48 protein-coding genes (2 of these 48 cut by a window edge) are annotated in these 57,671 nt (G+C 55.4%); 24 read left to right on the top strand and 24 right to left on the bottom strand.

The window, feature by feature from the left end; all coding sequences use genetic code 11:
* Both METAL_RS12055 and argH read right to left on the bottom strand, forming a co-directional pair.
* Nucleotides 1–1,925 carry the 5' portion of a class I adenylate cyclase gene (locus METAL_RS12055; protein ID WP_005372703.1) on the bottom strand. The gene continues 892 nt to the left of window position 1, outside the view, so only the first 1,925 of its 2,817 coding nucleotides appear in the window; the start codon lies at nucleotides 1,923–1,925; its stop codon lies off the left edge, out of view.
* Between the two features lie 117 nt (nucleotides 1,926–2,042).
* Complete coding sequence (gene argH / locus METAL_RS12050; RefSeq protein WP_005372702.1) at nucleotides 2,043–3,440, bottom strand: argininosuccinate lyase; 1,398 nt, start codon at nucleotides 3,438–3,440, stop codon at nucleotides 2,043–2,045.
* 190 nt (nucleotides 3,441–3,630) lie between these two features.
* Between argH and METAL_RS12045 the strand changes: the two genes are divergently transcribed.
* Nucleotides 3,631–4,149, top strand: coding sequence for a PepSY domain-containing protein (locus tag METAL_RS12045; protein ID WP_005372700.1), 519 nt, complete (start codon nucleotides 3,631–3,633; stop codon nucleotides 4,147–4,149).
* A 160-nt stretch (nucleotides 4,150–4,309) separates the two neighbouring features.
* Here the strand turns inward: METAL_RS12045 and METAL_RS12040 are convergent, their stop codons facing one another.
* Both METAL_RS12040 and METAL_RS12035 read right to left on the bottom strand, forming a co-directional pair.
* Entirely contained in the window at nucleotides 4,310–5,266 is a 957-nt protein-coding gene (locus METAL_RS12040) for a PQQ-dependent catabolism-associated beta-propeller protein (protein WP_005372698.1), read from the bottom strand.
* 68 nt (nucleotides 5,267–5,334) lie between these two features.
* A complete protein-coding gene (locus METAL_RS12035) occupies nucleotides 5,335–6,018 on the bottom strand; it encodes a response regulator (RefSeq protein ID WP_005372696.1) in 684 nt (227 codons plus the stop codon).
* A 330-nt stretch (nucleotides 6,019–6,348) separates the two neighbouring features.
* On the opposite strand from METAL_RS12035, the gene METAL_RS20920 reads away from it, so the two are divergent.
* Nucleotides 6,349–6,525, top strand: coding sequence for a hypothetical protein (locus METAL_RS20920; RefSeq protein ID WP_213069381.1), 177 nt, complete (start codon nucleotides 6,349–6,351; stop codon nucleotides 6,523–6,525).
* 257 nt (nucleotides 6,526–6,782) lie between these two features.
* On the opposite strand, the gene METAL_RS12030 is transcribed toward METAL_RS20920, so the two are convergent.
* On the bottom strand, nucleotides 6,783–7,640 hold the full coding sequence (locus METAL_RS12030; protein WP_005372694.1) for a hypothetical protein: 858 nt from the start codon (nucleotides 7,638–7,640) through the stop codon (nucleotides 6,783–6,785).
* A 229-nt stretch (nucleotides 7,641–7,869) separates the two neighbouring features.
* Between METAL_RS12030 and METAL_RS12025 the strand changes: the two genes are divergently transcribed.
* The gene (locus METAL_RS12025; RefSeq protein WP_005372692.1) at nucleotides 7,870–10,992 is read left to right on the top strand and encodes a TonB-dependent receptor; all 3,123 of its coding nucleotides are present in this window, start codon (nucleotides 7,870–7,872) and stop codon (nucleotides 10,990–10,992) included.
* On the opposite strand, the gene METAL_RS12020 is transcribed toward METAL_RS12025, so the two are convergent.
* The 12 genes from METAL_RS12020 to METAL_RS11965 form a co-directional block, all read right to left on the bottom strand.
* Nucleotides 10,974–11,531, bottom strand: a complete 558-nt coding sequence (locus METAL_RS12020) for a hypothetical protein (protein ID WP_005372690.1) — start codon at nucleotides 11,529–11,531, stop codon at nucleotides 10,974–10,976. The genes METAL_RS12025 and METAL_RS12020 overlap by 19 nt on opposite strands.
* A gap of 109 nt (nucleotides 11,532–11,640) precedes the next feature.
* Nucleotides 11,641–12,645 (bottom strand): vWA domain-containing protein, encoded by a 1,005-nt coding sequence (locus tag METAL_RS12015; RefSeq protein WP_005372688.1) that lies wholly within the window; start codon nucleotides 12,643–12,645, stop codon nucleotides 11,641–11,643.
* Between the two features lie 420 nt (nucleotides 12,646–13,065).
* Nucleotides 13,066–13,632 carry a hypothetical protein gene (locus METAL_RS12010; protein ID WP_005372686.1) on the bottom strand — a complete coding sequence of 189 codons (567 nt, stop codon included), beginning with the start codon at nucleotides 13,630–13,632 and terminating at the stop codon, nucleotides 13,066–13,068.
* Nucleotides 13,629–14,627 carry a vWA domain-containing protein gene (locus METAL_RS12005; RefSeq protein WP_005372683.1) on the bottom strand — a complete coding sequence of 333 codons (999 nt, stop codon included), beginning with the start codon at nucleotides 14,625–14,627 and terminating at the stop codon, nucleotides 13,629–13,631. Before METAL_RS12005 ends, METAL_RS12010 begins: the two co-directional genes overlap by 4 nt.
* Nucleotides 14,624–15,502, bottom strand: a complete 879-nt coding sequence (locus METAL_RS12000; RefSeq protein WP_005372681.1) for a hypothetical protein — start codon at nucleotides 15,500–15,502, stop codon at nucleotides 14,624–14,626. The genes METAL_RS12005 and METAL_RS12000 overlap by 4 nt, the downstream gene beginning before the upstream one ends.
* On the bottom strand, nucleotides 15,499–16,338 hold the full coding sequence (locus METAL_RS11995) for a DUF58 domain-containing protein (protein WP_005372679.1): 840 nt from the start codon (nucleotides 16,336–16,338) through the stop codon (nucleotides 15,499–15,501). The genes METAL_RS12000 and METAL_RS11995 overlap by 4 nt, the downstream gene beginning before the upstream one ends.
* A gap of 218 nt (nucleotides 16,339–16,556) precedes the next feature.
* Nucleotides 16,557–17,576 (bottom strand): AAA family ATPase, encoded by a 1,020-nt coding sequence (locus METAL_RS11990; RefSeq protein WP_005372677.1) that lies wholly within the window; start codon nucleotides 17,574–17,576, stop codon nucleotides 16,557–16,559.
* A gap of 449 nt (nucleotides 17,577–18,025) precedes the next feature.
* Nucleotides 18,026–18,307 carry a methanol dehydrogenase [cytochrome c] subunit gene (locus METAL_RS11985; RefSeq protein WP_005372675.1) on the bottom strand — a complete coding sequence of 94 codons (282 nt, stop codon included), beginning with the start codon at nucleotides 18,305–18,307 and terminating at the stop codon, nucleotides 18,026–18,028.
* A gap of 14 nt (nucleotides 18,308–18,321) precedes the next feature.
* The gene (gene moxG / locus METAL_RS11980; RefSeq protein ID WP_005372673.1) at nucleotides 18,322–18,798 is read right to left on the bottom strand and encodes a cytochrome c(L), periplasmic; all 477 of its coding nucleotides are present in this window, start codon (nucleotides 18,796–18,798) and stop codon (nucleotides 18,322–18,324) included.
* A gap of 21 nt (nucleotides 18,799–18,819) precedes the next feature.
* On the bottom strand, nucleotides 18,820–19,662 hold the full coding sequence (moxJ, locus tag METAL_RS11975) for a methanol oxidation system protein MoxJ (RefSeq protein WP_005372671.1): 843 nt from the start codon (nucleotides 19,660–19,662) through the stop codon (nucleotides 18,820–18,822).
* Between the two features lie 213 nt (nucleotides 19,663–19,875).
* Nucleotides 19,876–21,687 (bottom strand): methanol/ethanol family PQQ-dependent dehydrogenase, encoded by a 1,812-nt coding sequence (locus METAL_RS11970; protein ID WP_005372670.1) that lies wholly within the window; start codon nucleotides 21,685–21,687, stop codon nucleotides 19,876–19,878.
* 530 nt (nucleotides 21,688–22,217) lie between these two features.
* A complete protein-coding gene (locus tag METAL_RS11965; protein WP_005372667.1) occupies nucleotides 22,218–22,748 on the bottom strand; it encodes an SRPBCC family protein in 531 nt (176 codons plus the stop codon).
* 197 nt (nucleotides 22,749–22,945) lie between these two features.
* On the opposite strand from METAL_RS11965, the gene METAL_RS11960 reads away from it, so the two are divergent.
* Nucleotides 22,946–24,274 (top strand): LapD/MoxY N-terminal periplasmic domain-containing protein, encoded by a 1,329-nt coding sequence (locus METAL_RS11960; protein WP_005372664.1) that lies wholly within the window; start codon nucleotides 22,946–22,948, stop codon nucleotides 24,272–24,274.
* A 525-nt stretch (nucleotides 24,275–24,799) separates the two neighbouring features.
* Here the strand turns inward: METAL_RS11960 and METAL_RS11955 are convergent.
* The gene (locus METAL_RS11955; RefSeq protein ID WP_005372662.1) at nucleotides 24,800–25,201 is read right to left on the bottom strand and encodes a hypothetical protein; all 402 of its coding nucleotides are present in this window, start codon (nucleotides 25,199–25,201) and stop codon (nucleotides 24,800–24,802) included.
* Nucleotides 25,202–25,366: 165 nt separating this feature from the next.
* Between METAL_RS11955 and METAL_RS20000 the strand changes: the two genes are divergently transcribed.
* From METAL_RS20000 to METAL_RS11910, 9 genes are all read left to right on the top strand, one after another.
* Nucleotides 25,367–26,086, top strand: coding sequence for a beta-ketoacyl synthase chain length factor (locus tag METAL_RS20000; RefSeq protein ID WP_005372660.1), 720 nt, complete (start codon nucleotides 25,367–25,369; stop codon nucleotides 26,084–26,086).
* The gene (locus tag METAL_RS11945) at nucleotides 26,071–26,868 is read left to right on the top strand and encodes a lysophospholipid acyltransferase family protein (protein WP_005372658.1); all 798 of its coding nucleotides are present in this window, start codon (nucleotides 26,071–26,073) and stop codon (nucleotides 26,866–26,868) included. Before METAL_RS20000 ends, METAL_RS11945 begins: the two co-directional genes overlap by 16 nt.
* Nucleotides 26,858–27,106, top strand: coding sequence for a phosphopantetheine-binding protein (locus METAL_RS11940; protein ID WP_005372655.1), 249 nt, complete (start codon nucleotides 26,858–26,860; stop codon nucleotides 27,104–27,106). The genes METAL_RS11945 and METAL_RS11940 overlap by 11 nt, the downstream gene beginning before the upstream one ends.
* 7 nt (nucleotides 27,107–27,113) lie before the next feature.
* Nucleotides 27,114–27,368 (top strand): acyl carrier protein, encoded by a 255-nt coding sequence (locus METAL_RS11935; protein ID WP_005372654.1) that lies wholly within the window; start codon nucleotides 27,114–27,116, stop codon nucleotides 27,366–27,368.
* 335 nt (nucleotides 27,369–27,703) lie between these two features.
* Nucleotides 27,704–28,255, top strand: a complete 552-nt coding sequence (locus METAL_RS11930; RefSeq protein ID WP_005372653.1) for a COG4648 family protein — start codon at nucleotides 27,704–27,706, stop codon at nucleotides 28,253–28,255.
* On the top strand, nucleotides 28,245–29,954 hold the full coding sequence (locus METAL_RS11925; RefSeq protein WP_005372652.1) for an ApeI family dehydratase: 1,710 nt from the start codon (nucleotides 28,245–28,247) through the stop codon (nucleotides 29,952–29,954). Before METAL_RS11930 ends, METAL_RS11925 begins: the two co-directional genes overlap by 11 nt.
* Nucleotides 29,951–30,685 carry a glycosyltransferase family 2 protein gene (locus METAL_RS11920; RefSeq protein WP_031431908.1) on the top strand — a complete coding sequence of 245 codons (735 nt, stop codon included), beginning with the start codon at nucleotides 29,951–29,953 and terminating at the stop codon, nucleotides 30,683–30,685. The genes METAL_RS11925 and METAL_RS11920 overlap by 4 nt, the downstream gene beginning before the upstream one ends.
* A complete protein-coding gene (locus METAL_RS11915) occupies nucleotides 30,682–31,593 on the top strand; it encodes a lysophospholipid acyltransferase family protein (protein WP_040578348.1) in 912 nt (303 codons plus the stop codon). Before METAL_RS11920 ends, METAL_RS11915 begins: the two co-directional genes overlap by 4 nt.
* Before the next feature lie 217 nt (nucleotides 31,594–31,810).
* Complete coding sequence (locus METAL_RS11910; RefSeq protein ID WP_005372651.1) at nucleotides 31,811–33,352, top strand: HAL/PAL/TAL family ammonia-lyase; 1,542 nt, start codon at nucleotides 31,811–31,813, stop codon at nucleotides 33,350–33,352.
* Nucleotides 33,353–33,389: 37 nt separating this feature from the next.
* Here the strand turns inward: METAL_RS11910 and METAL_RS20915 are convergent, their stop codons facing one another.
* Nucleotides 33,390–33,662, bottom strand: a complete 273-nt coding sequence (locus METAL_RS20915; RefSeq protein WP_213069380.1) for a hypothetical protein — start codon at nucleotides 33,660–33,662, stop codon at nucleotides 33,390–33,392.
* 61 nt (nucleotides 33,663–33,723) lie between these two features.
* Nucleotides 33,724–35,340 (bottom strand): phosphoethanolamine transferase, encoded by a 1,617-nt coding sequence (locus tag METAL_RS11905; RefSeq protein WP_005372650.1) that lies wholly within the window; start codon nucleotides 35,338–35,340, stop codon nucleotides 33,724–33,726.
* A gap of 424 nt (nucleotides 35,341–35,764) precedes the next feature.
* On the opposite strand from METAL_RS11905, the gene METAL_RS11900 reads away from it, so the two are divergent.
* Both METAL_RS11900 and METAL_RS11895 read left to right on the top strand, forming a co-directional pair.
* Nucleotides 35,765–36,436, top strand: a complete 672-nt coding sequence (locus tag METAL_RS11900) for a response regulator (RefSeq protein WP_005372644.1) — start codon at nucleotides 35,765–35,767, stop codon at nucleotides 36,434–36,436.
* Entirely contained in the window at nucleotides 36,433–37,767 is a 1,335-nt protein-coding gene (locus METAL_RS11895; RefSeq protein ID WP_005372641.1) for an ATP-binding protein, read from the top strand. The genes METAL_RS11900 and METAL_RS11895 overlap by 4 nt, the downstream gene beginning before the upstream one ends.
* Before the next feature lie 208 nt (nucleotides 37,768–37,975).
* On the opposite strand, the gene METAL_RS11890 is transcribed toward METAL_RS11895, so the two are convergent.
* Nucleotides 37,976–38,317 (bottom strand): helix-turn-helix transcriptional regulator, encoded by a 342-nt coding sequence (locus METAL_RS11890; protein WP_005372639.1) that lies wholly within the window; start codon nucleotides 38,315–38,317, stop codon nucleotides 37,976–37,978.
* Between METAL_RS11890 and METAL_RS11885 the strand changes: the two genes are divergently transcribed.
* Entirely contained in the window at nucleotides 38,318–38,830 is a 513-nt protein-coding gene (locus METAL_RS11885; RefSeq protein WP_051040374.1) for a cytochrome b/b6 domain-containing protein, read from the top strand. It abuts the gene before it with no gap.
* Between the two features lie 157 nt (nucleotides 38,831–38,987).
* Here METAL_RS11885 and METAL_RS11880 read toward each other — a convergent pair whose 3' ends face one another.
* A complete protein-coding gene (locus tag METAL_RS11880; RefSeq protein WP_005372634.1) occupies nucleotides 38,988–40,895 on the bottom strand; it encodes a CehA/McbA family metallohydrolase in 1,908 nt (635 codons plus the stop codon).
* Nucleotides 40,896–41,415: 520 nt separating this feature from the next.
* Between METAL_RS11880 and METAL_RS11875 the strand changes: the two genes are divergently transcribed.
* Nucleotides 41,416–43,185, top strand: a complete 1,770-nt coding sequence (locus METAL_RS11875; RefSeq protein ID WP_005372632.1) for a DUF6531 domain-containing protein — start codon at nucleotides 41,416–41,418, stop codon at nucleotides 43,183–43,185.
* A gap of 55 nt (nucleotides 43,186–43,240) precedes the next feature.
* Here METAL_RS11875 and METAL_RS11870 read toward each other — a convergent pair whose 3' ends face one another.
* Nucleotides 43,241–46,303, bottom strand: a complete 3,063-nt coding sequence (locus METAL_RS11870; protein ID WP_005372630.1) for a Tn3 family transposase — start codon at nucleotides 46,301–46,303, stop codon at nucleotides 43,241–43,243.
* A 248-nt stretch (nucleotides 46,304–46,551) separates the two neighbouring features.
* Between METAL_RS11870 and METAL_RS11865 the strand changes: the two genes are divergently transcribed.
* The 5 genes from METAL_RS11865 (at nucleotide 46,552) to METAL_RS11845 (ending at nucleotide 53,564) form a co-directional block, all read left to right on the top strand.
* On the top strand, nucleotides 46,552–47,133 hold the full coding sequence (locus tag METAL_RS11865; protein ID WP_005372628.1) for a recombinase family protein: 582 nt from the start codon (nucleotides 46,552–46,554) through the stop codon (nucleotides 47,131–47,133).
* Between the two features lie 141 nt (nucleotides 47,134–47,274).
* On the top strand, nucleotides 47,275–50,178 hold the full coding sequence (locus tag METAL_RS11860; RefSeq protein ID WP_005372626.1) for a hypothetical protein: 2,904 nt from the start codon (nucleotides 47,275–47,277) through the stop codon (nucleotides 50,176–50,178).
* Nucleotides 50,179–50,191: 13 nt separating this feature from the next.
* Nucleotides 50,192–51,436, top strand: a complete 1,245-nt coding sequence (locus tag METAL_RS11855) for a hypothetical protein (protein WP_005372624.1) — start codon at nucleotides 50,192–50,194, stop codon at nucleotides 51,434–51,436.
* Nucleotides 51,420–51,800 carry a hypothetical protein gene (locus METAL_RS11850; RefSeq protein ID WP_040578346.1) on the top strand — a complete coding sequence of 127 codons (381 nt, stop codon included), beginning with the start codon at nucleotides 51,420–51,422 and terminating at the stop codon, nucleotides 51,798–51,800. Before METAL_RS11855 ends, METAL_RS11850 begins: the two co-directional genes overlap by 17 nt.
* On the top strand, nucleotides 51,801–53,564 hold the full coding sequence (locus METAL_RS11845) for a DEAD/DEAH box helicase (RefSeq protein ID WP_005372623.1): 1,764 nt from the start codon (nucleotides 51,801–51,803) through the stop codon (nucleotides 53,562–53,564).
* Nucleotides 53,565–53,750: 186 nt separating this feature from the next.
* Here METAL_RS11845 and METAL_RS11840 read toward each other — a convergent pair whose 3' ends face one another.
* Nucleotides 53,751–54,011 (bottom strand): hypothetical protein, encoded by a 261-nt coding sequence (locus tag METAL_RS11840; RefSeq protein ID WP_005372622.1) that lies wholly within the window; start codon nucleotides 54,009–54,011, stop codon nucleotides 53,751–53,753.
* Nucleotides 54,012–54,629: 618 nt separating this feature from the next.
* On the opposite strand from METAL_RS11840, the gene METAL_RS11835 reads away from it, so the two are divergent.
* Both METAL_RS11835 and METAL_RS11830 read left to right on the top strand, forming a co-directional pair.
* The gene (locus tag METAL_RS11835; protein ID WP_005372621.1) at nucleotides 54,630–57,074 is read left to right on the top strand and encodes an RHS repeat-associated core domain-containing protein; all 2,445 of its coding nucleotides are present in this window, start codon (nucleotides 54,630–54,632) and stop codon (nucleotides 57,072–57,074) included.
* A gap of 19 nt (nucleotides 57,075–57,093) precedes the next feature.
* Nucleotides 57,094–57,671, top strand: partial view of a hypothetical protein gene (locus tag METAL_RS11830; protein WP_005372620.1) — the 5' portion only. The gene runs 10 nt beyond the window's last position; only the first 578 of its 588 coding nucleotides appear in the window; its start codon is at nucleotides 57,094–57,096; its stop codon lies beyond the right edge, outside the window.

Genomic DNA, 57,671 nt, shown 5'->3' with positions numbered 1-57,671 from the left:
TTCACAATCTCGATCAGACAATTGCACAATCCTTCAATCCCCTGTTCGTGGCGGGTCAGGATTTCATTCCAGTGGCTGATAGATATCCGGTCGACCGTTTCTACCAAGCATTCGCGCGATGCGCCGCAGCTCAACGGATTGCCTCGGACCGGCGCGGCAAATCGGCCCGTTTCGGTTTGCGGCGTTTGACCGATATTGATGATCAGCAGCGAATGCGTCAGGCTGTTGTGGGCGGCATAATTGCCGAGCGAATCGGAGAAGTCGAAATAGTTTTTGAAAAAACGGCCCAGATGTTCAAGGATTGCGCTTAGTTCGCCGTGGGTTGGACGAATCGATTCGGCGTTGCAGCGGACAGGCGCATCCTGGCGGTAAAATCTGTTTACGCTAATCCAGCATAAGAGCTCGATCAAGGTCGGCCGGTGGTAAAGCGGGACCCGCAAGGCGGCATCCTGCCGGTTTTTTCTTTCGCAGAACAGGCGCCATTCGGGATTTGTCGGGTCGGACCGGTCCTCGACGATCGTCAGATCGGGTTTGGCCGGGAGCTCGTTTCCTGAGCCGGTGACGATCTCTATTTTGCCTTGCTTGGGCTCGAAAAATGCGCTCAGTTTTCTCGCCAGCAGCTTGATGTCGTTTTTTTGCGGGATTTCTGATTGGATATGTTCGTAGATTAATTGAATGATTTTGTTGTAACAAAGCGTCAATTGGCTGATGATCCGGGTATTTTCGGCCAAGAGATCTTCAATGCCCCACGCGCCCGGTTCGATCGGTGCGACAGGCGGCGGATCCTGCAAATGCCAGCTCGGGGAGAGCTCGCGAAAATAGTCCTCCCATGCGGACAGAGCGCCGCTCTGCCCGAGATTTCCGCTGGCCGTATTGACCTTGCGGTAAAAAAACTGCCGTATCAGGGCCAGTCTCGTAGGGCTCTGCGATTTGAGCAGATAGTCTTCCAGCCGTAGGTAAAGCAGCACATACGGATCGGTTCGCGGACCGGTCAACTCGCCTTCGTAGACGGCGCGCTTGATTTCCGAGCACAGCCAGTTGATACGCGGGTATTCGCTTGCATAGCACTCCATTAGCGACAATTTCAATAAAGACTTGTAAGGCGAATGCAGCGCCTTGTAAACGTGCCATTGCGTAGCGCCGAGAAACTCGTTGGCGGGAACGGCAGCCAGACCGCCCAGGTCGAGAATCCGGTTCGCGTCGATCATGCCGCGTTCCACCAACTGGGCCAGATAATGCGGGTAATCGTGTTCGCGCCAGGGCGGCACCAGCCACCAGGCCAGATCCTTGCCGGCGATATAAACCGAAGTGCGGTAGAACTCTTCAAGCAGTAAATAATGCTGGGTTTCGCCGCTGCTGTCGGCGGAAACCGGTTTTTTCCGGGCAAGCAGGAACTGCTCGCTGTTGATCAGGAAAAAGTGCACTTCCAGGCGCAGCGAGGCGGCCCAATTCTCGAGCCCCTGCGCCTTTTTTTGCAGTTCCTCGAATTCCGGCGCGGTCAAATCGTTCCGGTGGCATAACCATATGTCCATATCGCTGGTTAGCGTGAAAGCGATGCTGCCGACGCTGCCCATCAGAAACAGGCCGTCTATCGCCGCCTTGCCGTTATCGTGCTTTTGCGGACGGTAATTGAAGTCCGAACCGATTTGCCGGGCGGCTTCGAGCGCACGTTTGCCGGGCCGATAACCGTAAATGCCGGCCGGCGTCGCCGGCGAGACAAACCCCGGCAAGGCCGGATCGTTGATATCGAGGACCAGCGGCAGCGTATCCAGAAATTGCCGCTGAGAAGGAGTCAGAACGTGGCGGATGCTTTCGCGTTTGAAATGGTGGAATTTTCTAAACCGGTCTGCAATGGCTTGAAGATCGTCGAAACTGATTTGATCTTCGGAAGAGTCTGATTGTAGGATTGAACGTCGGTCTGACACGAAGCTGTCTTCAGGAAGTTTTTTCCTTAAGTATAGTACATGAAAGGCTTCCGTTGCGTATGGACGAAGGTGCGCGGATTTGGGTCCGGCTGAAGCCCGTCCGTCGTTTCGATTATTTCAGGAGCCGGCCGCCATGGCTTGCCGTGCGGTCCGTATCGCTTCCCGGACCGTTTCCGGCGCGGTGCCGCCGATATGTTGGCGGGATGCGACCGAACCTTCCAAAGTCAGGGACTCGAACACATCGGCGTCGATCAGCGGCGAAAACTGCCGCAGTTCGGCGAGCGTCAGTTCGGACAGGTCGCGCCCCGTAGTCAGGCCCAGCCGCACGGCCAGGCCGACGGCTTCATGCGCATCGCGGAACGCCATGCCTCTGCGGACCAGATAATCGGCCAGATCGGTCGCGGTCGCGAAGCCCTGTTTCGCCGATTGGTACATGTTGTCCTTCTTGGCCCGGATGTGCGGCACCATGTCGGCATAGGCGCGCAGGCAATTGATCACCGTATCGACCGTGTCGAACAGCGGTTCCTTGTCTTCCTGATTGTCCTTGTTGTAGGCGAGCGGCTGGCTTTTCATCAGCATCAGTAAAGATACCAGGTGCCCGGTCACCCGGCCGGACTTGCCGCGCACCAGTTCCGGCACATCGGGGTTTTTCTTTTGCGGCATGATCGACGAGCCGGTGCAGAACGCGTCCGGAATTTCGATGAAGTTGAATTGGGCGCTGGACCAGAGAATCAGCTCCTCGGAGAAGCGCGACAGATGCATCATCAACAAGCTGGCGGCCGCCGTGAATTCGATCGCGAAATCGCGGTCGCTGACCGAATCGAGCGAGTTGGCCGAGGGCCGGCTGAAGCCGAGCAGTTCGGCAGTCAAGGCGCGGTCGATCGGATAGCCGGTGCCGGCCAGGGCGGCCGCACCGAGCGGCATCACGTTGATCCGCTTCAGGCAGTCCCGGAAGCGTTCCCGGTCGCGCTGCAGCATCTCGAACCAGGCCATCAGATGATGGCCGAAGGTGATCGGCTGCGCGACCTGCAAATGCGTGAAGCCGGGCATGATCGTGCCGGCGTTTGGTTCGGCCAGGTCCAGGATCGCGGTTTGCAGGCAGTTCAGCTGGTTTTCGATCTGGCCGATCTCGCTGCGCAGATACAGGCGGATGTCGGTGGCGACCTGATCGTTGCGCGAACGGCCGGTATGCAGCTTCTTGCCGGCGATGCCGATCAGGTCGGTCAGCCGCGCCTCGATGTTCATGTGCACGTCTTCCTGTTTGATCGACCAGCTAAACTCGCCGCGTTCGATTTCACCGGCGATCTGCGTGAGCCCTTGTTCGATCGCCGCGCATTCGTCATCGGTCAGGATGCCGGTTTTGGCGAGCATCTTCGCGTGTGCGATCGAGCCTTGAATGTCCTGCGCAGCCATCCGTTTGTCGAAATCGACAGAAGCGGTGAAAACTTCGACGAAGGCATCGGTCGCCTCGGCAAAACGGGCGCTGGAAAGTTTTTCGGTGTTAACGTTGGTCATGAAGTAAACGGAGTCAAGTCAGGGGCGGATGAGGAAGATCATTCCCGGAGCGGTCAAAAAATGCGCCGAATTATAGCAGGTTTGCATACCTTTAGTTCGTCTCCAAAGTTCGCAATTCGGCTAAAACGGATTGCTTGGCAGGCCCCGGATGGGTTACAGTCCGAAGTCTGGAAATTTCAGGAGAAATGAAATGAAAAAATTCATGTTTAGTACCATCCTGCTATCTTCTGCCGCGGCGTTCAATGCCCAGGCTGTCGACACGGGACTGGAGAAGTGCATTGCCGCCGCGCAAGGCATCAAGAAAGGCGATATGTTGAAGCTCGAAAAACTGAAGGTTGACGGCAAGCCGCTGTACGAACTTGAAATCCGGGATGCCGAAGGCAGGGAATGGGAGTTCATGTGCGACGCAAACAGCGGGAACATCACCGAACAGGAAAGCGAAGTCGACAAAGCGCACGACAAACCGTTTAAGAGCAAAATGAAGGTCGGCGAGAAGGAAGCGGCCGACATCGCGTTGAAAGCGCATCCCGGTAAGATTGAGGAAGTCGAGTACGAAATCGAAGATAACGGCGATCCATCGTACGAGTTCGATATCGTCGATGACAAAGGCGTCGAAACCAAGGTCGAGGTCGATGCGGTAACCGGCAAGATCATCGAAACCTCGACCGAAGACTGGGAAATCGGCGAGGAAAAGGAAGAAAGAAGATAAAGCTCGCCTCCCTAAAAAAGGACCGTTCGTGCGGCTTATTGAAGTACGAACGGCCAGAGAGGGACTGAATCGGCTGGGATTTCTCAAAGTCCCGCTCTTTTTCTTGCTTGAGTGTCGGGATTGAGCGGGATCCCGAAAGGCTTGAAAAAAACTGCCAGGTTTAAGGTTTGACCGCCACGCCCCACGGGTAATGGCCGACTCCGATCGATTGGCGGACGCTCATCGTTTCGAGGTCGATGATCGAAATGTCGTTGCTGACGCCGTTGGTCGTGTACAGCCGTTTCTGATCCGGCGAAAAGGCCAAATTCCAGACCCGCTGGCCGACCAGGAAATAATTCTTGACTTCGAACGTCTCCGCATCGACCTGTGCGACCCGGTTCGCAGGGCCCAAAGCGATATAGGCCCATTTGCGGTTCCGGTCGATCGCGGCGCCGACCGGCTGGATATTGTCCGGCGTCACGCCCGGAATCTCAAACTTGACCGTCTTGACGATCCGGCGCGTCTCGGTATCGATCACGGTCGCCGTGCCTCCCAGTTCCGAGGTGACCCATAGCTGTTTGCTGTCGGGAGTAAACGCCAATCCCCGCGGGCGCGTATCGACCAGCGTGTTGTCGACGATTTCCAGGCTTTTCTGGTCGATCCAGTGCACCATGTTGGTCGCTTCGGAGGCGTTTACAACCCATTTCGAATTCGGGCTGACGGCGACCGGTTCCGGTTCGACTCCGACTTTGATCTTTTTGACGGCTTTTTTCGAAGCGATATCGATCGCGGTGACCAGGCTATCGTCTTCGTTCGAGACATAGAGCCGGCTGCCTTCGGGGTTCATCGCGAAAGTTTCCGGATCGTCGCCGGAGGGCAGGGTGCCGATCACCTTCAGCGTCTCCGTATCGACGATCTGCAGTATGTCGTCGTCGCCGGCGGCGATGTAAAGATGCCGCTGGTCCTTGCCGAGTACGATTCCGCGCGGGCGCTGGCCGACCGGTACGGTTTTCAGCAGTTTGCCTTCGACGGGATCGACCACCGCCAGCGCGTTGTCTTTTTCCAGGGTCACGAACAGGGTTTCAGCGTACGCCGGGCCTCCGGCCAGAAGCAGAATCGTATAAACAAGGCGTTTCATAAAATTTCCGACAGGGAGGGAATAACGTATTTTTCGGGAACAGTCCCGGTGCGCAAAGAAAATTCGCGTCATCTGGCTTCGAAAGGTCCCGCGGTGCCGGCATAGGGCGACTGGATCAAACCGTGGCGGCTGGCCAGCAGAGTCATTTCCGCCATCGTCTTGACTTCGAGTTTGTCTTTGATCGCGGTGCTGTGATTGCATACGGTCTTGTAGCTCAGGCAAAGCCTTTCGGCGATCTCGCGCGGAGTCAGGCCGTTCACCAGCAGGCGGAAAATATCGAACTCGCGCGGCGAAAGCCGTTTGATGCTGTCGGCTTTGTCCTGTTCGTTTACCATCGAGATCGCCACCCTTTGCGCCAATTCCGGTGCGATGAAAATGCCGCCTTGTGCAATCGTGCAAACGGCGGTAATCAGCGTGTCCGGCACGCTGGATTTGATGATGTAGCCTTTTGCCCCGGCCTTCAATGCCCGGGAGGCATAGATCGGCTCGTCGTGAATGCTGAATACCAGGATTTTACAGCGCGGATCGCGCTGCATGAGCCGGCGGATCGATTCGAAGCCGCCGATGCCGGGCATCGAAATATCCAGCACCACCACGTCCGGATGATGCCGGTCGTATGACTGGCAAGCGCTCTCGCCGCGGTCGGCTTCATAGATCATGCCGATGCTGTCGCACAGGGAGAGATAGGTTTTGTAGCCGGCTCTTACCACCGCATGATCGTCTACCAATAAGACGCTGATTTTTTCAGGCATGCTCGTCCCCTTAAAAATAAGCACGCATGATCCCTGTTATCGGCGACAAAATCCATAGGAAAAATTCCTTAATTTCTGGCTTGCGTCAATGCAGAGAACCTGTCGTGAGCGGCTGAATCTTCAATACAGGCGTACTGGAAAAATTCCTTAATCATTAAAGGAAAAATTCCCTAACCGGATTTCGGGAAATTTTTTAAAATCACTCTCCCCAGCACTTATTGAGGGGTGGTCGGCCTGATGGTTGCGTCGTCATAAACCTTGAAATGCTGGGTAATTCCTCATGAGCGGTCGTACGGAGATAAGATGTTCCCCCCGGCAAGGAAGTGAGCGATGCGCGACAGGCCGTTTGTTACTCGATTGCCTGCCCTCATCGCTCCGGCTTCCATCCGTGTTTGTGCCGACATGGCGGGGCAGGCCGTGAAATCAGGGTCAGTAATCGTCTTCTTCTCATTCGGTCTGCAGGCGCTACGCAAGCGCCTGCAGATTTTTTTGTTGGGACAAAAATAGCCGCTTGGCCGCAAGAAAGGCATTCAAGAAGATACAAGATTAAGCGATAGTCTTCCGGCGGCAAATGGATGGGTAGCCACTCAGCCCGGTGGTTTTCCGATTTCCGGCTTGTACGCGATAGGGAAGCGCGATCCGTCGGTCGAGCGGAGCCGAAGTCAAAAATTCTGCCGTTGTGTGCGCTATGAAAACGCTCTAAAACCCGATGGGCCGGCGTCGGCCGGCCCGTATGAAAAAATTTAGGATTATGCCGGGCGGCCTTACGGCGCTGCCGTTTCGGCAGTGGCGCCGGCAGGCGCAAAGCCTTTGGCTTCGATTGTGAGGAGCGGCTGGCCTTCTTGTCCCATTTGGCGGAATTTCAAGGCGCCGGGGAGAACGACGGGATTTTCGTCGGCAGCACAGGCGGTTTTAACCAGCAGCCATGGAGAATCCCGGAAAGATGAGCCGTCGTCGTCGCGATAATTCAAATCGCTCGAGAAATCGACCCAGTTTTCGTCGATGGGGGCGTCGTCGAGCAGAGGTTGCGCTTCGCTCTCGTTTTCCGGCTCGAAAACCAGCGAGGTGTTGGTCAGCCCTGCGCGGTAGACGACTTCGTCGGCGTTCGATGTGAACCAGTAAGCGATTTCGGGGGACCGGCCTTCGACTCCGCCGCGCAGAATGTCGTTGATTTCGAAGAACTGCTTGCCCGGTGTGATGCGATCGGCATCGACATTGTTCAGGCGGATTTTGGCGCCGTAAATGCAGCGGCCCTCTTCCGTATTGCGCCAGACCCGGTCGGTCACGAAGCCGATAGTGATCTTGACGCGCCTGAATCTTCTGTTGAATCCGTTCAGGACAATGGGACGCCTGGCATTCTTGATCTGCTTGTAGCCGTCGGGAATTTTCGGAATGGCGCAGGTATTGTTGGCTCCGCCATTGGGCGCGAACGTAGGAGGGATGGAGCCTTCCTCGTCGGCGCCGAACTCGCCCGTTAGGTTGCAAAGCGTGTAGGCCGAAAGTCCCCCTTCCTCGACTTCGAATCCTTCTTCGGATAAGGCGACGAAACCGGTGGCCATCGCGGAGGTGGAGCCGAGCCATAGCGCGCCGACCAAGGCGCTGTGCAGTATGTGTTTGTTCATGATTTTCTCTGTTGTTATTGAACGTTTACCCTCTACGGCCGGGCCTCGCTTTCACCCGTCCGCAGAGCCCATCGATCCGTCCCTGTACAAGGCGGTCGATCATACGCGCTGACCCGTTCGTAACGAAGGGAAAAAGTCACTGAATAAACAGGGAAAATTTCCCGTGATGAATGGCTTGCCGCTTTTTATCATAGCCGGCCGCTTTCCGAGATTATTTACACGCCGTCCTATGTTGCCTTCAAAATCCGCCCTTTTTTCACCGTATGGACGGCGTTTGCGCCGGTTATGCCTGTTTGCGTTCACTGCGTGGGCCGGCCCTGTTTTTTCCGAAAACGTTGACGAACCCGGTCCCGACGAACTCGAAACCGTGACCGTCGAGGACGAGAAATTAACCCGAATCGGGCCGTGGGAAGGTCTGCAATTAGCCAGGGAAGAAATCCCGGCGAACGTGCAGTCGCTGAGCGGCAAAGACATCAAGTCGTCCTTGGCGACCAGTCTGGGTGATTTGATGAACGGCAAGCTCCAGTCGGTCAACGTGAACGATTATGCGGGCAATCCGTTTCAGATGGACATTACCTTCCGCGGCTTTTCCGCCTCGCCGCAGCTCGGTACGCCGCAAGGGCTTTCGGTCTTTCTGGACGGGGTCAGGGTCAACGAACCGTTCGGCGATGTCGTCAACTGGGACCTCATCCCGATGAACGCTTTGGCCGGGCTCGACGTGTTTCCGGGCTCCAATCCCCTGTTCGGCTTGAATACGCTGGGCGGCGCATTGGCTTTGCGCACGAAAAACGGATTCGACGATGCCGGGGTGGATGTCAGTTTTCAAGGCGGCTCCTGGGACCGCAAAAAAGGCGAACTGACCGCCGGCTGGAACAAAGGGAAACTCGGCGCTTTTGTCGCGTTTACCGGTTTCGACGAGGCGGGCTGGCGGGTCAATTCTCCCTCGCAGGTCAATCAAGGTTTTGCCCGGTTCGATTGGCGTGACGATCATTTTTCGCTGCGTTTCAGTACCCTGGCGGTCGGCAACAAGCTGCTCGGCAACGGCCTGATACCGAAGGATATGTATAATCAAAATCCGGCATCGGTGTTCACTTCGCCGGACCGTACCGAAAACGAGCTGCAGCAATATAATCTGGGCGGCGAGCTCTTTTTCAGCGACAATCTGAGCCTGACCGGCCAGATCTATCGCCGGGACAGCCGCCGCACCGCGCTGGCCGGGGATATTTACGAAGATTTCGACGAGATGGACGAAGGCCGGGGCGCAAACAAGCTGGAGGCGGTTCCGGAGCAGCCGACGGCCAATGGCCAGCCCGTGCCCGTTTGCCGATACCAGGACGTCAATCGCGACAATATTCCGGATTATTACCTCGTTAAAGATCTTAACGGAGACGATTATCTCGACGACGACGAATACGAGGTCATCGACCCCAGCACCATTAACGCCCCGCTGAATTGGAAACTCGCGGAAGACAATGTCGAGTTGTTGCCGCCGCTAAACGCAAACGAAGGATGCGGGCGCCTTCGCTACAACAATCCGGGCGGCCCGGGTTCGCCGGTGCGTCCGCGCAACGGGAAGGCATGGCCCGCAAGCTCCGCCGCTTCCAAGGGCTGGGTCGAAGGCACGCCGATCGGCGTGTTGAGCAATACGGAGATCGGGCAGCAGACGGATGGCGCTTCCCTGCAATTGAACTGGAACAGCGATCGGCATAAATTCATGTTCGGCGCATCGATCGATGCGGCCGATACCGACTTCGAAACCAGCCAGCGCTTGGGATTGATCGACGCGGAGCATCGCGTCTACAGCGATCCGGCAAACATCGACCCCATTTATCTGGCCGCCCGCGAAGATATCCGCAACAATTCGTTTACCGGAAAATCCACGACATTCAGCGGCTATTTCAGCGAAACGTATTCCCCCAAGGAAAATCTGCATCTCAGCGTTTCCGGGCGCTTCAACCAGACGCGCGTGAAAAACCGCGTTCGGGCCCGGACGCGCACCGGTTTCGAAGCGCTGCACCAAATTCTCGACATCCATAAGGTCAGGCCCAATGTCATCCTTTGCAGCGGGACTGATCCGGATACCTGTCCGGCCGAGGCGAACTACAATATCGGCGAGTTCGATCAGGATGTCAGGCAGCCGCTCGATCCGACGCTGGGATTGGGCCGGTACAGCGAAACGCCGACTGCGGAAACGTTCGACTATACCTCGTTCAATCCTTCGGTCGGGATCAGTTACCTGCCTTTTAAGGACAAGGCGGTTTTTTATAAGGATTTGAATCTGTTTTTCAACTGGAGCCAGGGGACGCGTACGCCGTCGAGCGTCGAACTGGGCTGCGCCTATGACGGAACCCTGGTCCCGGAGAACCCCGGCGACCCTGAATCGCCCTTGGCGCCGAAAAGCTTTGCCACGGTGGGCGGCGCCTGTACGCTGCCTACCGCGCTTTCCGGCGATCCTTTCCTGCCGCAGATTTTTTCCAACAGCTTCGAATTCGGCATGCGCGGCAAGCTTTTTGGGGATTTGGAGTGGAACGCCGCCGTTTACCGTACCGATCTCGAAGACGACATTTATCTGGTCGGCCTGACCCCGGACCGCAGCTTCTTCGATACCATCGGCAATACCCGCCGGCAGGGGATCGAATTCGGTTTTTCCGGAAAAGCCGGCATCGTCGACTTCAGCCTGAATTACGGCTATACCGATGCGACCTTCCAGTCGCCCCTGGTCATGGTCAGCCCGCACAATAGCAGCGCGGCGGTGATCGCGCCCGACGATTACGATTATTTGAGCCAGGTGCAATACGACAGCAAGGGACGGCCTTTGAACGCGCTGGACGACATGATCGAAATCAAGCCGGGCGACCGCATGCCGGGCATTCCCCTTCACAATATCAATGCGTCGTTGAATTTTCACCTGACCCCGAAATGGGAGTTCGGCATCAATATGATCGCCCATTCCTCGTCCTTCGTAAGAGGCAACGAAAACAACGCGCATAGCCAGGGAACTTACGATTACTATTACGGATATGACACCAGTATCAGCCGGAATCGGTTGCTGCTGCGGGGGCAACCGTTCAACGATGCGGGCAGCGTTTCCGGCTACGCCATTTTCAATTTGAAAACCCGCTACCAGATCACTCAAGGCTTGTCGGTATTCGGTATGGTCAATAATTTGTTTGACCGCCGGTACGCGACGGCGGGGCGCCTCGGCATCAATCCGTTCTCGCCTTCGGAGCGGGGTGCGATCGGCTCCAGCGGCTGGAATTACAATTCCCGTGACTGGCAGAACAGCACTTTCATCGGTCCGGGCGCGCCCCGCGCCTTCTGGGTGGGGCTCGATTACAAGTTCGAACTTTGACCGGCCGTGCCGTTTTGGCCGGGTTGTTCGTCGGCCATCTCGCCGTCGGAGTGTTGCTCCAACGCTTTTCCGTCGAGGTAACTCCATGTGCCGGCCGCGCCCGCAGCGATCGTCAGCGGTCCCAGATAAGCATCGACATACGCCGCCGAAAGCGCGATCAGGCCCAGAAAAACGCCGAGCACCGTGAAGCGCCGGCCGCTTTTCAATCCGTCGGTATAAGCGCCCATTGCCAGGACCAGTAGAATCAGCAGGCCGGTTTCCTCATGATAGAGCCTGCCGGCATTGTGGTAGGCATAAATGACGACCGTCGCGAATACGCAGCCGGCCCAGTGCAGCAGGCGGGGCTGGAGGCTTTTCCGGTCGTTCCGGTTGTCCAGGTAAGCCGGCGCGGTTGCGGCCAGTCCCAGGACGAACAGCATGAGCAGCCAATAATAATGGCAATGGTCCTGGGCAGTGCGGGTGATGTAAGCGCCCAATAAAGACAGCGCCAGTAATCCGACGAACACACGGTGCGGGGTCAATTGGATGTTTTTGATCATGTCGGCATTCCAAAATTGGGTTGAAAGTTTGTTTATCGGCTTCGTGTCTACCCAACGCGCCCGCAGGCATGATGAGCCTAATTGTAGGGTACGCTGCGCGTACCTTTATTCATAAGGTACGCGCAGCGTACCCCACGACTTTTCGCCGAATGGAGAGCAAAGCATTTTTTGACCGCCTCAGGCCGAACGGCCAGTACACGATTACCGTCATCAAAAGGGCAAACAGGGCCGGTTGCCGGCGTACGTCAACGGCAACTTTTTTGGTCAGCGCGAATTCGGGGCGCTGTACCGCCTCGGCCAGCGCTTCCGCATCGCTCAGCCGTACATAGCGAAGTCCCGCAGCGAGCGCCAGCTCTTCCAGGTAAGTTTCGTGCAGCGCGCTCAGATGCTCGCTGCCGGTCACCTTGGCGCTGCCGAACGGGGCGTTACGGGCGTTGTAGCCTTCGATCTGCGACGGATCCAGATTCGATTCGCCGAACGAGGAGCGGTGCGGCACGTCGCCGGCCGTGTAATAACCGGCGGGTTCGCCGCGGCTGTCGAACTTCGGAATCGGCACGGCGGTCAGGCCGCCGGCACCGACGATCATGCCTTTGACCTTGCCTTTCAGATCGGAAAAGGCGGGCCGATAGCGCGGATTCGGCGGCGGCGCTTCATGGCCGTCGGTGATGAAGATGACTGACCCGTCCCGGTTTTGCAGCATGTCCAGCGTATTCATCAGACCCTGGGCGATGTTGCTGTCGGCGGCCCAGGCCATGCGCCAGTCGATCTGGGCGATCGCGGCGTCGATTTCCGCATAGGAACCGCACACCTCGATCGGTTCGAACAGCAGCGTCGAGCGCCGCTCGGTGAACAGCCCCAGTCCGACTTTGGACTGGCAGGGCAGTTTGACCAGCAGGTCGCGCAAGGTCCGCTTGACGAATTCGAGCCGGCTGACCGGGCGGCCGTCCTGCGTAAAGTCGGCCGCATTCATGCTGCGGGTGATGTCGACGATGAAGGTCAGGTTGTAAACCGGCCGTTCCTGCTCCTCGGCAGGGCGCGCAAACAGCACGCCCATTGCCAGAACCGCCAGCAGCAGGCACACCGTTCGGTAATCTTTCAACGAAAAATGCATCATTTGAATGGACCTAAGGTAAATTTCTCGCCGGACGGGGCATATTGCCCCGTCCGTAGGATTTTTTGCATGCTTTGATTTATCGGCATCTGCAGAATGTAAGGGACGGGATTAAAAACCAATGTCGTTAAGTTAAGGCCAAAACGTCATTCCGGCAGGGATTGCCGGACGACTGCATGGATGCAGGAAGTAGGGCAACGCAGGGAGCAGTTGCCGAATCCAGAAGCCACGGATGGCAAGCGTGAATACCTCCCTGTAACCTGGATCTCGGCAATCCCTGCCGAGATGACGGCTTAACTTAACGGCATTGGGTTAAACACTCCGTCCCGCTGGGACAATTTTCATGATGGGTTTCGGCTGTCGCCTCTCGGCAATTGCTCCCTGCGTTGCTCTATCTCCTGCATCCATGCAGTCGTACCCATCCTACGGCAAACCGCGCGGAAATCCCGGCACGGTCGTCCACAATTGGGTTTTCTGCTGCACGGTTTCGTCCTCGTCGTCCGGCGAAATCCGGTCCATTTCCGGCAGCAGCCGCATCGCGGCTTCGAGATTGTACTTGGCGTCCCATTGCCGGCTGTCCAGCGCCAGCGATTGCCGGTAGGCTTGCTTGGCCAGGCCCGCGAGCGGCAGGGCGGCATTGATGTCCATTGCTTCGGCCTGGGCGATCGCCTGTTCGAGGTACAGATTGCCGAGGTTGTAGCGGCTTCTGGCTCGCTGCGCGGCATCGCCGTGGTCGATGACCAGGCTCAGCGTCGCCAGTGCCTCATCGTAGCGGTGTTTGTTTTTCAGATAATAGGCTCTGGCCAGCCTCAGCTCGAAGGGACCGCCGATGACGGATTCGACCTCGACGTCGCGGCCCGATACGAGGCGCGAGATCAGCGCATTGTTCGCATGAATCCGGTACAGATCGGCCGCGCCGTAGAGCAGGGCAAGAAGGCCTGCGACCAGCATCAGCCAGAGCAGGGGATGGAGTAACGGTCTCGTGTTCATGGTTTCGCTTCCGTTTTGACTTCGGCACCCTTGACCGCCAGCAGCAAGAGCAGCAGGATAAAGGAGGCCAGATAGCAGAGTCCGCTCAGATCCTGCCGGGGTATCCGTTCGAAATAATGGATCGGCAGATTTTCGAGCCGGCTGATGTCGGCGATGGCCTGTTTCATCGCATCCGGGCTTTCCGCCTGGTAAGCCTGGTAAGGAATGTTCAGGCTGGTGAAAAACTGGTGCAGATAGCGTTCGGGCATCGCCTGCGCGTTGTCGTCGCGCGGATCGGCAGGCGGGTCGTAGATGCCGGGACTGTTGGCCGTGCGCAGGAACAGCCAGTACAGGCGGACCTGTTTTTCCTTGAACCATTGCCGGAGCTTCTGTTCGCTGTCGTGGTCGATCGCGGCCGCGCCGTCGGATACCAGGACGATCAGCCGCGATCCGGAGACGATAGGCCGTTCGAAAAACGACAGCGCCATCCCCAGGCCCTTGCTGACATGGGTATAGGCCAGCGCCGGCGTCGCCGTCGCCGCGATCGCGGCCTTGACCGCCTCCTTATTTTCGGTCATCGGCATTACGAACAGCGGCGCGGTGCTGTATTCGGCCACCCCGATCAGATCGTGTTCGCGCCGGTTCACGAAATCGGTCAGCAAACGCCGGGCGGCGGCGGATTTGGATTCTTCGCCCTCGTTACCGTTCGGCGCGCGGCCGGCGAAGCTGTTGTCCATACTGTTGCTGCGGTCCAGAAGCAGCACGATTTCGGCGCCGTGGCCGATGCGTTCGACGCTCTGGCCGCGGCGGTGCAGCCCGGCCATGCCGAGCACCAAGCCGGCCATCGCCAGCATCGCGAACAGCCGGATCAGCCAGGCCAGAAGCTCGGACAGCGGGTCGGGCGGCAGCAGCATCAGGCCCGGATGGGTATGTTCGCGCATACCCTTGCCGACCAGCGGCAGCAACGCCAACGGTAGCGCGGCCAGCAGCCACGGCGATTCCACGCCCAGACTCATCGGCTGCCCCGTTCGATTTGCCGGCAGGCTTGGCACAGCGCGGTCAGTTTTTGCCGGTCCAGCACCGTCGCGGAAACATTGCGGCTGAAAAAATAATGGTTGGAATAATTGAAAAACCAGTTCAATTGGCTATCCAAACGGCGATACTCGGGATGGGACTCGTAAAAGCCGGCCAGCTGATGCTGATACAACGGCTGCCGGTTCAGTGCGTTCAGTGCCCGATGCACGATGCGCAGGGCTTCGGCCATGTCTTTTTCCGGGATACGGGACAGCCGTTTCAACGCCTGCTTGAACAGGGTGCGCCGCCGCAAAGCGGGGAAATAACCGTACAGGTAAGCGAGCACAGCGGCGGCGACCGCCGCGGCGCCCGAACCGGCCGTAATCAGGGTCATTGCCTGCCGCGTGTCCAGTCGCGGCGGCGGGCTGTCGGGCCTGATCGAAGCTCCGCCTTCGGCGCTTTTGACCGCCAGATCGCGCAACGGCGACATCGTAAAACGCCAGGGCGGAACCTCTTTGCCGAAAGCGCTGTCGCCGCTGCCGAATTGCAGGGTGAAACCGGGCAAATTCAGGGTTTTGACCGTTAGCGGCGCGTAAAATACCTGGTAGCGGAGGTCGAGCCGGTAGCGTTGGCCGTCCTGTTCGACCTCCAGCCGGTTCAGGTTCAGCCAGCGATTGATGGGGCCTTCGGCCGGCAGGCTGGCGGTGTTCAAGGTGATGCCGGGACGGGTTTCGATCAGGATCTGCTCCCGAATTTCGTCGCCGATCACATAGCCGAAAGGCCTTGGCGTTTCGACCTCGAAGCGGATCAGCGCTTCGTCGGACGCGCCGGAGCAGCCTAACAGCAGTAAGGGAGTCAGGATCAATAAGCGTTTCATGCCGCTCTCTGGTGTAAATAGCGATTGATGGCGGGAATGTCGCAGTGTTCGATGAACAGCGGCTCGCTGCCGAAGGCGCGAAAGGCCCCGATCAGGCGCTGCCGGCGCTCTGCGTAGGCGTCGACGATCCGCTCCCGAAGGGACGGGCGCATGACCAGAGTGCGGGAGGCGCCGCTTTCGATGTCGCGGACGGACAACAAGCCCCAGGAAGGCAACTGCCGGTATTCGCCCGGATCCCACAGTATCAAAGGAACGATGTCGTGCATTTGCAGGGAGGCCAGCAGGTCGCGCAGGTGCGCAAGCGGAAAATGGGCATCGGTTAGCAGAAACAGCAGCGTCCGTTCGGCGGGCAGATAGGCGGCGGCATTCCTGAGTCCGGATGCGCTGCCCGACAGCTGCGCGTCTTCAAGCCGGCAGGCGAGGCCGGATACCGCGGCCTCATGAAGGCCGGCGGGCAGCAGCCAGCGCGGCTCGATGTCGTCGGCCGCGCCGATGAAGCCGAAGCGGTCGCCGTAGCCGAATGCCGAGCGCGCGAGCGTGCGCAGCAGGGTCGCCAGGATCTTCCGCTTGCCGGCATGACCCATCGACCCGGACAGGTCGGCGAGCAGATACACGTCGATCCGGCTCGGCTGCTGGTAGGCGCGTACGCGAAAATGCTCGAAAGGATCGAGCACGCTGGCCCGGAGGTCGAGGCGGCGGGGATCGTTGCTCGCGGCCAGCGGCTGGTGCTGTTTGAACAGCAGGCCGGCGCCGGTCATGCGGCCCGGATGCGCACCGGGGTACACCGCGCCGGACAGCCAGTGCAAGCGGTAATGAAGAAGATCGGCTTCAGGCATGGATTGGCGTTATATCGTCATTTCGGGAGCCCTGTGCGGAAAGTTCGAACTTCCCGGGATGGTAGGGTACGCTGCGCGTACCTTTTGGGGTGTTTGCCGTCCGAATACGTACAGAAGGTACGCGCAGCGTACCCTACACCGTTCATGGCGGTCGAGTGCGCCATTTATGGCGATCGAGTGTCGGGTGGATAATTCATGATTCATCGCAATGCCGGGAATTAAGGCGCGGCGACATGCTGCAGGATCGCGGAGGCCAATTGCGGTACCAGCTGTTCCTTGCGGTAACCGTACATCGGATTGATGAAGAGGCGGTGCCGGGTGCACACCTCGAATATCGCCTGCACGTCTTCCGGCAGTACGTAGTCGCGCGCTTCCAGCCAGGCGCGGGTTTTGGCAGCGCGGATCAGGTAACTCATGCCGCGCGGGCTGGCGCCGCTCAGCAGCAGCTGTTTCATTTCCACGTCAGCTAGGTGAATGCCGTAGCGCCCGGGATCGTGGGTCGCCTGCCAGAGGTCCAGCGCATAACGGCGCAGTTTCGGGCTGGTCTGTATTTTTTCCTGCAGCGTTTCTGCCAGATCGTTCAGTCGGTCGTAGGCGATTCCACCGGGATCGATGCCGGCGATCAGGCGGTCGACATCGTGAAAACGGGGATCGAACATCAACTGTTCGAGCAGGTTCTCGTCTTCGGGACGCTCGATGCGGATTTCCATCATGAAGCGGTCTTTCGCGGCGGCGGGCAGTTCGAAGGTTTCTTCCCTTTCGACCCGGTTGCGGTCCGCGAATACCTGAAAGTGGGGCATCGCATGCTCGCGGTTGAAGGCATTGACGCTGCGTTCGGCCATCGCCCGGAGCAGCAGCGAATGCACCTGGGGGCGGGCGCGGTTGATTTCGTTGAAGAAAAACGTGCTGAGCCTTTCGCCCTGTTTGAGCAGGGGGCCCGGATCGACGCGCGGCCGGCCGTTTTCGTCGAGATAGGTGTAATAAACCAGATCGGCGGGCATTAGATCGATGGTGCCCTCGATGCGTTCGAAATGACCGCCGAGTCCTTGTGCAACGGCGCGCAGCAGGGTTGTCTTGCCGACGCCGACATGGCCTTCGAGCAGCACGTGGCCGCGCGCGAAAACCGCAATCACGATCTGCCTGACGGCCGGCTGCATGCCGATCAGGGTTTGATTGATCTGGTGTTCAAACCGCAGCGCCCGTTCGCGCCATTGGATTAATTCCGCATCGTTCATCATGGAGATTCGAAAAAAAACTCCGGCAGACACAAGCCGGAGTATTGAGTGGTATATTAGTCAAAAACGAGCTGGAACCGGTCTTGCCGTTCGCGGCTGGTCACCGCGAACGGCAAGGCTCGCCGCCGGTTCCGGATGACGCAGGCAGCGATATCAAGGGATCTGGAGAGATATCAATGATATCGGTAAAAATCGCCAGCTGGATTTTCACTTCTTTTCCGTTAGCTTCATGAATACTTGCGTAGGGTACGCTCGACTGCATGGATGCAGGGCAATGCAGGAGCAATTGCCGACGACTTGCAGGGATGCAGGAGGTAGGGCAATGCAGGAGCAATTGTCGAGTGCGTACCTTTTCGGCGTCCATAGCCACACACGGAATATTTAAAGGTACGCACAGCGTACCCTACGGAATTCTTCGGGTTCCCGCGCAGCGCGCGGGAACCCGACATGCCTCAGATTTCGTCCACGTCGTAAACGAACTTGCCGGTCTTGTTGAAATGTTCCCAGCGCTTCTGATTGCGCGCTTCCATTTCGGCGATCGACTGCGATTGTTTGTTCAGTTCGTTGGGGTCGTGTTTCGGGTCGTATTTGCTGCCTTCGACCTTGTCGGGATAGCCCGGCTTCGGCTCCCAGCACACGCCGGGCTCCTTGCAGTTGGTACCGTCGTAGGCTGCCGCGGTGAAGGTCGTTACCGCGAAGATTGCGGCTGCGCTGCATAAGAAAAGCTTTTTCATTTCAGATCTCCTCGTCATTGTTGTAACCATTTGGCTTTTTTCGGATCGCCTTTGTAGATGTCGCGGATCCAGGCCATGATCAGCAGCATTTCGTCGGTGTTCAAGTTGACGTACTGCGGCCCCATCATGCCGTTCGCGCCGCCGAACAGCAGCTCGAACAAGCCTTTGTCGGTCGCGTTGGCCGGATAAGTCCAGTAGTCGTCGGCCAGGCCCGGCCCCAGTTTGCCTTCGGCTTCGTGGCCGTGGCAGCCCGAGCAGGCGGTCATGAACAGGTCGTGGCCTTTTTTGACCGCTTCCGGATTGCCGTTGTAGGGGTTTTTTCCCGTTTCCTTGAACTGTTTGAAGGCTTCGGTATCCCCGCCTTTTTTGGCGACGCTCAAATCCAGCTGCTCGCCGGTGATCGCGTTGTGGAAAGTGATTTCCGCGATCGCGACCGAGCTCAACAGGGCGAGGCTCAGCGATGCGGCGGCAAAAATGTGTGTCGTTTTCATAATTTTCCTGATTGTTTTTAATTAGCCGGTCGATTCGGGTTCATCCAGCAAAGGCATGCCTTCTTCTTCCAGGACATCCTCGATATCGTCCTCGGCTTTTTCCAGCGCCCGGTTCAAATCGGCCAGCAAGGCCGGTTTGTCCTTGCGTACGCCGATCGAAGTGCTGTAATGATGGCCGACCTTCTGGCCGTCCGCGCGCTTATTGTCGTCGGGAATCACGGTCATGGTCAGCGGCGTCTGCGACGCTTTCACATAGCGCGCCGCCGCCGGTCCCCACAGCACCGCGATCTCGGCGTTGCCGGAAGCGACTTCGGACACCAGCTTCGCGTTGTCGTATTTCACATACTGGTTGCGCTTCGATCTAAAGCCGACCAGTTCCTGCGAATAATTGAACATGTCGTTGTAGCGTCCGATTGCCCGCAGCATTGTTTCGGCCGGCGTTCCCGGTACGAAGGCGATCTTCTTGGCCTTGCGCAACGCTTCGCTGTTCCAGTTTTCGACGTCAAGATCGTCCTTTTCGCGGGTAATGAACACGTAGCCCGAACGGTAATAAGGCCGGGTCGTCAGGACTCTCGGGTCGCCGGTGTCGACGCCCATCGTGATGTCGCACAGGCCTTTGTCGAGGTAGTCCCGCACGTAATAGCGCGGGTCGGTCCAATAGACCATCTCGACCGGCCTGTTCAGGGTTTTGCCGAGCAGGGACGCGATCTTGTTTTCGAAGCCTTCGCCCTTTTTGTTCGAATACGGCATTTCGTCTTCGGCCGCGCAGACTTTTAACGGTTCTTCGGCCACTGCCGGCGCATTGACGGCGAGTAAGCTTGCCGTCAGGCTGAAAGCGGCCGATAACAGTTTCATTTGATCCATTTGTGTAATTCTCTATTGGTGCATATTGATCCGTGCGGATTCGTAGGATGGGTAACGACTACAAGGATGTAGGAGCTAGAGCAATGCAGGAGCTATTGCCGAGAGCGAAGAGAAACCCATCAGTAGGCCGCAATGGATTCTGAACGATGGGTTTCGGCTATTGCTTCTACCCATCCTACCGCCTCTACCCATCCTACGCTGTTAACGCATCGATCAATTATCCAGTGCGAAGACCATCACGCCGCCGCCCTGTTGGGTGTAGTGCGCGAGTTCCTTGAAGGCGCCCACCGCGCCCAGACCGGCGGTCGGATCCTGAAGGTCGAACACCAGGCCGACGCCAGGCCAGCCGCCGACGCCGTAATAGATTGCGACGTACTGCTTGCCGTCATGCCCGTAGGTGATCGGATGGCCGATGACGCCGGAAGGCAGCTTGAATTTCCACAGTTCCTTGCCGTTGCGCGAATCCAGCGCCTTGATGTAGCCGTCGAGCGTGCCGTAGAACACCAAGTCGCCCGCAGTGGCCATCGTGCCGCCCCAGACCGCGAATTTTTCCTGCACTTCCCAGTCGAATTTGCCGGTCACCGAGTTCATCGCCTTGACCTGGCCGAGCGTGCCTTTCGGGCCCGGATACATGTTCAGCGTCGCGCCGACAAAGAACTGGCCGGCCCGGTAAGGCAGCATGAACGGTTCCCAGTCCATGCAGATGTGGTTGATGCCCATGAAGAACAGTTGTTTTTCCGGATCGTAGGACTCGATGCCCTGATTGTGGTAACCCATCGCAGAAGGGCAGATGCCTTTGGCCTGATGATCCATGTGCGTGGAGTATTCCGGATCGCGGACCGGCAAGCCGGTTTTCAGATCGACTTTCTTGACCCAGTTGACCGTATCGTCAATCTTGAACGCGTTGACCAGATCGCCGTTTTCGCGGTTCAGGGTATAGACCAGACCGTTACGGTCCGGGTGCGTCAGCAATTTGGTCATCTTGCCGTCGACCATCTGCTCGGACAGCCCCATGTAGTTGACGCCCGCGTAATCCCATTCGTCATGCGGTGTTTTCTGATAGCCGAATTTAGCCTCGCCGGTGTCGATGTCACGGCCCCAGATGGTCATTGTCCACTTGTTGTCGCCAGGACGCATTGTTTCGTTCCACGGCGCGGGGTTGCCCGATCCGTAATAGAGCATGTCCAGATCGGGGTCGAACGCATACCAGCCCCAGTTGGTGCCGCCGCCGATCTTCCAGGCGTCGCCTTCCCAGGTTTTCAGGCCCAGGCCGAACTGGCCGTAGTGGGGATTGTGGCTGTTGAAGTCTTTGGCCAGCTTGATGTCTTCGTCGGGCCCTGTCGCATAGACGCGCCAAGCCTGTTTGCCGTCCTTGATGTAATAGGCGGTCGCATAGCCGCGGACGCCCAGTTCGGCGCCTGAGGAGCCGACGATGACTTTATCCTTGGCAACGAACGGCGCGATGGTCAGCGTCGAACCCATCGCGATGTCGGAGTTTTCCATTTTCCAGAGCAGCTCGCCGGTTTTCGCGTGCAGCGCAACCACGTTGCCGTCCAGTTGGTTCAGGAAGATCGTTGCCGGATAATCGGGACCTGCCGGCGCATAGGCGACGCCGCGGTTGACCACGTCGCAGCAGGCGACCGCGCGCGCGGCCGGATTTTGCTTCGGCTTGTACTGCCACAAAATCTTGTCGGGGTTGTTCAAATCGATCGCATAGACGTTGTTCGGATACGGGGTATGTACGTACATGATGCCGTCTACGACCAGCGGTCCGCCTTCATGGCCGTTCAATACGCCGGTCGAAAACGACCATACCGGTTTCAGGTGATGCACGTTGCGCGTATTGATCTGCGTCATCTTGCTGAAATGGGTCGCGCCGTAGTCCTTGGTCTGCATGACCCAGTTGGTGTCTTCTTTCGACAGCCTGTCCAGTTCTTTGTTGGCCTCTGCCGGCAGCGCGGCCGCCAGAAACGCGCCGCCGCAAGCGAGCGACACGGCGGTGCGGGTGATTTTGGAAATCCGCATAATTCCCCCTCCAAGGGTTGTCTTTATTGAGCTGAATTTGAAAAGCCTGGATCCGGCGCCTCGGTAAAATTGGATTCGGCCTTCTTGATCAAAACGTTCACAGGGGTACCGAAGCGCGGATCCGAGCAAGCGACATGGTAGCCGAGCGGGAGAGGCGGGCGTTACGGAATAAACCTGTAATTCGGCTAGGAAAAAATCCGAAAAATCGAAAAGAAAAATTCCTGTATATGGCTTTTCCGTGTGAGTCGGGAAAAGTTCCTTTTTTTAACTGTAGGGTGCGCTGTGCGTACCATCGGGGGTTGGAAAGGTACGCACAGCGTACCCTACAGCGGCGAGGGGTAACCCAAGCAGGGCCAAAAGTATCTCAGGATGAGCGCCCGGCGGGGGAACCAAGGGGGAGAGATGATCGGCCTCATCCTTAACGGCATTTTTTTGGGGCAAGCCGGCGCGGTCCGCTTCATGCGCTCGACCGGTGTCGGTCAAGGCGGCGCCTGCCGCCGCACGGAAAGCCCGGCGGCAGGCGCGGGAGTTTATTTTTCGAGCTTGCTTTTCAGGCCGTCCAGCCCGTTTTTCAGGAAGGCGGTGACTGCTTTGACCGCGGCCTCGTCGTTCAGTTTTTCCGGGGGCGTATTGCCGGTATCGCCGCGGTAAAAGCGGCTCTTCATGGTCACGATCGAAGTGCCTTCGGTCTCGCCCGGCTTGACCTGGATTTCCATCGAGTAGGAACTGGCCGGAAACGCCTCGACGTTTTCTTTCTTGAGCCGGTAGCTGTATTCATGGTCCTTGTCGCTGTAATAATCCAGTTCCTCGGTTAGCTGGCCGCCGTTGTGCAGGGTCAGGGTACGGATACCGCCCGACTCGTGCTTGCCGTCGCCGGTGCTCTCCTTCACGTCCGGATGCCAGTCGGCAATCGCGCCGAACGCTTTGACCGCGTCCCAGACCTTTTCGACGGGCGCATTGATCGTAATACTTTCCAACCCTTTTTGCGGCGTGGGGCCATGCGCTTTCGCGGCGAGAGGAAAGAGTAGGATGCCCAATAAAATGACGAATGATCGTTTCATGATGTCGTGTCCGTAATGAAATGGGCCATTATCGAAAGCTTTGCCGAAATCATGGAGGGGGATTTTCCTGAAATGAAGTGGGGAGATTTCCTTTTTGCGGTTGCGGCGGAAAGCGGTTGACATGCGGTGCGCGTTACGGAACACTCCCGGCTTTTTGAAAACTGCTGTTTCCGTTTTTACGCATGCGTCCACGAACGATGAGTCTACGCTATCAAATCAATGTCAGAATTCTGTTGTCCTCGTTATGCATCCTGCTGCTCGGCGGCAGTATCGCGGTCTGGCAGGCGCGGCAGGCGGTCAACGAAGAAATCGACGCCTCGGTCAACATGGCGGCGCAACTGATCCGGCTGGGTTTTTCGCAGACCTTGTTCAACGAAGCCGAGTGGCTAAAGCGAATCAATTCGCTGAAGGAAACGCGCCATCTGGAGATCCAACTGCAGGCGCCCTCGGGGCAAGTGTTGAGCGTGACGCAAAAAGAAATGGGAAAATCCGACGTGGAACGGCCGCCACAGTGGTTCATCGCGCTGGTCGGCGGCAAACACAGCAAAACCGAACAGCCGATCATCACCGCGGACGGCAAGCAATTCACCTTGCTGATACGGGCCAATCCGCTCGACGAGATTACCGAAGTCTGGGGCGAGAGCGTCGCGTTTTTCATTTCGCTCTCGGTATTGACGCTGCTGACTTTTCTGGCGGTGCATCTGGCTTTCGACAAGGCGTTGAAGTCGATCGCCATCATCGTGAATGCGCTGGAGAACATCGAAAAAGGCGACTATCGGCAGAAACTGCCCGAATTTTCGACGCTGGAATACGACAGCATCGCGAAGGCGATCAATCACATGACCGATGAATTGAACAAGGCGCAGCAGGAGAACCGCGCGTTGGCCCAGCATTCGCTGGAAATTCAGGAGGACGAGCGGCAGCGGCTGGCGCAGGAACTGCACGACGAATTGGGGCAGTCCCTGACCGCGATCAAGGTGATGGCGGCCACCGCCGCGCATCAGAAAGCCGACATCAGGCAGACTACCGAGGCGATCGTCAGCATTTCCAACCATTTGATGAGCGTGGTGCGTTCGATGATGCATCAGTTGCATCCTTTGGTGCTGACCGAACTGGGCCTGAAGGCGGCCATCGAGGATTTGCTGAGCCATTGGAGCGCAAGGCATCCGGAGCTGCACTTGAGTCTGGATTGCTCCGATCAGGTGGATGGCCTCAATCAAAAAATCACCATCCAGATTTTCAGGGTCGTTCAGGAATGCCTGACCAATATCGTGCGCCATGCGGAGGCCAGCGAGGCTTCGATCGCGATCCGGATCGACCATGAACCCGAGGCGCGGTTGCGGCTGGAAGTGCGCGACAACGGCCGGGGCTGCGAGGACGGTAACCTCAAGGCCGGTTTCGGGCTTTTGGGGATGAGAGAGCGCATCCAGAGCCTGGGCGGGGAGTTCAGCATCGATACCGAGTTGCAGCAGGGGATGCGGGTTGCCGCGAGCATTCCGCTGGCGAATCTGCGTAGGTCCGATTAGCGCAGCGTAATCGGATGTATGTTTTCGGGCAGAGGTATGATCTTCTCTTTCACAATCGGAAAACTCGTAAGGCGGAACTGGTTTGCCGGGTTCCGCCTCGGGATGGTGGGTCGCTTGGCAATGGTGGCGGATTGTCTGGCGGTGAAACCGCCCTAGTGTGCCCGGCATGGGGCTAAAACTTGTTATCTGACAAGGAGATAACCGGAAGGAGTAACGACAACCGTGGCGAAACAATACTTCCGGCAACGCTGGCACAATCGGCACGGCCGACTGCACGCTTCGCGCAGGCTGAAGGCAAAGCCCGTACCCCTTGAAACAGGCCGCGGTTCGGTTGGGACATGGCGATTGGCGCGCAGCCCCATGCTGCAAACCGTCTTGAACAACGCCCGATTACGACGTTGGGGCCTAGGGGGCCATCCGATTTTGCGACCACTTGAGTCGCCAGGTTCAACCACCGGATGCGGAAAACCGCATGTCCGGGTGGAGGTAACGGGCGTAATCCCGTTACCTCCACCCGACCAAACTTTATTTCACAAAGCACTGTTTCTCGGCATATTCATCGGCTTCCTTCAACAGCTTCCGCAAGTCTTTCGACTGCTGCGGATCGCGGAAGACGCCCCCCGCCTCGCCCGGCGTGCTGCGCAGATAAGAAAAGGTACTGGCCTCTTCATACTCGGTGAAAGTCATTTTTTCGGCGATCTTGTCGATTTTGCAGCCGCAGGCGTATTGCGTAACGTAGGTCAGGCCGCCGTGTTTGGCCACGCAGTTCAGCACGTATTCGATCCGGTCTCGGGTCGGAAAGTCGTTGACGCGCGCCGCGGGCGCGGCTTCCGCAGGCTGGGTTTCGGGCGCGGTGGCCGCGCAGCCGTTCAATAGCGCCAGCAGAACGGCGCCGGTACATGAAAAGAGTGTTTTAGTCAGGTTCATCGATCGCTTTCTCTAATACTCAAATATTGCGGTCTTTTAGTTTAACATTTAGAAGAATATTTTTGCCAAAATGCGTTCTGCGCGCATTTGTGGTATAAACGCGCCTTTTTAATCGAATTTGTCGGTCTGGTTTTTCGCCCTTCTTTCGTGCTTTTTTGATCCGTCATGCCCTCCGCCTTTAAAGTTGCCGATTTTGTATTGAATGACTGGGGCGTATGGGCGTCGGATTCGGTGGGCCGGGAGGCTTCGGGTATGCATTCCTGCCCGAATTGCGCCGAGATTCCCGGCTTTATTCCGAAGCTGCAGCAGCGCCGCCTGAGTCCCCTGGCGCGGGCGGTGTTCAATGCGATCGACCGGTGCATCGAGCCGGGAGAAAGCCTTCCGACCGTGTTCAGCTCCGCCCACGGTGAGGTCGGGAAGGCGTTGGAAATGCTCAAAACGATCCAGGCCGGGGAGGAACTGTCGCCGGCCGCATTCAGCTTGTCGGTGCATAATGCGATTGCCGGACTGTATTCGATCGCCTATCGTAATCAACAGGAAATCACCGTGATGGCGCCGGGCGGCGAAGCGATCGGGCCGGCTTTCGCCGAGGCGCTCGGGATGCTGCGGGAAGGCGTGGCCGAGGTGCTGGTGGTGCTCTACGACGAACCGATCGCCGGGTTCTATCCGGTCGCGCCGTTCGCCTTGAACGGCGAGTTTACCTGCGCTTTGGCGATGCGCCTGGCCTTGGCGGGCAAGGGAATACCGCTGCGCCTGAGCCGTGTGCCGAAGAACGGGAAGGCGGGCGAGCAGCCCGTGCAATTGCCGTTGTTTGTCGATTTTTTGCGCGGCGGCGGAGCGGCCGTTGATTTTTGGGGAGGCGGCTGGCGATGGGAAAAAATTTAGCGTACAAGCTGAATTACGTTTGGCGCCTTTTCGGGACCGCCGTCAGCTTCACGACCTTCGGAATCGGCGGTTTCTTGCTTTGGGTGCTGGTCTTTCCGGTCTTGTCGATCCTGCCCGGCAGCTGCAGGCAGAAAATCAAACGGGGCCAGCATGTGGTCCATTACAGTTTTTTCGCATTCATCGGCCTGATGCACCGGATCGGGATCATGACCTACGAGATCGTCGGGCTGGAAAAACTGAACCGGCCCGGTCAATTGATTCTGGCGAACCATCCGACGCTGGTCGACATCGTGTTTCTGATCAGCCGGGTCCGGGAGGCGAGCTGCATCGTGAAGGCATCGCTCTGGCGCAATCCCGCCATGCGCGGGCCGATTCTGAACGCGGGCTACATCAGCAACGGCGATCCGGAGCAGATGATCGAGGACTGCGTGGATTGGCTGCGTGCGGGCGGTTCGATGATCATTTTTCCGGAAGGCACCCGTTCGGTGCCGGGCAATCCCTACCGTTTCCAGCGCGGCGCCGCCGCGATCGCCCTGCAGGCCGGCGCGGTCGTCACGCCGGTGGCGGTGTCCTGCTATCCGAGCACGCTGACCAAGGCCGAACCGTGGTACAGCATTCCCTACCGGCGGCGTTTCCACCTGGCGATGCATGTCGGCGAGGATATTCCTCTGGCCGAATTTCAACGGATCGAGCCCAAATCGATTGCGGTACGGCGCCTGAACCGGTATTTACAGGATTATTTCACTCAGCAAAGAGAAATTTATCAGTACCATGGAAAATGAATTGAAGCAATTGATCATCGAGACGCTGGATCTGGAGGATATCGGCGTCGATGACATCGACAGCGGGGCGGCGCTGTTCAATGATGGATTGGGGCTCGATTCGATCGACGCGCTCGAATTGGGGCTTGCGATCCGGAAAAAATACAATGTCAAAATCAATGCCGAAAAAGAGGATGTGGCGAAGATCTTCGCTTCGGTTTCCGCTCTGGCGAACTATATCCAATCCGCCCGCACTTGAGAAAATGATGGAAAATCGCGAACAAATTCTGGCGGCCATCCGTGAACTGATGGTCGAGATGTTTGAGCTGAATCCGGACGATATTACCCCGGAGGCACGGCTTTACGAAGACCTCGATTTCGACAGCATCGATGCGGTCGACATGATCGTCAGGCTGAAGGAAATGACCGGGAAGGCGGTCAAGCCGGAGGATTTCAAATCGGCCCGCACGATCGGGGACGTGGTCGAGGCGGTTTACCGGATGATTCACTCCCCTCTTTGAAAAAGACGACTGCAGGGATGCAGGAGATACGACCCCAGGGATAGGGAAGATAGATCGCGTATGGAACAAGCGATCGAGGGCAACGCAGGGAGCAGTTACCGACGACTGCACGGATGCAGGAGGTAGGCAATGCAGGAGCTATATTGCCGAGGGGCCGGGGGAATTAAATAAATCCCCCTCGATCCCCCTTTTTCAAAGGGGGAAGTGTTGTTGACGAAATTCCCCTTTTTTCAAAGGGGGGGAAGTTGTTTTTGACGAAACCCTCTTAGCCGAAGAAAACGACCCTTTATCATGACCGGCAAGTTTTTTCGCCTTCGCCTTGAACCTTGAAATTCATGCGCCTATTCACCAATATCGTGCTCAGCCTCTTGGTTATTGCCTATCCGTTCGCGGTTTATTTCGGGATTCGTTATTTTGAACCCTGGAAGATCGCCGCGCTGCTGATCGGCGTGCTGGCGCTCAGGCTGGCTTGCGGAAGCGGCAGGGCGCTCGGCAACGGGCCTGCGGCCGTCGCCGGGATACTGTTCTGCGGGCTGGCGGTCTGGCGCAACGACCTCTTGACCCTGCGGTTTTATCCGGTCGTCATGAATGGCGCGATGCTGATGCTGTTCGCCTGGAGCCTCATCCGGCCGCCGACCGTGATCGAACGCCTGGCCCGCTTGCGCCATCCCGATCTGCCGCCTGCGGGCGTCGCCTATACCCGGCGTGTGACGCAGGTCTGGTGCGGCTTTTTCGTCCTGAACGGCGGCATTGCGCTGGCGACCGCCTTATGGAGCAGCTTCGAAGTCTGGAGTTTGTACAACGGCCTGATCGCTTATCTGTTGATGGGCGTGTTGTTTGCGGGCGAATATGGGGTGCGGATCAGAACGCAAAAACATGCAGAATAATTTGATTTCCCTGGCCGGCTGCATCGTGGCCTGCGGACAGGACTCTTCGCCGGCCGCGCTGCATCGGGGGCGGTCGTATCGGCGCGATCAGTTCGCGGCCGCGGTCGGCCATTGGGCGACGGTGTGGCGCCGCGATTCCACCCGGCGTTATGCGCTCTATACCCAGGATGCCTACCCGTTCGCGGTTGGGCTGTTCGCCCTGCTGCATGCGGACAAAGAGATCTGGATTCCGGGCAATCATCTTCCGGAAACCGCGCGGCAGCTCGAACGGGAAGGCTGCCGGCTGCTGGGCGACTGGCCGGCAGCCGATCCTATCGATCCGGATGCGGCGTTTGCGGAAGCTTCGGGAATCTCGTCGGAGGCTCTCGACCCGAATGTTCCCCGTATCATGCTGTACACCTCCGGCTCCTCGGGACAGCCGAAAGCGGTGCCGAAAAACCTGCGCCAGTTGCAGGCCGAAATCGGAACGCTCGAAAATCTCTGGGGGAACGCGTTGGAGAACGCCTGCATCGCCGGTTCGGTTAGCCATCAGCATATCTACGGCCTGCTGTTCCGCGTGCTGTGGCCGCTGGCGGCGAGGCGCTGTTTTCGGAGCGCGATGGCGTTGAGCCCGGAGATGCTGCTGGCGGGCGGCGAGCCCGCGCGGTTATGCTGGATCGCCAGCCCGGGACATTTGAAACGGCTCGACGAAAGGTCGCCCTGGCGCGAAATCGCCGATCTGGCAGCGATTTTCAGTTCCGGAGGCCCTTTGCCCGCCGCGGCGGCCGCGCAAATCCTCAGTTTTACGGGACGATCCGTCATCGAAGTCTACGGCAGCACCGAAACCGGCGGTATCGCCTGGCGGCGGGCTGACGGCCGGAACGATGCGCCCTGGCAGCCCTTTGCCGGGATCGAGATCGACTGGCGCGGCGGCCGGCCGCATTTGTATTCGCCTTATTTGAACGATCGGGAAGGGCTGGCGCTGGACGACCGTCTGACTCCGCTGGAAGGCGGCCGCCTGCTGCTGCACGGGCGGCAGGACCGGATCGTCAAGATCGAGGAGAAAAGGCTGTCGTTGACTGCGCTGGAGCGGTGCCTTCAGGAGACGTTCTGGATTTCCGAAGCCCATGCGCTGGTGTTGGCGCGCCACCGCGACGTGATCGGTATTGCGGCCGTGTTGAGCGAGCGCGGTGCGGCGCAACTGAAAGCGCAGGGCCGGAACGCTTTCATCCGGCAACTCAGGAGCTTGCTTGCCGGCAGCTTCGACGCGGTCGCGCTGCCCCGAAAATGGCTGTTCGTGAACGCGTTTCCGCTGACCGCGCAGGGCAAGGTAAACCGGGAGCTTTTGATATCGATTATGAATACCGATACCCGCCTGTTGCCGAGAATGTTGGCCGCCGAAACGGATGCGGGCGGCGTGCGCCTGCAGCTCAGGGTGCCCAAGGAGCTCGCTTATTTCGGCGATCATTTTCCGGATTTCCCGTTGCTGCCCGGCGTGGTGCAGATCGGCTGGGCCGAATATTTCAGCAAGCTTTTCTTTCCGATCCGGCTGCCTTTTTCGCATCTGGAAATGGTCAAGTTCAGCCAGATGATCCGCCCGGATGACGAACTTCTTTTGAGTCTCGAATGGCGGGAAACCCAGCGCAAACTGCATTTTCAATACAGCGCGGGCGCGCATTCCTGCAGTTCCGGGCGCCTCGTCTACGGAGCCGAGTCTTGAAAACCTGCCTCATCATCCCCGTTTACAACCACGAACAGGCGCTGCCGCAGATGCTGGCCGCGCTCAGGCCTCTCGGTCTGCACGGCTTTCTGGTCGACGACGGCAGTTCCGCCGCCTGCCGGCGGGTGCTCGAAGCTTGCGCCCGTGACGGGGCCGGCTGGCTGACGTTGATCGTTCGCGCCGAAAACGGCGGCAAAGGGGCGGCGATGCTCGACGGTTTCCGGGCGGCGATCGCCGAGGGTTTCACGCACGCCCTGCAGATCGATGCGGACGGGCAGCATCGGACCGACGACATTCCGCTTTTTCTGGCGGCAAGCCGGGAGCATCCCGAAGCATTGATCGCCGGCCGGCCCGTCTTCGGCGCGGACGCGCCGAAAAGCCGCCAGTACGGCCGCCAGTTCACCAACCTGTGGGTCTGGATCAACACCCTGTCGTTCGCGATCGGCGATGCGATGTGCGGTTTCCGGCTGTATCCGCTGGCGGCGGTCGAGCATGTTTGCGCCCATGCACGGATCGGCCGGCGCATGGATTTCGACATCGACATCATCGTCAGGTTGTACTGGCAGGGCGTGCGGGTGATCAATCTGCCGACGCAGGTCACTTATCCGCTGGACGGCATTTCGCATTTCCGGCTATGGCGCGACAACCTGATGATCTCGAAGATTCACGCCCGGCTGTTCTTCGGGATGCTGGCGCGTTTTCCCGCCTTGATCCGGCGGCATTGGCAATGAAAAAAACGCACTGGGCGGAAATGGGCGAATACAGCCTGATCTGGGGCATGCGGGCGTTGCTCGGGATTTACCGCCTCGGCGGCCGGCCGATCGTGCAGCTTGTTTTATACCCGGTGGTCGCTTATTACTGGCTGGTCAACCGGCAGGGCCGGGCGGCGAGCCGCGATTACCTGCGCCGCCTTGCGGCGCTTCGCCCACAAGGCGGCACGCTGAACAGTTTTCGGCATTTCATGGCGTTCGCGGAAGCGATACTCGATAAGCTGGCGGCCTGGGCCGGGATGATTTCGCTGGCCGACGTCGAATACCGGGGACGCGAAGCGTTGCTGGAATGCCTGAGGCAGGGGCAAGGCACCCTACTGCTCGGTTCGCATCTGGGCAATCTGGAAGTCTGCCGGGTGATTGCAAGCCTCGAACAAAACATCCACGTCAACGTGCTGGTTCATACCCGGCATGCGGAGAAATTCAACGAATTGCTGAGCCGCTACGACAGCGCGAGCCGGATGAACCTGATCCAGGTCACCGAAATCACCGCGGAAACTTCGATGCGGCTGGCGGACAAAATCGACCGGGGCGAGATCGTGATCATGACTGCCGACCGGACGCCGGTCAGCAATTTGCTGCATGTCGCGGCCGCCGATTTTCTCGGCGGCAAGGCGTTGTTTCCGGAAGGGCCGTTTATTTTGGCTTCGCTGCTGAAATGCCCGGTCTTTACGGTGTTTTGCCTGAAACGGTGGGGAAAGTACGTCGTATATTTCGATCGATTCAGCGATGGCCTCAAATTGCCGCGAAAGGAACGGAGGCAGACGCTGCAGGAGACGGTTCAGCGCTATGCGGACATTTTGCAGGCTTATTGCCTGAAAGAGCCTTTACAATGGTTCAATTTTTATCCCTTTTGGCGATCGGAATGATCAATCCCTTATCTATGAATTTTTTGCCGCGAACTTTTCTGAAGGTTCCGGCCTTTAAATTTATGCCGGCCATGCCCGGTAGGGTACGCTGTGCGTACCTTTCCTGCGGCCCGAAAAGACCACCGGCTCGGGAAATGGTACGCGCAGCGTACCCTACCTCCTGGATATCGTCGATGCCGTTTCTTGTGTTGGGTTTACTCGGGGGGAATGCCGGGCGATGAAAAACCCTTCTGAAACGAGTCGAACCATTGTTTTCGACGGCTGTCCACTGCGCATCGAAGACATCGGACTGATCGCCGCCGAGCAAGCGCAGGCCGAACTGAGCCGCGATCCCGCCTTCATCGAACGTATCGACAAGGGCGCGCGATTCATCGACAAGCTGCTCAGCGAGCAAGGCTTCGTCTACGGCGTGACGACCGGTTTCGGCGATTCCTGTACCGTGCCGATTCCGCTCGATCGGGTCAACGAACTGTCGAGGCATCTCTACACCTTTCACGGCTGCGGCCTCGGCGAGTATTTCAATGCCGAGGAGACCCGCGCAATATTGGCAACGCGCTTGAACAGCCTCGCGCAAGGCTATTCGGGCGTGCGCTACCTGCTGCTGGAGCGTCTGGCCGGCTTGCTGGAACACGACATTCTGCCGCTGATCCCGAAGGAAGGCTCGGTCGGCGCGAGCGGAGACCTGACGCCGCTGTCGTATGTCGCGGCGGTGCTGGCCGGCGAACGCGAGGTGCTGTATCGGGGAGAGCGCCTGGCCGCTGCGGCGGTATTCGCCAGACTCGGGATCGAGCCCTTGACGTTGAAACCCAAGGAAGGCCTGGCGATCATGAACGGCACCGCCGCGATGACCGGCGTGGCCTGCCTGGCCTTTCAACGGGCCGAATACCTGTCCCGGCTGGCGACCCGGATCACCAGCCTCGCCTCGATCGCGCTGCACGGCAATGCCTATCATTACGACGAAAAGTTGTTCACGGTGAAGCCGCATCCGGGGCAAAGCCGCGTCGCCGGGCGCATCCGCGCCGACCTGCAGCTGACCGAAGCCGCGCCCCGCAACGACACCCGCCTGCAGGACCGCTATTCGCTGCGCTGCGCGCCGCATGTGATCGGCGTACTCGAAGATTCCTTGCCCTGGCTGCGCCAGTTCATCGAAAACGAACTGAACAGCGCCAACGACAACCCAATCATCGACGCGGAAGGCGAGCACGTGCTGCACGGTGGCCATTTTTACGGCGGCCATATCGCGTTCGCGATGGACAGCCTGAAGACGGCGGTCGCGAATCTGGCCGACCTGATGGACCGGCAAATGGCGCAGCTGATGGACCCGAAGTTCAATTTCGGCCTGCGCGCCAACCTGTCCGGCGTCACAGGTCCCGCCTCCGGCCTGAATCACGGTTTCAAGGCCGTGCAGATCGCGGCCTCGGCCTGGACCGCCGAAGCGCTGAAACTGACCCTACCCGCCAGCGTCTTTTCCCGTTCGACCGAATGCCACAACCAGGACAAGGTCAGCATGGGCACGATCGCGGCCCGGGACGCGATCCGGGTGATCGAGCTGACCGAGCAGGTTGCCGCCGCGGCGCTGCTGGCGGCGGTGCAGGGGGCGGAGCTTAGGGAAGGGCTCGATGCTTTGAGTCCCGCTGTCGTGCGGACGATACGGCAGGTGCGCGAGCAGAGCGCGTTTTTAAGCGAGGACAGAGGGTTGGACAAGGAACTGCGGGCGATAGTGAATCGGATTGGCGAGCGGCATTGGGACTTGTATTAGGCAGGCATAATCGATTCGTTCATTGTGCCCCTGGCGGCTAGAGCATTTTCGTTTTGGGTGTACGATCATAATCAATGCCGCAAAGTGAGGGGAAACGCGTCATTCCGGCAGGGATTGCCGGAATCCAGAAGCCACGGATGGCAAGCTTTAATGCATCCCTGCAGTCTGGATCTCGGCACAAATCTGTCTGGAACAGATTTGCATTGACCCGAAGGGGGCCAGGCAGGAAAGCCTGGCATGAATCCCCGCCGAGATGACGGTTTGACTTAATCTCCCTATAGGCGATATGAAAATGCTCTAAAATCGGCATTGATCGGCGCCTTCAGGGACAATCGATATTTCCCATCAAATTCCCACTGCCGTTCGACATACTAAGCTTTGCAAGTCGCAAAAATATCGAGTTTGGCATTATAAACGTTTGTTTTGACGTTCATGAGTCCTAACAGCGAATGAAACAGATTCTCGTGGCTGTATGAGGTGTCCTTATGCTGGTGCAAGCAATCGCTATCGATTTTATTGTGTGCGATGAAATCCTTTGAAAACCAGGTGATCAATGGCACATGCTTTTGTGCGTCGGGGGCGACGAAATACGGCAACCCGTGCAGATAAACATTGTTTTCTCCCAAGGATTCGCCATGATCGGAAACATACAATAAGGCCGTGTCATAGTGAGCCGCGTTTTTCTTTAAAAACTGAATCACTTTTTCCAGAAAAAAGTCCGTATAAACGATCGTATTGTCGTAGGCATTGATCACTTCCTGCGGAGTACAATCATTCAGATTGGCTTGATGACATTCGGGGCTGAAAACTTTAAATCCGGGCGGATGCCGCAAATGATAACCGGGGCCGTGGCTGCCTTTTTGATGTAACACAATCACGCCGTTGCCGGTCAACGCATCGACATAAGCTTGCAGGCGATACAGCAGCACCTCATCGTAACATTCCTCGGCTCCGCACAGATCCGCCAGTTTCAAATGCGACAAGTCTTCACTGCTAACCCGCTTACACACGTTTTTACAGCCGTCATTGTTATTGCGCCATAACACCTTAACGCCGGCATGGCTCAATACGTCCAACACGTTTTCCGTATATTCGGCTTTGGCCGGATCGTAGTTTTCCTGGCTAAAACCCGAGAACATGCAAGGCACAGAAGCCGCGGTAGCCGTGCCGCAGGAGTGTACGTTCGTAAAACTGAACACCGGTTCCCGGCTCAAATAAGGATTGGTGGGACGGGCATAACCATCCAAGGCAAAGTTGGCCGCTCTGGCGGTTTCCCCCAGCACCAGGACCGTCAAGCGTTTTTTGCCGGCATGCTTCGGATCGTCAGCCAGCCTAGCATCCGTGCCGACCGGAATCAGGGGGTGCCGACCCCTTAATTGGTGTTTGAGAATGGAAACCGAAGCATCGACCAGATTGACCGGGTTGATCAAGTAACGCAGTTGCCGATTGTTTCTGTAAATCGAGGTGTAGTCGCCATAAAAAAAATAACACAAGCCGATGATAAGTCCGCCGCATATCAGCAAGGTGCTGAAATTACTGAATAATTGCCGAAGCGCCGGTTTATGGATCAGGCGCATGCGGGCAATAAGAACGGCCGGAATGCCGCCGAAAATCAACAGATGAAAAAACATCCGCCAGGTCAGCAGCTCGGTCACTTCTCTGGCATTGGTTTCCAGCGCGTTTTGTATCATGCCCTTGTCAATAAGAACACCATAAGTCAGCGTGAAATAGTCAATGGCTGCAGCGGCCAATAGAAACCAGACAAGAATGGTTTTAAGCAGATATTTGAAGCGGAATAAACTGAAAAACAGCGTCAAAAGCAGTATCAGCACCAGAAAAAAAGGGGTGTAGAACACGAGGTTGTCAACCGAGACACCGCCTTTGATTTTGAACAACTCCCGCCACAGTGCCGTATTGTCGAACAGAATTAAAAATAGGGAACTGGAGAGAATCGGGTCGGGCAGGGCCAAGCGTTTGAGTTGTTGCATGAACTATGAATATGCGATTGAAAAAACTGCGTTTATTTAATATTTACTCTCTTTATGGAAAGTATTGATGGGTCCGTGAAATCGTGGCGGCAAAGCTCCGGTTTATTTCTCTATAAAATGTGATCTATGATGGGATGTGAAGTTAAATTCAACCTTAAAAACATGAAACCGGTTTTCATCGGCAAGCAGATGTAAAACTGCGGTTCGGGCTCCGGCTTTTGGCCGTAGAGAATGCTTAGGCGCGCCGACCGCTATGGGCTGTTTATGGTTCCCACGCTCTGCGTGGGAACCCACTGCTCAAGGACGCTCCGCGTCCTGAACCGCAGGAGCGGTTCAGGCTGCATTCCCACGCAGAGCGTGGGAACGATGATTTTCTCACTCATGGTAAACTTTGGCTCGGCATTAACCCTGGAAAGACCTATTTATGCGCCTCTTGTTGGTGGAAGATGATCGGGACTTGGCCCGGCTTCTCAAAAAAAATCTGGAAAAAGCCGGTTACGCCGTCGATGTGTCCCACGACGGGATCGAGGGCGAATATCTCGGCAATGAAGGCGTTTACGAGCTGGTCATCCTCGATCTCGGCCTGCCGCAGCGCAACGGCATGACCGTTCTGAAAAACTGGCGCGCGCAACAAAATGGCCTGCCCGTGCTGATCCTGACCGCGCGCGACGCTTGGTACGAAAAGGTGGACGGATTCAAAGCCGGCGCCGACGATTATCTGGCCAAACCCTTTCATGTCAAAGAACTGCTGGTCCGTATAAATGCGCTGCTGCATCGTTTTCACCAACTGCCCGGCGGCGATAACGTGCAGGTCGGCGGCTTGATACTGGATCAGGACCATCAGCAAGTGGTGACCGAAAACGGCAAACGGATCGATTTAACCGGCGCCGAATTCAAACTGCTGCGCTATTTTCTGCTCCACCGCGGCCAAGTGATCAGCAAATCGACGCTGAATGAACAGCTTTACGATTTCGATTCGGACAAGGACAGCAATGTGATCGAGGTTTATGTGAATCACCTGCGCCGCAAACTTGGAAAGGAACGTTTCGAAACTCGCCGCGGACAGGGCTATATTTTTAAAGATGAATCATCATGAAATCACTGCAATTACGCCTGGCGATCGCGTTGCTGATCAGTCTGCTCTGCGCAGTCTCTCTGCTAGGATGGCAAACCAAACGCCTGATTCGGCAACTGGCCGAAAATACGGTCGTCGAACATCTCGAGCACGATGCGGAAGCGATTTATAGCGCGGTTTATGCAGACAGTCCGACGACGATCGCGTTGACCCATTCCGACATCGAACCGGTCTATAGCAGACTGTATTCCGGCCATTACTACTGGGTCGCAAGCCGCGGGCAGATCATCAAATCGCCCTCTTTCGGCGACAACCGTTTGACCCTGCCGACGGTCGTATCCGGAACGCGGCAGTGGCTTTACCTGGCCGGCCCGCAGCACCAACCGCTTTTGGGCATGGCCTTTGGCTATCGGAAAGACGGCCGCGCGATGACGGTCGCTATTGCCGAAGACCTGTCGCCAACCTTGGTCTTGATCGCAGAATTTGAAAAACGCTTTTCTGTGATCGCGGCCGTCTTTCTGTTGGTTTTAATGCTGATACAAATCGCCATTTTGCGTAAGGGCTTTCGCCCTCTGGCCCGCCTTCAAAAACAGATGAAAGCGCTGGAGCGCGGCGAACGCAGCCAGATCGATACGGATGTGCCGCAGGAAATTTCCGCGCTGGTCGGCGAATTCAACCACCTATTGACCGTGCTCGATCAGCGCATGTTGCGCATGCGCAATTCACTTGCCGATCTCGCGCATGCGCTCAAAACGCCGTTGACGGTACTCCAGCAACTGTCCCGAGAAGATGCCATGCGGAAATATCCGGAGTTCGGCGAGATTTTGAATACGCAAACAGCCCACATGCTGCGCTTGATGGAGCGAGTGCTGAAACGCGCGCGCCTGGCCGGTTCCGGCCCGGCCGTGGCAAAATTCGATATACATCAGGAAATTCCGGCATTGATCCAGGTGATGAAAAACATATATCGGGAAAAAAACCTGGCCATCCGCTTTTCCGCCCCTCCTCCCTACATGCTGCCGATCGACCGCGAAGATATGCTGGAACTGGCAGGCAATCTGCTCGACAACGCCTGCAAATGGGCCAAACTCTCGGTTGACATTAAGGTGGAATGCAACGAGTCGGTACACTTGATTATCGAAGACGACGGACCGGGCGTTGAATCGTCGGAGATTGAAAAATTGATGCAGCGCGGTTCCCGGCTGGATGAATCGGTCAACGGTCATGGTTTGGGGTTATCAATCGCCAAACTTATCGTCGAACAATACGGGGGGCGGCTTGTGTTGGGCCGTTCTAACCACCTGGGCGGATTCTACGCGGAAGCTATCATTCATATGTCGAATTTGGGGTAAAACAAATAAGTCTCTATTCTCGACAGAGAATAGGAGAAAACTTCCGGTTTGACAGGCATTTGCCGTTTCCGTTTCGGATTGAACTAGGGGCCCTTATCCGGCTAGGGTTTGGAGGGTCGTTTCAGTTCAGCCGGCAAGCGAGAATAAGAAAGCGTTCGACGGATACGGGCAAACGAAACATCCGCTTGCCGGGTTTCGCGACATACCGTTAGTGCCGCAGGTTTGGGTTTGCCTGGGGTTCCTGCCGTGGAAGCAGCAAATCCTCAAGAAAAAATGCGGAAAGCTCCGAACGTCCGGCCGTGCCGGACTTTCGGTAAACCGCGCGTGCCTGGTCGCGAATGGTGCGCTCGCTGGCATGGCGCAAAGACACAATTTCGGCATGGCTCAGTCCTTTTAAGATCAGAAAACCGACTTTCGCTTCGGCAGGGGTCAGTTGCCAGTCATCAAATTGTTTTTGAATTTGCACCGCCAAGCCTGCAATCAGCTCACGGTTTGCCTCGCGCCATTGTTGGGCCTGTTGGGTCGCCAACGCCAAATCTCGTTCGAGCAAATGAATTCTGGATTGCGCGGATTGATGATACAACCTGGGAGTTTTCTGTACTCGCCGGCGAAGGTCTTCGGGTATCTCAGAAATCTGCTTGCAGGAAAACCCCAGCATGACATCGGGCACAACCCGGCGGGCGGCGCCATGGTTGCCGCTCTCTTGATCTGTTTGGCAGGGACTGCCGTTACCGGCATGAAACTGTATGCGATGGAAGAAAATGCAGGACCTTTCGCCGTGGCGGCGCAGCAAATTCCGCTTTCTGCCGTCAGCCTCATGGATGAGGCCAATGCAGAGGATGAGGGTGAAGATAAAGTCCCCAAAGACCTAAATTTCGACCACAAAGTGGATAAGCACGCGGAAAAATTTTGGGAAGAGTGGCATGAAGCATTCGCCAACCTCACCCTCGTACTGGTGTTTCTGCACATTCTTGGCGTCATCGTCTCCAGTGTCATTGATAAAGAGAAACTGGTGAAAGCCATGTGGACGGGTAAGAAAGAAATCGATGACTCTTATCAATAAGATTGCACTCTTAAAAAAGGAGCTTAATGGTATACCAACAAGTTGGCGTAACTAAACTCACAGAGTACGGTTCAGGTGCAATACGAGGGCATCGAAGGTTGCAGGCTTCGATTGCCCTCGATAAGGCCGCTGTTGCACCCGGGATAGGGGCCGATATTTACTGCACTGCCGTAATTTTTACCTTGACATTGTCCGGCCGGCTATCCCCAGAGCCATCGTTAACCGTCAAACCGAACACATAGGTTCCGGGCACCGTGGGCGTAAAGTCGGGTGAAACCGTATCCGCGCCGTTCAGTACGATGCTTGGGCCGCGCTGTTGCGTCCAATGGTAAGTGATGGGCGAAGGACCCATATCGGGATCGTAACTTGTCCCTCCATTCAATGCGACTTGCGTTCCGGCAACGGCCTTCTGCTTTGTTCCGGCCTCCGCGATCGGCGCTTGATTGATGGTAAACACCGCATCACTCGTGTCACAGATCGGCATCGATTGTTTGATGCAAATCTTGATCAACGCCTGCTTGCTGGCATAGCGTTTTGGGGGAATTTTCCAGGTTTTGAATCCGGCCTCGTTCATTGCTCCTCTTAACATTTTCCAGTTCAAGCCGTTGTCCGTGGATAGATAAAGCTGCAAACGCTTGCCGGCGTCGATGTTCTGTGAAATCCACGTGATCGTTTGGTCGCTGCCGCCGTTCCAAATTTCGCCGCCATTGGGCGATTGAAGGGTCAGGGGCGATTGAGAGGAAGGTGGTGGTGTTGCAGCCGCTTCCGAGGCAATTTGTTGATAGACCGCCTTCGCGGCCTGGTAACGCGTTTGCGCTGCGTCCCGGCTGGTGACGAAATACGAACTCCACTCGCCTCCCGGCGACGTCTTCGCTAACAGGCTGTCTATCCACTGCACATAAAACTGGGCATCCGCCGCGCTCACCCGTACAGGCTGATCATTTACCGTGACAAACACGGCGCCCGTGTGCAACTGGTGCCCGTCGCCGTCCATTCTGCGTGCGGCCAGCCAGCCGCTCTGAGTGAAATCAACCGTCGTCGTCAAGTTTACAGGCGTACTTGGCGTAACCGAGGCTTGCTGGCTGGCCACGACCACACCGTTCTGCACGAGCTCGATCGCTCCGCTCAGATCCTGATTCGCCGTCCACTCAAGCGTCACCGGAATGCTGCTGCCATTCGTTAACTTGATCTCGTCTCCGGGTGCCGCGGTGCCGTTCACCGTTAAATTCAGAAACTCGTTATGGCCATTTCGCGAGACCACCGTCCTGCCGTGCCTAATGCCCTCGATCCAGTCGCGGTAATTCATTTGAGCCGGGGGAGGCACCTGCACATAGGTCAATAAAGAACCTAACTCCGACACGTCGCAGGGATAATCGGTACCGGCGGCGAAACCCGGCCGAAAACCGTTGTTAAGCAGGCGGTAATAGGCTTGAATGGCGGAATCGCCACCGGTTACATCCTCCGAGATAAAGTCGGCCGAACCCAATGCCACTTCGACGGGATATTCGATCGGGATACAACAGTTCAGGCTCTGCGGAATGCCATCGTCCAAATATTGCATATGGGCAAACCCGGCGATGCCGTTTTGCTGATGCGCCCAATTGAAAATCGGATAGGTGTACTCCTCCCAGATCTGATTCGCCTCGCTGAGCCCAAGCGCGACCACATGCCCTCCCAGGGCTTGGTGTTCGTACTGCCCATACGTGGCATCCCAGTGCCATTCCGTATCCCAATGCACGATCCTGTCGGGTGTCGAAACGGAGGCATCCTGTCCGTTCACCAGGGGCAGATCGGTGGCGGGGTCTTGAACCTCGCCATTGCCCATGTCCGCCAGCAACGAAATGGCAGCCAGGTTGTGGGTAGCCATCTTGTCGTATAGGCTCGCTATCGCTTCGGGAGGGCCCCCACAACTGCGATGCACATGCATATCACCCGCGTACCATCCGATGGGTTCCGGATTCTCAGCCCGGACAGGGCGTCCATATCCACTCATCAGCCCCGTTACTCCCACCAGCATCAGAAACCCTAATTGCGTTTTCCATTCAGATATATTTATATTTTTCATGATGTTACATTCCATTGTCGGTGTATTGTCTGCATCGTCCCTCCGTCCGGAGAAAAATCGCGCTTTGTAGACGATGTATTCAATGAGACCGAGGGATTCGCGTACGGTTCAGCCCTGTAGGTCGGGCAACCGCTTTATCGTTGCCCGACGTTCGGGTGGCGATCACGCTTCGGACTATGGCTTGGGTTTGAAACCCCGCCACCTTTCAAGGCATGGGAAATGTCGGGCACCCAAAGCGCGTGCCCGACCTACACGACTTAACGACGTGGCCGACAAACCACCGTTACCCAATATCAAGCCCTGATCCCAAAACCCGTCCGACACAAGGCGCGTCACTTTATTTAACGGGCCGGATGGGGGAAATCCCCCGCTTGAACGTCTTCCCGTTAAATTGAGCCGATAGGGGCAGCAACCTAGCGTTTGCCCACCTGTTCAGCCCATCGAATTTTTCCCACCCTGAGGACGAGCATGTATTTATTTCCCCCCAGCGCGACTGATCTGGCGAGCTAATCTCTGGCTGGTGCTCTGTTTCGGTACGGCGTTGGCCGATCCGGGCCTACCCTATGAGCAACTGCCCGGCCAGCTGCAATTGGAACAGAACGACAGCGCGCGCGTGCCGCAGGTCGAGTTTCGGTCGGAACCGTTTTTCGGCGCGACGCTGCTGAAAGAGACCGACTACCGCGGCGAAGGCCAGTTCCCGTTGGCCTTTACCCGCCTCAACGCCTCGCCGCGGTCTATCATGGAGGCGGAAGATTGCGATTCTCTCGCCGCGATGGGCAACGGCTGGACGCACAGTTATGCCAGTTGCCTGATCCGCTATTTTACAGGCGGATCGAAGGTCTGTACGCTGGGCATATGTACGGGATTCGGCTCAGACATGAAGCCGACATCAAAAGACGTGCGCGACACCTTGGTGGCGAACGGCGTAATCAACGGCACCCCTTACCGCTGGGTCTATACCCATTTCAAATCCGGCATCCGCGAAGCCTACAATGGCCTGGGGAATCTGGTGGCGCGCTTCGACCGGTCCGGCATCGAGCACCGGGTGGGCCATCAACTCATAAACGGTACCAACCGGATCAGCACGGTGACCCACATACCAAGCGGGCGCACCTTACGCTTCCAATATAACCAAGGACTGCTGGTTTCGATGACCGAGCCGGCCGGTCAAGTTTATTCCTACAACTTCTCCGCCAGTCAAAGCACCAACACCGTCACGTTCCCGGCAGCAACAGCGGGAGCGGCATCGCTGGTCAGGACTTCTCTTCAAGGACAGTTAACAGATTGTAATTACACAGGCAGCGGGTTTCCCAACACGTATGCCTACTTGAAAACCGTATCGGAAGGCGCACTAACTTTGTTAAAGGCGACTTTCGATTGGCCGTGCGGAACCCTTTTTCCCACTTATTCACGCATTAAGCAGGCCGGGCACAACGCTAAAAACCGTATTCAGCAACGATCGTTGCCCTCCAAAATCCAGCTGACCGAACAGTTTGCCGGCAGCGATACTGCCAGTTACCGGTCGCTGGTCTACAATCGAACTTTTACTCAAACGAACGCTACCGATATAAGAAGCCCGATTTACCGTCCAAAAGGTGTCAGCCTGCGGTGCGCCGATTGCGACGGCGATTTTAAAACCGCTACCTATAACGCCAAAGGCGACCTGTTGAGCCGCACCGATTATCTGGGCCGGGTCACCACGTTCACCCGCGACCCTCGCGGCCTGCCGCTGACCGAAGTGGAAGCCGCCGGCACCCCGGAAGCGCGCGCCACCACCCGCACCTGGGACAGCCGCTTTCCGCTCAAAACCGCGGAAGTGCGCGGCGCGGTGGCCAAAGACTGGCGCTACAACGACCGCGGCCACTTGATCAAGGAAATCGTCCGGCCGGCCACGGAAACCCTGGCCTACGACAGTTGCCGCACCGGCTCCACGACCTGCCACCAGACCGTGTATAGCCACACTTACGATCCCACGACTCAAGTCATCGTGCGGACGGTCAAAACCGGCCCGCGTCCGGAAAACGGCAGCACCGTCACCGACTACCGAAATAACGGCGACCTGTGGAAAACCACCGACGCCCTGGGGCGTGTCGGGGAAGTGGTCGGCGTCGATGCGCACGGCCATGTCACCGATCAGGTCGACATCACCGGCGTGCATACGGTCACGACTTACAATGCCCTGGGCCAGCCGTTGTCGGTCGCGGTCGGTGAGGACGTGACCCGCTACGCCTACGCCACGGACGGCCGCCTGCAAACGCTGACCCGCCCCGACGGCAGTCAATTGAACTAGGGGTTAATTAACCAAAAGAACGGTTTGTCCCGGCATCCATCTGGAGCCCTTGGTATCACAGGCTTGCAGCCGAAAAATCGATTTCAAAATCGCCAATCAGTTTTTTGATAACTTCTTGAATACTAAGAAGACTTCCCCGGTTGTAAAATTCATACTTGCCAATGAAGTTAATATGCTGCCAGGCAACGGGCGAAAAACGCAGTATTTCTTTGGCCTTGTCTGGGTGTACGGCTCGATAATGCTGATGAAGTGCCGACAAAATGGTCGCATTATAGAAAATCACCGCATTGGCAATAAGCCGAATGGATTCGGCATTGATGTCGAGTTCAATTTCAGTCTTTCCATTCAGCATCCTGCCGCCGCTGACTTTGGCAATGGTAGCGCTTAATTGGTGATAGGATTCGCCTCGATTCAATGAGCATTGCACCACTTCGCGTACTTCCTTGTTGTCAATATAGTCCAGCAAATAATCGGTTTTGATTATTTCATCGAAGGCAATCAGCGCTTTCAAGGTCGGATTGAGCTTTTTGTAAGCGGATAATTTACTGACAATCTGGCTTTGTGTCGTTTTTTTAGTGGCCAATGAAGCCAGTATTCTCAAGACTTTATCCCATTCCTTGATAATCAGTGCTTTATTGACCTTTTTGCTGGGTTTGATAATTTGTTTGGCATAGTGCTCGATCTCATCGAAACTCACCAGGTCATGTTCGGATTTGTCACGCAACTGAGTAAAGCGCGGCATAAACCGGTAACCGAACATATACATCAGTGCGAAGTTGACGCGATTGATGCTGTGCATATCGCCGGAAACAGCCGTAATTTCAACATCCGAGGTATTGCTTTCGACAATATCCAACAAGAAGTGGCTTTCATGCTGATTGGCGCCGATGACCTTAAGGCAAAGCGGCAGATGATTGGCATTTAGCGAGAATAAGACAACGCCTTGCAACATGCCGAAATATTTCTTCGAATACCGTGATTTGATCGTATGGTATTTCGTTGCGAATTTTTGACCGTCAACACTGGCGTGGACGCCATAATCAGACAAGTTGTACTCCGAAAAAATGGGTAACTTGGCCGTATGATTCATGATGGCATCATTGGCTGTAGCGAGGGTTTGATAGCGGATATAGTTTTTATTCACCCGGTCCAGGTCTTGCTCTTTCACGTCGCTGATCGCTTTCATTTTTTTGGTTTCTGTACCGGTCGCATTGGCGATAATGCAGGCATGAATGACTTCAGGATCGGCGGTTGATTTCGAATATTTGGGTTGGAGATGCGAAAATGATTTTAGAAAGCCGGTGGCTTCTGCCGAAAATCGGAGAATATCGGCAATACTTGAAACGTGCAGCTTTTCATAAAAGGGGTTGTTAATGCCGTCATCCAGCCGGGTATAGGGCAGCGTCCATTTGACGATGTCGCCTTGCTTGTTGTGTTGAACTTTAAGGCTGGTATTTTCGCCGGAATGAATGTGTTCATTCACCAGGTTGTATTTGGTTTTCAGGTTTTTTTCGAGTTCGTCCAGCAATGTCGCAATGTCCATCGACAACAAAGGCATATTGAGTTGCTGTAAAATCTCATCTTTGTGCTCAGCCCAGTATTCAGCATCAATCAGTTCATCGTCCAGGGTACGATAGCTGATGCTGTCTTTGATAAAGACCGTGTTGTTGGCAATGCCTTGTTTGATCTGGTGATATAGCATGCATTCGTAGCGGTCGCCATCCACCAGTTTGACGACTTTTTGATCGTCAGCTTTTACTTTGAGGGTGAGAAGCTTTTTTAGCGATTGGGGAAAAAAGTTCAGGGGCACCTCTTGAAAAGGATAGTCCCGAAAGGATTGGCCACCGCTCAGGTGTTTTCTTAAAAACGCAATTGCCTGCGTCAGCCCCTCGTGCGTGCAAGAAAACTCCAGCACTTTGAATAAGGGGCGAATATTCTTTTTAACGGTCAAAGCCTGTTGCGTATAGTATTGCCAGCGGTAAAAGTCTCGATCCAGATTGGGCTTTTTAAAATCATCCAGGAATTGTTTGTAATCGGCCAGGGGAACCACTTCAAAGGCTTTGGCTCGCACTTGTTCATCAGGAATACGGTGATCAATATTGATGGCTAACACCTGGCAGGCCTGATTTCGCAGTTTTGTATCGACGTTTGTCAGCAACTCAATTTTTGAGCGTTGATAATCTTCGGCGTCATCGGCATATTTGTTCATCTTCTGGATTAAGCTGGTCACCAGAGAGTCATTGATTTTAAGAAACCGGCGATGAACGTAGCAAAGCAAATACAGCCGGGTCAGGTTTTTATCGGTAAAGCGCCTGAGTTTCTGGATGGTGTAAAATTCCGCCAGATTCGCATAGTAGATAATATTCTGTTCCGACAGCCCCAGTTTTGACATCAACAGCCGGGACTGCTGGTAAATGCCGAGGATCAGTTGTTGTTTGGCCACACTGTTCTTGATTTCCGTGGTGCTGAAACTTTTCTGATCCTTTTTGAGCAATGTGAGGTTATAAAACAGCTCGTCGTTTTGTAACAGCTTATCCAATTGGGCACGGAGTGCTTTATCGGCATCGGTGTAAAGCTTATTGACCAACCGGTTGCGTTCTTCCTGAAGCGCGGTCGAAACAATATCCTGGAAGGTTGAATACGCCGGTCTGATCACATTTTGTTGTTGGCAGTAGATCAGCAAGCCTTCCAACACGAATTTAGCCAGCGAGTGACGTTTGACCAGTACCTTGGCTTCTTTGAGTAATTGGGTCTGAAGGCCGGTATCGGCCTCTTTCAAACCGAATTTACGCATCACTTCACAGCGGTTCCGGTAGTGATGATTTTTCGATACCTGTTTTTTAGGAAAGGGTTCTTCCGGAAAATACAGTTGCATAATAAACGCCGTATCCGCCTTCACCCTTTGGAAGCTGAACAAGAAGAAATAATTGACGGCCCGGTAATAACCAAGCTGCAAGATATAGTCAACTTTACGGGCGATGTTGTTTTCAAGGCTATCGAGTATGGCTATGTCATCGGCATCGAGGGAGAACAGAAATGACCGTTCTTCATCATCCAGCGAGGGTATCGCATAAAGCGAGTTGATTTCGTCCTGGGTTAATATGTTCAGTCGTGCCATGCTGTTTTGTATCGTTGCTGATGGTTGTTATGGCACGAAATATTCCGGGCGGCCATTTTGTCGCTGTTCCTCTTAATAGCCCCTTTGGTAATACCCGTCTCTGAAAAATAGAGCTTTGGCAAATCTAGTCTATCAATAGACCTTGGCCTAGTGATAGGCCAGAAAAAGCCACAAAACTCTATCAATAGAATCTATTTTGCCTTATGATTGACAGCCTATCACAGCATCTTAAATTCTTTTGAGCGAAAATGATCATTGGATACGCTAGAACCTCGACTGTCGATCAAATTGCCGGTCTTGAAGCCCAGCTTCGCGAACTGGAAGCCGCCCAGTGCAAAAAAATATTTCAGGAGCAGGTATCCTCGGTCGCCGTTCGCGTGCAACTCGAAACGGCCTTGGACTTTGCGCGGGAAGGCGATGTACTGGTGGCCACCAAACTCGACCGACTGGCTAGATCAGTGGCCGATCTCATGGACATCATCAAAACGTTGGAACAAAAGGAAGTAGGCTTACGGATTTTAAATCTGGGCATGGACACCCAGACTCCGACCGGCAAACTGATGCTGACCGTCTTGGGCGGCGTTGCACAATTCGAGCGAGAAATGATGCTGGAACGGCAGCGGGAAGGCGTGGCTAAAGCTAAAGCAGCAGGAAAGTATAAAGGTCGAACACCATTGGCGGCTGAAGTACGTCAAGAGGTCGTTAGCCTCGTTGAAAGCGGCATGGCGAAAACCAAGATTGCTCGGCAATTGAACATAGGTGAAGCTACTATATATAGAATTCTGGCGGCCAGCAAAAATTATAGTAAAGCAGCCATTCGCAATGAATGATTTCGCTTGGATTGCTCGGCAGGAATCACTGGATGGATGTGGCATTATTTGTCAGATTTTTCCATAGCAGGCTGAGAATTTTTTAAATCATTCTGGTAATACATTAACCAAAGCACACCATAAGAAATTTCGAGGATGAGGGTGGGGATAAAAAAACTTGATGCTGAACTGGATCAACTGAACAGTGAGCTAAAGAAAAACAATAGCGAGGCCGAGAAGATCAGGGCCGACTTGGTATTATTTGAAACCTTCAATGAGTCTTTAACGCGCAAAGAGATCCTCGTTCTGATTGACGCATTCAAGCAAAAGAAAGCGGCATTCGACGAGCCGCCAATCCTATCCATTGTCATGCCCTCACCAGTATTCTTTGGAAGGATTTTTGGCTTGGGAGAGCCCTTCGACACGCGGCAAAAACAGGCTGAGACCGAAAATATGCGCTACAAAGACGAATTAGCGCTTGAGATTGCCAAATTGGACGCACAAATCAAAGCGGGCCAAGCGCTGATAGAACGACATAAATCGCTCGATGAGTACCAGCTTCGCGCCATGATTAAGACGTATGAGTGCCGTGAAAAGATCATTCAGGGCAAGATTCAGTCTGTATTAGCAAAGCGTGAAAAGCTCCAACTGGCCATAGGCCCATTGTTTGAAAACGCCGCGCAATATCGCCAGCAGGTACGCGACTGTGAGCATGGCCTCAAAGCTTGCCAAGCCTACTTAGAGCAATTGGCTACTTATCACGATGCGCCAGCTAAACTCCGCAAGGTGTATGAAGCTTGTGCCGAGCAGTTCAACGGAAATGGTCGACCTTCGGACGTGGCCTACAATCTGAACAAGAAACTTGAAGTCGCACGTCGCCAGCTCATTCAGGCCGAAGATCGCATCGACGACGAAATCAAAAAGATGGATACCGAATCGGTGGTATCGATGCCGATGCTCAATGTGGAAATCAATCTTGTAAAAAATCTAACTTTCGTTAGCAACATTCATCCAAAAAAAATTGATAACGCTGTTCTGCAAGAGTCAAGATTCGGTAAATCAACCTCTTTATGCCCACCTTTGGAGTGCGAATCTACAGATAAAGCCGAACCGTTGATGGGCAAAAAATCAAAAGTAAAAGACGCGCTTGACCAAGGTATCTCGCAATTCCAGGGTGCATGGAACCAAGTTCAGGGCAATGCCTTAAATAAAGCATTGAGTGATTACGGAAAAGGGATACGGGAGTCGATCTCTAATAAATCTGGCGTGATCAATGGTCAATCCATGGATGTGCAGCAGGGCTTCGTCGCTGAGGCACACCACGTTGGTTCGTTCAATATTGAAGCTGCAGCCAAGGGGCAGAACAATCACCGGGCTACACTTGATGTTGGAAAGGTCAATGACCCAGTAGCTGACATTCGCGTAACAACGCCTAATGGAAGTAGCGACCACCAGGTCAAGTTCTACAAGGATGGCGAGAAAACCGCAGCAGCACTGTCACCGGAGAAATACGATGGTGTTGGAAAGATCGTTCCTTCCGATCAGGTGGACACCGTACAAGCGTCAGCTCGCAAGCAGTCCCTGCGCAACAAAGACACGCGCCCCGAGGTGTCAAAGAGCAACCAGGACACAGCCGACAACGCCACTGACAAGCTCACGTCCGGTGATGGCAAAGTTTCAAGCAAGGGGCTCAACCGTAAAGGCAAAGGCAGCGCAGAGGAGCTTGCCAAAGATGCAAGGAAAAACGAGAACGGACCTGAGTACAAAGATAAGACCCGGGTGCGCGGTGAGTTCAACAGCATGCAATACCACAATGCAGCCAAGGCCGGTGCTATTGCCGGCGCCGCCTCCGAGTCCGTGTCCATCCTACTGGAGTACATGCGCCGTGATCAGCCCTTAGACATGGATCAGTGTCTTGATGCGGCGCAACGGGTGGTGCTTAGCTCCGTGAAGGGGGCTAGCAATGCCTTGCTGATCACTGGTGTTCAGCACGCAGGACAGTCATTGATAGATGCTGCTGCAGCTCAGACCGGCAAAACGATTGGCCGAACCCTTGGCAAACAGCTCATCAAAGGCAACGTAGCTGCGGCAGTTTCCCAAATCACGGTCCAGTTGGCACAGAACCTGTATAAGTTCTCGAACGGCGAGATCGACAGCATCGAGTTCGCTTCGTCCACTATTGGCGGCACGATGCAGGTCGTGGGTGGTAGTTTGGCATATGGCTTGGGTGTCGGCGCTGGGACGTACTTGGGCACGTTTGTCACTGCCTCGGTTTCTGGTTACGCCATTGGTGGTACAACCCTTGGTGCCCTGGGCGTCATGGCCAGCGGTGCAGTGTTTGCAGTTGGGTTCTCGCTTGCAGCGGGTGCTTATGTAAATCACTTCTCTGCCAAGGGTGTGATGATTGCCAATGAAGATCTGAAATCTGCACTGGAGCTACTCAACAGCGGCTCGATCAATCTGTCGCAGTACGTCGGAAAGGTTGGCATCATGTCCGAGCAGTCGTTCATTTGGACAGATCTGCTGCCTTTCAGCGGTGCGATCTCGGTAATCTCGGAATACAGCACGCGTAAGAACCAGCTCAAGGCTGTTCAAAACAATATCTACGCGCAGCTCGAAGCACTGCCAGAGCAAGAGCGCCAGATGATGCAGGAGTTGGTCAACGAATACACCAAGGAAATTGCAAACATCGACCGCCAGTACGAAGAGGCGCGGCGCAGCATTACCAATCAGGCCTTCGCTCAGTTCGACGCCATGGGCAAAGAGCTTAACGATCATTTGGAGATGCAATACCTGATGTTCACGCCTGTGCGCAAGAACTACATCGAACACTCGGAGATGATGGACGTGGAGCGACGCAAACAAGAAGAGAAGAACGAGCGTTCGCAAGCATTCGCCGCGGAGCTAGAAGTTCTGCAAGAGAAGCTGAACACCATCGACATCTCAGACCAGACAGGTAGGGCGCTCAAAAAAGAGATGCAAAAGACGATCCTCGATCGCATGGAATTGATCATTCCAGATAAGACCGGCTGGGACCAGGCCTGTGAATTTCTTGAGCTGCATTGAGGACTGAATTTCTATGATCTTAAAAGCAATTGCCAAATGGTGGGCAGGCTCAAAGCTGGAAGAAGAAACCGCACACACGCAGGCTCTGGTTCGACGTCTGGAAATGGCTCAAGCTGAAGCCAATCGCCGAGTAAATGCCAAAAAGGCGGAATACTCGCGCCAGATTAAAGCGCACCAGGAACAGCGCAACAAAGAACTCAAGCAGTATCTTGATTTCATGAATGGTCAGTTAGAAATAACTGGCACATATTTAAATGAACTTGCAGAGTTCCAAAGTTTCACATTTGTCTGTATTGATTCGTGGATGCATCTTGATCTTTGCAATCAAGAAATCAACATCGTCAATGAAAAGCTGAATGCAATTTATTCGACCACATCATTAATTGATGCCTATATCAATGAGCTGAATAAGCAGACTCAGCGGCAAGTTCGTCATGTGTGGCGTGAATTTACTTCTGCGCGAGAAATCGGTGTGACCACTGATTTCATTGAGGCAACGAAGCGCTCCATTGAGCGCTCGTCGAAAAATAGTAACGACGAATTCAACAATGAGTTGAATCGGCTTAAAAGCCATCGATCACTTCTTTTAAAAGAAGCTGCTACCCTTAAAGACGAAAAAAAAACTGTTCACGATAACAAAGTATCGGTTAAGGAGAGACACGAAGCCAATAAGAAAACTTTGGCATTGAAATATAGCTCATGCATTGAATATTGGAATGTAATTGCCAAGAAATTCGAATCATATTATGCGTTTGAAATGACGCAAAACGATTATGCGAACCGTTGGATTAAAAATCTCAAAGAGGGCGGTACGCTGCAAGAGATTATCAAGGTCATTGGTACGGCTACTGACATTATTGGTTGCGCCAACGAAGTATTAACTGAGCTAAATGAGGAATATCAGCCGTTCAAACGGCGAGTTAAGGCAGCCCATGATACCGGAGACTATCCAGACACTTTTGTGCATGACAATGCAGAACGAAAGCGACTGGCTCCGATGGTGAAAGAGGCCTTCGAAGACAAGAAGTCGTTAATAGAAGCACGCACCATTCTGAATACACGCCGTGATGAGCTTCGGGGATATATCGACCGAATTAAGCCTCTGCATCCTGATTCAGCTATTGAGAGCATCTGTGAAATGCTACGTGTTGACCGCGAGTTTAATGCTAGGTCTGCATTCGGATTTAACACAAAGAACCAGAAGCGCGAGCACTGGGAGAAGAAGAACAAGAGGATTGAAAATGCAGCCACAAATTGAACTGTCATTTGTCTGGAGAAGGCGCTCGATTAAGGAAAGCGTTATTGCTGTAACGAAAGCTGTCGGCGCTGGATTCAACACAAAAGAAAAACTGACTGCATCTTTGCCTCAGTTTTCGATTTACAGAATTGCGCTTGCTATTGACGCATTGATTACCGCTGGCATGGCTGAAAATAATCTTGGCGTATTGAGCATTCATCCAGATATGGATATTGTTTTTGAACTTGCTGATTCCAAGCTGACATTGCCTTTGACGGCTAATGAAACAGATGCATCCATGCGCCGCGTGATTATCAACAAGCTGGGCTCTAAAAATCCTGCAGGCGTTGAATCGTTGCTTCACGCAAAGATCGTGGAGGCGTAAATGGGCGAACGTTATCCAAACCTGCATCCCGAATCCGAAGTTGTTATCGATTTCGTAGAACACATCGACCATTGGCTGGAATACCTGTCCGAGCTGATGCGCAACGCTGACAAGGAAACAATGCCGAAGCTCAAGCGTCAGATCAGCTATCTGCTCACGTTTCGCACCGGTGCCAACTGCAACATCAACCACAATCGGTTGCTTCAGTATTACTACAGCAACCGAGCCAAAAAAGGCGGTGACGACATCTCGCTGCCGGGGGAACGCCTCAACGCCGACGACGACCGTCCAACCTACAAGGTCAAGCCAGACACTGCGGTCAAGATCAAGGCCTTTATAGATGAGTTTAAGGCCCGTGAAGGCGGAACCTCCATGGCGATCAAGCCCTTGGCTCCCATTCAATCGAGCTACAAGGCAGGTGATCCCGCATTCAAGCTGATCTCCAAGGCGCTGTCCACCGAGGATCTGTTCTTCATGCAGGGACCACCCGGCACCGGCAAGACAACAGCTATCGTGGAAATTATCCTGCAAACGATCAAAGCCAAGCCCGGTGCGCGAATCCTGATCAGCTCAGAGACTCACGTGGCCGTGGACAACGCCTTTGACCGCCTTGCTGAGCAATGCTCACCAGAGCTGCTGGACTCGATGCTGCGCTACCCGCAGTTTTCCATCACCGAGTTCGAGAGCCCAAACACGCCACAAACAGACGCTCTAAGCCGCGCTGATGCTTTATGGCACAAGGCGCACAGTGTCGCGCCTGAGCTGACCATGAACCTATGGGAGACGTTAGAGCAGGGTAAAACCAATGACATCGGCAAGATGGGCCTGCCGCGTTGGCAAGCTCGCAATCTCGCTGAAATGCACCAGGTCATCGGCGTCACCTGCAATCAGATCGGTCACTTGGTCGATGATGAAACCGAGATGTTCGACCTGGCCATCGTTGACGAGTGCTCCAAGGCAACCATGCCCGAATGGCTCATGGCCATGAGCGTGACCAAGAAGTGCATTTTGGTTGGCGATCACAAGCAACTGCCACCCACATTCTGCTCAGAAGAAGCCGAAGCACTGACCATGATGGACGAGCACAAAGAACGCTTGATCCGTAACGGTGTGATCGATCGCTTGTTCGAGAACCTGCCCATGGACATGAAGGGTACGCTGGGCAAGCAGTTCCGCATGCTTCCAGACATCGGCCAATTCATCTCTCACCACTTCTACAAGGGTGAGCTGCAGCACCACCGCACAACCACTGATCACGAGTTTCAAGACTTCGGCTGGTTCACATACAAGTCCAATGGCTACCGCGTGCCGGCGCAGCAGGGTAATGAAAAGAAGATTCTGGTCAATGAGTTTGAGATCCGAATCATCATGGCCCGGCTCGCCGAGATCTTCGAAAGGCTCAAACGCGCTGGCGCTACCAAAAAGCTCAGCGTTGCACTGATCACGCCATACCGCGCCCAGTGCAAAGTCTTGCGCGATACCCTGAGCCACCATGACTTCAGCGAGATGCTGGCTGTGGAAGTCGACACCGTAGATGCCTTCCAAGGACGACAGGCCGATATCGTGTTCTTCTCGTTCGTGCGCAATATCGGTCCTGCGACTTTCTACGCTGACGACCGCCGCATGAACGTGGCCATCTCACGGGCACGAGATGCCGTCTACCTAGTTGGCGACATTGACTACATCCGCAGCAAACGCCTGCCGGTGCTTGATGCCTTAGCACGCTTGCCTATATTGATAAAGCATCGAAAGGAAGATGTTTAATCAATACTTATTAAAAACTCGTGTTTTTGCTTTTTTGTGTTAAATGGGTAGACCAAACTCGTTTGCTCCGCAAGCAATCTTTGATGTTATTGGGGATATAAGCCGGAATCCCAGAAAATTCCGTGTACCAAGGCAAATTAAAAGCCCCTACTCAAAGAGGGGCTTGTCAATAATGGGTCTGGCAAGTTACTTTGTTAATGCTCCGGCTATAGCGTCAAAAGCGGCTTTACCTTTGTTGGTCACATCCAAGGATAGGGATTTTTCGCCGGAGACAAAGGCATCAGCATAGTCTACGAAGTTCTGGAGTTCAGCAGCATCCTCGTCAAAGATTTCAGCAATCTTATCGACACTGAGGCCATTAGATTCCATTTCCTTAATGCGGGAATAGTTGGTAACGAGTCGAGCCATGCCGACGGGGTTGGTTACGATTCTAGTGAATGTGCTCATAAAAAAAGGATCCTATAAAGACTTATGAAAGTGCATACGCGACAAAGTCGTTATGATGGTGCTTTGCGAACTTTTCAAGAGGCGTATCTCAAAAAACGGAACACATCTGGTTTCCGTCACTTGGTATTCATGACAGAACCTGAAGCCCTGCGCCACCAAAACATGCACGTCAAGCCATGTCGGGTATTCGATCAGGGCAATCGCGCTTAAATTAGATTGACTTTTATAATCATTGGCTAATCAATCGGTTAGAAATGTGGCTCTTTCAAATTTCGTGACTTAATGTTAAAAATCACGAAATGGCAATTTGTATCATATTGATTTTAAATGATTAAAATTTAAGCGCGATTGCCCTGGGTATTCGATATAGGTAAATCAGGGGGCCGTCGAAAGCACTTGAAATTAACAAAATAGCAAATATGATTATTATTCAATAAGTTATCAAAAAACTGATTGGCGATGTTGAAATCGATTTTTCGGCTGTAAGCCAGTAATACCAAGGGTTACGGAGGGGGGCGGGACAAACCGTTCTTTTGGTTAATTAACCCCAACTACACCTACACGCCGGCCGGCTCGGTAAAAACAGTCAGCCTGAGCGCGAACGGCCGCACCGATACGGTGGCGTATCAACGCGACAGCCGCGGCAAGATTCTGCAGACGCTCGCCAGCCAAACCGGGCAGGCGGCGCAGCGTTGGGAACAAGGTTTCGATGAGCGGGGCCGTTTGATCTCGGAACGCGACGGCTCCGGCAGTTGGTCTTCCGTGTCGGTCTATAATGACAACAACCTCGAAACCCGCACCTGTTTGAGCCTGGAAATCTGCGACTTGACCGGCTATACGGCCCTGGATCAAATCAACGAAAAAACGCGGGCGCCGATGGCGGACGACCATTCGCTCGCCCTTTCCATTCCGTTGTTCGATCTCTGGTACGACCCGGCCGGCCGGGTCAACCGGGTGGTCGATCCGAACGGCGTCGAAACCCGCTTGAGCCACACCGAGCTGGACCGCCACGACCGCGAGGACTCGGCCGACTTCGGCCTCCGCCAGGCCGACTTCGATCTGGCCGGCAATGAAACCTACCGCGAGGACCCGGACGGCTACGCCAGCGATAAAACCTACGACCCGCTGGATCGGCTGCAACGCGCCGCGTACAGCGATAACGGCGTGCTGGCACAGACCTGGGACGTGCCGACGTTGGCCGGCGAACCGGCCGCCTCTGCGCTTGGCCGCCTGACCGGACGCAGCCGGCTGAATGCCGCCGCCGAAGGGAACCTCACCGTCAACGAGGCGTTCCGTTATAATGCCCGCGGCGACGTGACCGGCTACCGACAATCCTTGAGCGGCCGCCCGGATTTGACCTTCACCACTGCCTACACCGCCGGCGCCGACGCCGCCGGCAAGCCGACGCGGATCGACTATCCGGGCGGCTTGACAATAACTTACCGCTACGGCACCGACGGCCGCGCCACCGAGGTCCTCGCCACGCTCGGCGCGACGACCTTGACGCTGGCCACCGACATCCGCTGGCAGCCGTTGATCCATCGCTTGTCTCGACTGACTTTCGGCAACGGCCTGACCTATACCCGCGAACGCGATGCCGGCGGCCGGCTGTCTGCTGTCACGTTAACGCAGGGCGCCTCGGCCTTGTACCGCTTCCCGGTCGGCTACGATGCCCGCAACCGCGTCACCGTCTACGGCCCTACCACTTTCGCCTACGACGACCTCGACCATTTGGCCGAACACCGCGACACGACACGCACCCTGCTGCGCCACGACGCCAACGGCAACCTGGAGCAAGTTCAACAGTTGAACGCGAGCGGTGTGCCGCTTGCCAACAATCATTTGGTCTACATCGGCAACCGCCTGATCCAGGAAACGCAAATGCCCGCCCCGGCCGAAGGCGGCCTGGACGGCTCCAACGGCCCGTACCGCTACGACCTATCCGGCTACGTGACCGGCCACGGCAATGCCGTGCAATTCGGCTACGACGCGGCGCGTAACCTGACCCGCTACACGCGCAATGGCCTGACCACCCGCTACGTCTACGACGGCCACCGCCGCCGTGCGCTCAAGCTCGCCAGCGGCAGCGAGACGCGCTATGTCTACGACGGCCAGGATCACCTCCTCTACGAACTGGCCGCCAACGGCAGCCGCTGCAACTACGTCTGGCTCGGCGACATCCCGCTGGCGGTGATCGACCAGAACGCCGCCGGCGCGCTGACCGCCGCCTATGCGATCGAAACCGACTTCGCCAATACCCCGCGCTACCTACGCTCCGCCTTGCCGAACGTCAACCTGAGCCAACCGGTCTGGGCCTGGCCGCTGGCCCCCTATGGCAACACCCCGGCACAGCCAGATCCAGACCATGACGGCAGCCCGGTCGTCTTCAATCTGCGCTACCCCGGCCAATATTACGATGCCGAGTCGGGCTTGCATTACAACCATACCCGCTATTTCTCGCCCCGCACCGGCCGCTATCTGCAACCGGACTTGATCAAACTGGAGGGCGGGGTCAATGTGTACACCTATGCCAACGGTAATCCGGTACACTTTACCGATCCGACCGGGACTGTTGCGGAAGCGGGGTTCTTTTCATTTTTTGAGTCGTTCAGCTTCAGTTCGATGTTTAGTTCAATGACTGGATTTTTTGAAGGATTCGCCAGTGGGTCAACAGGAATAATAGGCGGTATGCTTTATCCGTCGTCACTTGGAAATAGTGATTTGCCATCGAACATGCTCAGAAGCAATAGCAATGTTTTGACTAAAAATATTGCCGATGCGCGTCAGGAGGTTAAGCAAAAAGGAGAAAGCGCCCATCATATTGTGGCGGCGGGCGATTTTCGTGCAGAGGGATCACGCCAGATTTTAGAAAATGCGGGGATGGACATCAATGATGCTAATAACGGCCTTCTTATGCATACGATGTATCACGAACGTATACATACTAATGAATATTATAGGGCGGTAGATGAATCTCTTAGGGGTGCATCCACTTATAATGAGGTCGCTTCGCGATTATCCAATATAAGAGCAGAAATTCAGGCTGGAACTTTTCCTTTTTAATAATTAAGCATTGAAAATTATGAAATTATTTAAAATAAGATGTGATAACAAATATCGAGTACCGCTCCTGGATAATCGGGAAGAGAACAATCGTTACCTGGTAGGCAAAGAGTGGCATTCGTTGCGTGAAGGCTGGCATCCCTTGCCTTTTAGTTTTTATGCCGATCCCAAGGATATTAAGAAAGGCTGGAATAAGCAGCCGGATATTTGTATATATCATGAAGGCTTATTCATTCGAGTGGATTTGATTAGTGTCATTTTTCCAGAAAAGCCGGTTGAATTGGAGCTTTTACCGATATTAATTGATGGAGAACATTGGATGTTACTTAATTGCCTGAAAACCACCAAGGATTATGACCCCGAACAATCCAAGTTTTATCGCAGCGGCGAGAATCAACAAATTTATATGATTAAACACCTTGTGTTATATGACAGCTCGGTAGAGCCTATCGGATTGTTCACTCTCGAAGATTCTAATAGAGCTGGCATATTCGTCACAGAATCCTTTGTCGAACGGATTAATAAGCTCGGTTTGAAAGGGGTAGAATTTAATGAGATTGGCGTTCTTGAGCCTCGTCAATGCGATAAGGGTCGTAC

Origin of the sequence: Methylomicrobium album BG8 (genome assembly GCF_000214275.2) — a bacterium.
GTDB classification, from domain to species: Bacteria; Pseudomonadota; Gammaproteobacteria; order Methylococcales; family Methylomonadaceae; genus Methylomicrobium; species Methylomicrobium agile.
Note: the sequence above shows the minus strand (reverse complement) of the source record. Positions and strands in the feature narration are given on the sequence as shown.

What these genes read in the sequence shown, in the direction of transcription:
- argH (WP_005372702.1), bottom strand. Translation starts at nt 3,440, where the DNA reads ATGACCAACGTTAACACCGAAAAACTTTCCAGCGCCCGTTTTGCCGAG.
- METAL_RS12045 (WP_005372700.1), top strand. Translation starts at nt 3,631, where the DNA reads ATGAAAAAATTCATGTTTAGTACCATCCTGCTATCTTCTGCCGCGGCG.
- METAL_RS12040 (WP_005372698.1), bottom strand. Translation starts at nt 5,266, where the DNA reads ATGAAACGCCTTGTTTATACGATTCTGCTTCTGGCCGGAGGCCCGGCG.
- METAL_RS12035 (WP_005372696.1), bottom strand. Translation starts at nt 6,018, where the DNA reads ATGCCTGAAAAAATCAGCGTCTTATTGGTAGACGATCATGCGGTGGTA.
- METAL_RS20920 (WP_213069381.1), top strand. Translation starts at nt 6,349, where the DNA reads ATGCGCGACAGGCCGTTTGTTACTCGATTGCCTGCCCTCATCGCTCCG.
- METAL_RS12030 (WP_005372694.1), bottom strand. Translation starts at nt 7,640, where the DNA reads ATGAACAAACACATACTGCACAGCGCCTTGGTCGGCGCGCTATGGCTC.
- METAL_RS12025 (WP_005372692.1), top strand. Translation starts at nt 7,870, where the DNA reads ATGTTGCCTTCAAAATCCGCCCTTTTTTCACCGTATGGACGGCGTTTG.
- METAL_RS12020 (WP_005372690.1), bottom strand. Translation starts at nt 11,531, where the DNA reads ATGATCAAAAACATCCAATTGACCCCGCACCGTGTGTTCGTCGGATTA.
- METAL_RS12015 (WP_005372688.1), bottom strand. Translation starts at nt 12,645, where the DNA reads ATGATGCATTTTTCGTTGAAAGATTACCGAACGGTGTGCCTGCTGCTG.
- METAL_RS12010 (WP_005372686.1), bottom strand. Translation starts at nt 13,632, where the DNA reads ATGAACACGAGACCGTTACTCCATCCCCTGCTCTGGCTGATGCTGGTC.
- METAL_RS12005 (WP_005372683.1), bottom strand. Translation starts at nt 14,627, where the DNA reads ATGAGTCTGGGCGTGGAATCGCCGTGGCTGCTGGCCGCGCTACCGTTG.
- METAL_RS12000 (WP_005372681.1), bottom strand. Translation starts at nt 15,502, where the DNA reads ATGAAACGCTTATTGATCCTGACTCCCTTACTGCTGTTAGGCTGCTCC.
- METAL_RS11995 (WP_005372679.1), bottom strand. Translation starts at nt 16,338, where the DNA reads ATGCCTGAAGCCGATCTTCTTCATTACCGCTTGCACTGGCTGTCCGGC.
- METAL_RS11990 (WP_005372677.1), bottom strand. Translation starts at nt 17,576, where the DNA reads ATGATGAACGATGCGGAATTAATCCAATGGCGCGAACGGGCGCTGCGG.
- METAL_RS11985 (WP_005372675.1), bottom strand. Translation starts at nt 18,307, where the DNA reads ATGAAAAAGCTTTTCTTATGCAGCGCAGCCGCAATCTTCGCGGTAACG.
- moxG (WP_005372673.1), bottom strand. Translation starts at nt 18,798, where the DNA reads ATGAAAACGACACACATTTTTGCCGCCGCATCGCTGAGCCTCGCCCTG.
- moxJ (WP_005372671.1), bottom strand. Translation starts at nt 19,662, where the DNA reads ATGGATCAAATGAAACTGTTATCGGCCGCTTTCAGCCTGACGGCAAGC.
- METAL_RS11970 (WP_005372670.1), bottom strand. Translation starts at nt 21,687, where the DNA reads ATGCGGATTTCCAAAATCACCCGCACCGCCGTGTCGCTCGCTTGCGGC.
- METAL_RS11965 (WP_005372667.1), bottom strand. Translation starts at nt 22,748, where the DNA reads ATGAAACGATCATTCGTCATTTTATTGGGCATCCTACTCTTTCCTCTC.
- METAL_RS11960 (WP_005372664.1), top strand. Translation starts at nt 22,946, where the DNA reads ATGAGTCTACGCTATCAAATCAATGTCAGAATTCTGTTGTCCTCGTTA.
- METAL_RS11955 (WP_005372662.1), bottom strand. Translation starts at nt 25,201, where the DNA reads ATGAACCTGACTAAAACACTCTTTTCATGTACCGGCGCCGTTCTGCTG.
- METAL_RS20000 (WP_005372660.1), top strand. Translation starts at nt 25,367, where the DNA reads ATGCCCTCCGCCTTTAAAGTTGCCGATTTTGTATTGAATGACTGGGGC.
- METAL_RS11945 (WP_005372658.1), top strand. Translation starts at nt 26,071, where the DNA reads ATGGGAAAAAATTTAGCGTACAAGCTGAATTACGTTTGGCGCCTTTTC.
- METAL_RS11940 (WP_005372655.1), top strand. Translation starts at nt 26,858, where the DNA reads ATGGAAAATGAATTGAAGCAATTGATCATCGAGACGCTGGATCTGGAG.
- METAL_RS11935 (WP_005372654.1), top strand. Translation starts at nt 27,114, where the DNA reads ATGGAAAATCGCGAACAAATTCTGGCGGCCATCCGTGAACTGATGGTC.
- METAL_RS11930 (WP_005372653.1), top strand. Translation starts at nt 27,704, where the DNA reads ATGCGCCTATTCACCAATATCGTGCTCAGCCTCTTGGTTATTGCCTAT.
- METAL_RS11925 (WP_005372652.1), top strand. Translation starts at nt 28,245, where the DNA reads ATGCAGAATAATTTGATTTCCCTGGCCGGCTGCATCGTGGCCTGCGGA.
- METAL_RS11915 (WP_040578348.1), top strand. Translation starts at nt 30,682, where the DNA reads ATGAAAAAAACGCACTGGGCGGAAATGGGCGAATACAGCCTGATCTGG.
- METAL_RS11910 (WP_005372651.1), top strand. Translation starts at nt 31,811, where the DNA reads ATGAAAAACCCTTCTGAAACGAGTCGAACCATTGTTTTCGACGGCTGT.
- METAL_RS20915 (WP_213069380.1), bottom strand. Translation starts at nt 33,662, where the DNA reads ATGCCGATTTTAGAGCATTTTCATATCGCCTATAGGGAGATTAAGTCA.
- METAL_RS11905 (WP_005372650.1), bottom strand. Translation starts at nt 35,340, where the DNA reads ATGCAACAACTCAAACGCTTGGCCCTGCCCGACCCGATTCTCTCCAGT.
- METAL_RS11900 (WP_005372644.1), top strand. Translation starts at nt 35,765, where the DNA reads ATGCGCCTCTTGTTGGTGGAAGATGATCGGGACTTGGCCCGGCTTCTC.
- METAL_RS11895 (WP_005372641.1), top strand. Translation starts at nt 36,433, where the DNA reads ATGAAATCACTGCAATTACGCCTGGCGATCGCGTTGCTGATCAGTCTG.
- METAL_RS11885 (WP_051040374.1), top strand. Translation starts at nt 38,318, where the DNA reads ATGAATTCTGGATTGCGCGGATTGATGATACAACCTGGGAGTTTTCTG.
- METAL_RS11880 (WP_005372634.1), bottom strand. Translation starts at nt 40,895, where the DNA reads ATGAAAAATATAAATATATCTGAATGGAAAACGCAATTAGGGTTTCTG.
- METAL_RS11870 (WP_005372630.1), bottom strand. Translation starts at nt 46,303, where the DNA reads ATGGCACGACTGAACATATTAACCCAGGACGAAATCAACTCGCTTTAT.
- METAL_RS11865 (WP_005372628.1), top strand. Translation starts at nt 46,552, where the DNA reads ATGATCATTGGATACGCTAGAACCTCGACTGTCGATCAAATTGCCGGT.
- METAL_RS11855 (WP_005372624.1), top strand. Translation starts at nt 50,192, where the DNA reads ATGATCTTAAAAGCAATTGCCAAATGGTGGGCAGGCTCAAAGCTGGAA.
- METAL_RS11850 (WP_040578346.1), top strand. Translation starts at nt 51,420, where the DNA reads ATGCAGCCACAAATTGAACTGTCATTTGTCTGGAGAAGGCGCTCGATT.
- METAL_RS11845 (WP_005372623.1), top strand. Translation starts at nt 51,801, where the DNA reads ATGGGCGAACGTTATCCAAACCTGCATCCCGAATCCGAAGTTGTTATC.
- METAL_RS11840 (WP_005372622.1), bottom strand. Translation starts at nt 54,011, where the DNA reads ATGAGCACATTCACTAGAATCGTAACCAACCCCGTCGGCATGGCTCGA.